The 56575-nt window shown below is 69.6% G+C and carries 52 protein-coding genes (1 of these 52 cut by a window edge); 31 read left to right on the top strand and 21 right to left on the bottom strand.

The window, feature by feature from the left end:
• Both aceE and ACFYO2_RS03640 read left to right on the top strand, forming a co-directional pair.
• Positions 1 to 852: the final stretch of a pyruvate dehydrogenase (acetyl-transferring), homodimeric type gene (aceE, locus tag ACFYO2_RS03635; protein WP_388343444.1), read on the top strand. The gene continues 1896 nt to the left of window position 1, outside the view; the window shows 852 of its 2748 coding nt (coding positions 1897-2748); its start codon lies off the left edge, out of view; its stop codon occupies positions 850 to 852.
• Positions 853 to 925: 73 nt separating this feature from the next.
• Positions 926 to 1663, top strand: a complete 738-nt coding sequence (locus ACFYO2_RS03640; protein ID WP_388343447.1) for a potassium channel family protein — start codon at positions 926 to 928, stop codon at positions 1661 to 1663.
• 140 nt (positions 1664 to 1803) lie between these two features.
• On the opposite strand, the gene ACFYO2_RS03645 is transcribed toward ACFYO2_RS03640, so the two are convergent.
• Together ACFYO2_RS03645 and ACFYO2_RS03650 are read right to left on the bottom strand one after the other, a co-directional pair.
• A complete protein-coding gene (locus ACFYO2_RS03645; protein ID WP_388343982.1) occupies positions 1804 to 2112 on the bottom strand; it encodes a small hydrophobic protein in 309 nt (102 codons plus the stop codon).
• A gap of 369 nt (positions 2113 to 2481) precedes the next feature.
• A complete protein-coding gene (locus ACFYO2_RS03650) occupies positions 2482 to 4101 on the bottom strand; it encodes an MFS transporter (protein ID WP_388343449.1) in 1620 nt (539 codons plus the stop codon).
• A gap of 95 nt (positions 4102 to 4196) precedes the next feature.
• Between ACFYO2_RS03650 and ACFYO2_RS03655 the strand changes: the two genes are divergently transcribed.
• From ACFYO2_RS03655 to ACFYO2_RS03665, 3 genes are all read left to right on the top strand, one after another.
• On the top strand, positions 4197 to 4841 hold the full coding sequence (locus ACFYO2_RS03655) for a TetR family transcriptional regulator (protein ID WP_388343451.1): 645 nt from the start codon (positions 4197 to 4199) through the stop codon (positions 4839 to 4841).
• A gap of 100 nt (positions 4842 to 4941) precedes the next feature.
• Positions 4942 to 6162 carry an alpha/beta hydrolase gene (locus ACFYO2_RS03660; RefSeq protein WP_388343454.1) on the top strand — a complete coding sequence of 407 codons (1221 nt, stop codon included), beginning with the start codon at positions 4942 to 4944 and terminating at the stop codon, positions 6160 to 6162.
• Between the two features lie 57 nt (positions 6163 to 6219).
• Complete coding sequence (locus tag ACFYO2_RS03665) at positions 6220 to 7077, top strand: DUF4429 domain-containing protein (protein ID WP_388343984.1); 858 nt, start codon at positions 6220 to 6222, stop codon at positions 7075 to 7077.
• 88 nt (positions 7078 to 7165) lie between these two features.
• Here ACFYO2_RS03665 and ACFYO2_RS03670 read toward each other — a convergent pair whose 3' ends face one another.
• Together ACFYO2_RS03670 and ACFYO2_RS03675 are read right to left on the bottom strand one after the other, a co-directional pair.
• Entirely contained in the window at positions 7166 to 8182 is a 1017-nt protein-coding gene (locus tag ACFYO2_RS03670; RefSeq protein ID WP_388343456.1) for an aldo/keto reductase, read from the bottom strand.
• Complete coding sequence (locus ACFYO2_RS03675; RefSeq protein ID WP_388343459.1) at positions 8182 to 8646, bottom strand: MerR family transcriptional regulator; 465 nt, start codon at positions 8644 to 8646, stop codon at positions 8182 to 8184. The genes ACFYO2_RS03670 and ACFYO2_RS03675 overlap by 1 nt, the downstream gene beginning before the upstream one ends.
• Positions 8647 to 8743: 97 nt before the next feature.
• Between ACFYO2_RS03675 and ACFYO2_RS03680 the strand changes: the two genes are divergently transcribed.
• Positions 8744 to 9217, top strand: coding sequence for a GNAT family N-acetyltransferase (locus ACFYO2_RS03680; protein WP_388343461.1), 474 nt, complete (start codon positions 8744 to 8746; stop codon positions 9215 to 9217).
• A 53-nt stretch (positions 9218 to 9270) separates the two neighbouring features.
• Positions 9271 to 10092 carry a serine hydrolase domain-containing protein gene (locus ACFYO2_RS03685; protein ID WP_388343464.1) on the top strand — a complete coding sequence of 274 codons (822 nt, stop codon included), beginning with the start codon at positions 9271 to 9273 and terminating at the stop codon, positions 10090 to 10092.
• A 157-nt stretch (positions 10093 to 10249) separates the two neighbouring features.
• Here the strand turns inward: ACFYO2_RS03685 and ACFYO2_RS03690 are convergent, their stop codons facing one another.
• Entirely contained in the window at positions 10250 to 10903 is a 654-nt protein-coding gene (locus ACFYO2_RS03690) for a pirin family protein (protein WP_388343987.1), read from the bottom strand.
• A gap of 72 nt (positions 10904 to 10975) precedes the next feature.
• On the opposite strand from ACFYO2_RS03690, the gene ACFYO2_RS03695 reads away from it, so the two are divergent.
• From ACFYO2_RS03695 to fabF, 5 genes are all read left to right on the top strand, one after another.
• Positions 10976 to 12181: a PucR family transcriptional regulator gene (locus ACFYO2_RS03695; RefSeq protein ID WP_388343467.1), complete on the top strand. Its 1206-nt coding sequence runs from the start codon at positions 10976 to 10978 to the stop codon at positions 12179 to 12181.
• An 89-nt stretch (positions 12182 to 12270) separates the two neighbouring features.
• Complete coding sequence (locus tag ACFYO2_RS03700) at positions 12271 to 13242, top strand: ACP S-malonyltransferase (RefSeq protein ID WP_388343470.1); 972 nt, start codon at positions 12271 to 12273, stop codon at positions 13240 to 13242.
• Positions 13243 to 13259: 17 nt separating this feature from the next.
• A complete protein-coding gene (locus ACFYO2_RS03705) occupies positions 13260 to 14261 on the top strand; it encodes a ketoacyl-ACP synthase III (protein WP_388343473.1) in 1002 nt (333 codons plus the stop codon).
• Positions 14262 to 14364: 103 nt separating this feature from the next.
• Complete coding sequence (locus tag ACFYO2_RS03710; protein ID WP_030040115.1) at positions 14365 to 14613, top strand: acyl carrier protein; 249 nt, start codon at positions 14365 to 14367, stop codon at positions 14611 to 14613.
• A 79-nt stretch (positions 14614 to 14692) separates the two neighbouring features.
• The gene (gene fabF / locus ACFYO2_RS03715; protein ID WP_388343476.1) at positions 14693 to 15964 is read left to right on the top strand and encodes a beta-ketoacyl-ACP synthase II; all 1272 of its coding nucleotides are present in this window, start codon (positions 14693 to 14695) and stop codon (positions 15962 to 15964) included.
• 170 nt (positions 15965 to 16134) lie between these two features.
• On the opposite strand, the gene ACFYO2_RS03720 is transcribed toward fabF, so the two are convergent.
• Positions 16135 to 16629, bottom strand: coding sequence for a DUF3145 domain-containing protein (locus ACFYO2_RS03720; RefSeq protein ID WP_388343479.1), 495 nt, complete (start codon positions 16627 to 16629; stop codon positions 16135 to 16137).
• A gap of 274 nt (positions 16630 to 16903) precedes the next feature.
• On the opposite strand from ACFYO2_RS03720, the gene ACFYO2_RS03725 reads away from it, so the two are divergent.
• Both ACFYO2_RS03725 and ACFYO2_RS03730 read left to right on the top strand, forming a co-directional pair.
• Entirely contained in the window at positions 16904 to 17803 is a 900-nt protein-coding gene (locus tag ACFYO2_RS03725) for an SGNH/GDSL hydrolase family protein (protein ID WP_388343482.1), read from the top strand.
• 29 nt (positions 17804 to 17832) lie between these two features.
• Positions 17833 to 18804 carry an aldose epimerase family protein gene (locus ACFYO2_RS03730; protein WP_388343484.1) on the top strand — a complete coding sequence of 324 codons (972 nt, stop codon included), beginning with the start codon at positions 17833 to 17835 and terminating at the stop codon, positions 18802 to 18804.
• Between the two features lie 242 nt (positions 18805 to 19046).
• Here the strand turns inward: ACFYO2_RS03730 and ACFYO2_RS03735 are convergent, their stop codons facing one another.
• Positions 19047 to 21494, bottom strand: coding sequence for a glycoside hydrolase family 3 C-terminal domain-containing protein (locus tag ACFYO2_RS03735; protein WP_388343487.1), 2448 nt, complete (start codon positions 21492 to 21494; stop codon positions 19047 to 19049).
• A 120-nt stretch (positions 21495 to 21614) separates the two neighbouring features.
• Here ACFYO2_RS03735 and ACFYO2_RS03740 point away from each other — a divergent pair, with 120 nt between their 5' ends.
• Entirely contained in the window at positions 21615 to 22181 is a 567-nt protein-coding gene (locus ACFYO2_RS03740) for a TetR/AcrR family transcriptional regulator (protein ID WP_388343490.1), read from the top strand.
• 184 nt (positions 22182 to 22365) lie between these two features.
• Positions 22366 to 23619, top strand: coding sequence for a pyroglutamyl peptidase (locus ACFYO2_RS03745; protein WP_388343493.1), 1254 nt, complete (start codon positions 22366 to 22368; stop codon positions 23617 to 23619).
• Between the two features lie 117 nt (positions 23620 to 23736).
• Here ACFYO2_RS03745 and ACFYO2_RS03750 read toward each other — a convergent pair whose 3' ends face one another.
• Positions 23737 to 24534: an EI24 domain-containing protein gene (locus tag ACFYO2_RS03750; protein ID WP_388343497.1), complete on the bottom strand. Its 798-nt coding sequence runs from the start codon at positions 24532 to 24534 to the stop codon at positions 23737 to 23739.
• A 119-nt stretch (positions 24535 to 24653) separates the two neighbouring features.
• A complete protein-coding gene (locus ACFYO2_RS03755; RefSeq protein WP_388343500.1) occupies positions 24654 to 25517 on the bottom strand; it encodes a hypothetical protein in 864 nt (287 codons plus the stop codon).
• Between the two features lie 252 nt (positions 25518 to 25769).
• On the opposite strand from ACFYO2_RS03755, the gene ACFYO2_RS03760 reads away from it, so the two are divergent.
• Together ACFYO2_RS03760 and ACFYO2_RS03765 are read left to right on the top strand one after the other, a co-directional pair.
• Positions 25770 to 28331, top strand: a complete 2562-nt coding sequence (locus ACFYO2_RS03760) for a M14 family zinc carboxypeptidase (protein WP_388343503.1) — start codon at positions 25770 to 25772, stop codon at positions 28329 to 28331.
• Positions 28328 to 29479, top strand: coding sequence for a serine hydrolase domain-containing protein (locus ACFYO2_RS03765; protein WP_388343506.1), 1152 nt, complete (start codon positions 28328 to 28330; stop codon positions 29477 to 29479). Before ACFYO2_RS03760 ends, ACFYO2_RS03765 begins: the two co-directional genes overlap by 4 nt.
• 205 nt (positions 29480 to 29684) lie before the next feature.
• Here ACFYO2_RS03765 and ACFYO2_RS03770 read toward each other — a convergent pair whose 3' ends face one another.
• The 3 genes from ACFYO2_RS03770 to ACFYO2_RS03780 form a co-directional block, all read right to left on the bottom strand.
• On the bottom strand, positions 29685 to 29921 hold the full coding sequence (locus ACFYO2_RS03770) for a hypothetical protein (RefSeq protein WP_388343509.1): 237 nt from the start codon (positions 29919 to 29921) through the stop codon (positions 29685 to 29687).
• 232 nt (positions 29922 to 30153) lie between these two features.
• A complete protein-coding gene (locus ACFYO2_RS03775; RefSeq protein WP_388343511.1) occupies positions 30154 to 30558 on the bottom strand; it encodes a hypothetical protein in 405 nt (134 codons plus the stop codon).
• Between the two features lie 42 nt (positions 30559 to 30600).
• Complete coding sequence (locus tag ACFYO2_RS03780) at positions 30601 to 31407, bottom strand: polymorphic toxin-type HINT domain-containing protein (protein ID WP_388343514.1); 807 nt, start codon at positions 31405 to 31407, stop codon at positions 30601 to 30603.
• Here ACFYO2_RS03780 and ACFYO2_RS03785 point away from each other — a divergent pair.
• From ACFYO2_RS03785 to ACFYO2_RS03795, 3 genes are all read left to right on the top strand, one after another.
• A complete protein-coding gene (locus ACFYO2_RS03785; protein ID WP_388343516.1) occupies positions 31315 to 31728 on the top strand; it encodes a hypothetical protein in 414 nt (137 codons plus the stop codon). The two genes, ACFYO2_RS03780 and ACFYO2_RS03785, sit on opposite strands and share 93 nt — an antisense overlap.
• A gap of 217 nt (positions 31729 to 31945) precedes the next feature.
• Positions 31946 to 32209, top strand: a complete 264-nt coding sequence (locus tag ACFYO2_RS03790) for an HNH endonuclease (RefSeq protein WP_388343519.1) — start codon at positions 31946 to 31948, stop codon at positions 32207 to 32209.
• Between the two features lie 101 nt (positions 32210 to 32310).
• A complete protein-coding gene (locus ACFYO2_RS03795; protein WP_388343522.1) occupies positions 32311 to 33510 on the top strand; it encodes an RNA-guided endonuclease InsQ/TnpB family protein in 1200 nt (399 codons plus the stop codon).
• Between the two features lie 56 nt (positions 33511 to 33566).
• Here ACFYO2_RS03795 and ACFYO2_RS03800 read toward each other — a convergent pair whose 3' ends face one another.
• Positions 33567 to 34589 carry an NADP-dependent oxidoreductase gene (locus ACFYO2_RS03800; protein WP_388343525.1) on the bottom strand — a complete coding sequence of 341 codons (1023 nt, stop codon included), beginning with the start codon at positions 34587 to 34589 and terminating at the stop codon, positions 33567 to 33569.
• A 91-nt stretch (positions 34590 to 34680) separates the two neighbouring features.
• Between ACFYO2_RS03800 and ACFYO2_RS03805 the strand changes: the two genes are divergently transcribed.
• On the top strand, positions 34681 to 35130 hold the full coding sequence (locus ACFYO2_RS03805) for a MarR family winged helix-turn-helix transcriptional regulator (RefSeq protein WP_388343527.1): 450 nt from the start codon (positions 34681 to 34683) through the stop codon (positions 35128 to 35130).
• Positions 35131 to 35247: 117 nt separating this feature from the next.
• Here ACFYO2_RS03805 and yjfF read toward each other — a convergent pair whose 3' ends face one another.
• The 6 genes from yjfF to ACFYO2_RS03835 form a co-directional block, all read right to left on the bottom strand.
• Complete coding sequence (gene yjfF / locus ACFYO2_RS03810) at positions 35248 to 36270, bottom strand: galactofuranose ABC transporter, permease protein YjfF (protein ID WP_388343530.1); 1023 nt, start codon at positions 36268 to 36270, stop codon at positions 35248 to 35250.
• On the bottom strand, positions 36267 to 37358 hold the full coding sequence (locus ACFYO2_RS03815; RefSeq protein ID WP_388343532.1) for an ABC transporter permease: 1092 nt from the start codon (positions 37356 to 37358) through the stop codon (positions 36267 to 36269). The genes yjfF and ACFYO2_RS03815 overlap by 4 nt, the downstream gene beginning before the upstream one ends.
• The gene (locus ACFYO2_RS03820; protein ID WP_388343535.1) at positions 37355 to 38893 is read right to left on the bottom strand and encodes a sugar ABC transporter ATP-binding protein; all 1539 of its coding nucleotides are present in this window, start codon (positions 38891 to 38893) and stop codon (positions 37355 to 37357) included. Before ACFYO2_RS03820 ends, ACFYO2_RS03815 begins: the two co-directional genes overlap by 4 nt.
• 615 nt (positions 38894 to 39508) lie before the next feature.
• A complete protein-coding gene (locus ACFYO2_RS03825; protein WP_388343538.1) occupies positions 39509 to 40516 on the bottom strand; it encodes an ABC transporter substrate-binding protein in 1008 nt (335 codons plus the stop codon).
• Positions 40517 to 40651: 135 nt separating this feature from the next.
• The gene (locus ACFYO2_RS03830) at positions 40652 to 41698 is read right to left on the bottom strand and encodes a LacI family DNA-binding transcriptional regulator (RefSeq protein ID WP_388343541.1); all 1047 of its coding nucleotides are present in this window, start codon (positions 41696 to 41698) and stop codon (positions 40652 to 40654) included.
• Between the two features lie 518 nt (positions 41699 to 42216).
• Complete coding sequence (locus ACFYO2_RS03835) at positions 42217 to 42663, bottom strand: hypothetical protein (protein ID WP_388343544.1); 447 nt, start codon at positions 42661 to 42663, stop codon at positions 42217 to 42219.
• A gap of 18 nt (positions 42664 to 42681) precedes the next feature.
• On the opposite strand from ACFYO2_RS03835, the gene ACFYO2_RS03840 reads away from it, so the two are divergent.
• From ACFYO2_RS03840 to ACFYO2_RS03880, 9 genes are all read left to right on the top strand, one after another.
• Positions 42682 to 43014: a hypothetical protein gene (locus ACFYO2_RS03840; protein WP_388343546.1), complete on the top strand. Its 333-nt coding sequence runs from the start codon at positions 42682 to 42684 to the stop codon at positions 43012 to 43014.
• A gap of 331 nt (positions 43015 to 43345) precedes the next feature.
• Positions 43346 to 44503 (top strand): mandelate racemase/muconate lactonizing enzyme family protein, encoded by a 1158-nt coding sequence (locus tag ACFYO2_RS03845; protein ID WP_388343549.1) that lies wholly within the window; start codon positions 43346 to 43348, stop codon positions 44501 to 44503.
• Positions 44500 to 45504 carry a zinc-binding dehydrogenase gene (locus tag ACFYO2_RS03850; RefSeq protein WP_388343552.1) on the top strand — a complete coding sequence of 335 codons (1005 nt, stop codon included), beginning with the start codon at positions 44500 to 44502 and terminating at the stop codon, positions 45502 to 45504. Before ACFYO2_RS03845 ends, ACFYO2_RS03850 begins: the two co-directional genes overlap by 4 nt.
• Positions 45505 to 45614: 110 nt before the next feature.
• The gene (locus ACFYO2_RS03855; RefSeq protein ID WP_388343555.1) at positions 45615 to 46586 is read left to right on the top strand and encodes a hypothetical protein; all 972 of its coding nucleotides are present in this window, start codon (positions 45615 to 45617) and stop codon (positions 46584 to 46586) included.
• A 145-nt stretch (positions 46587 to 46731) separates the two neighbouring features.
• The gene (gene chvE / locus ACFYO2_RS03860; protein WP_388343558.1) at positions 46732 to 47844 is read left to right on the top strand and encodes a multiple monosaccharide ABC transporter substrate-binding protein; all 1113 of its coding nucleotides are present in this window, start codon (positions 46732 to 46734) and stop codon (positions 47842 to 47844) included.
• A 33-nt stretch (positions 47845 to 47877) separates the two neighbouring features.
• The gene (gene mmsA, locus ACFYO2_RS03865; protein WP_388343561.1) at positions 47878 to 49428 is read left to right on the top strand and encodes a multiple monosaccharide ABC transporter ATP-binding protein; all 1551 of its coding nucleotides are present in this window, start codon (positions 47878 to 47880) and stop codon (positions 49426 to 49428) included.
• Positions 49425 to 50669, top strand: a complete 1245-nt coding sequence (gene mmsB, locus ACFYO2_RS03870) for a multiple monosaccharide ABC transporter permease (RefSeq protein ID WP_388343564.1) — start codon at positions 49425 to 49427, stop codon at positions 50667 to 50669. The genes mmsA and mmsB overlap by 4 nt, the downstream gene beginning before the upstream one ends.
• Positions 50670 to 50744: 75 nt before the next feature.
• Positions 50745 to 51791, top strand: a complete 1047-nt coding sequence (locus ACFYO2_RS03875) for an aldose epimerase family protein (protein ID WP_388343566.1) — start codon at positions 50745 to 50747, stop codon at positions 51789 to 51791.
• A gap of 163 nt (positions 51792 to 51954) precedes the next feature.
• On the top strand, positions 51955 to 53622 hold the full coding sequence (locus tag ACFYO2_RS03880) for a pyridoxal phosphate-dependent aminotransferase (RefSeq protein WP_388343568.1): 1668 nt from the start codon (positions 51955 to 51957) through the stop codon (positions 53620 to 53622).
• A 353-nt stretch (positions 53623 to 53975) separates the two neighbouring features.
• Here the strand turns inward: ACFYO2_RS03880 and ACFYO2_RS03885 are convergent, their stop codons facing one another.
• Positions 53976 to 55412 (bottom strand): family 43 glycosylhydrolase, encoded by a 1437-nt coding sequence (locus tag ACFYO2_RS03885; protein ID WP_388343570.1) that lies wholly within the window; start codon positions 55410 to 55412, stop codon positions 53976 to 53978.
• Positions 55394 to 56326: an arabinan endo-1,5-alpha-L-arabinosidase gene (locus tag ACFYO2_RS03890; RefSeq protein WP_388343989.1), complete on the bottom strand. Its 933-nt coding sequence runs from the start codon at positions 56324 to 56326 to the stop codon at positions 55394 to 55396. Before ACFYO2_RS03890 ends, ACFYO2_RS03885 begins: the two co-directional genes overlap by 19 nt.
• Between the last annotated feature and the right edge of the window lie 249 nt (positions 56327 to 56575).

Below are 56575 nucleotides of genomic sequence, written 5' to 3' on the forward strand. Positions count from 1 at the left end.
GACCAGTTGGCGCGCGGCTTCGTGCTGGGTGCGACCGCCGGCCGTACGACTCTGACCGGTGAAGGGCTCCAGCACGCGGACGGCCACTCGCAGCTGCTCGCCTCGACCAACCCGGGCTGCGTCGCGTACGACCCGGCCTACGGCTTCGAGATCGCGCACATCGTGCAGGACGGTCTGCGCCGGATGTACGGCGAGACCGCCGACGGCGAAGCGGGCGAGAACGTCTTCTACTACCTCACCGTCTACAACGAGCCGATCCAGCACCCGGCCGAGCCGGACAACGTGGACGTCGAGGGCATCGTCAAGGGCATCCACCGCTTCGCGGAGGGCACTTCGGGGTCGATCCCGGCGCAGATCATGGCGTCCGGTGTGGCCGTTCCCTGGGCGGTCGAGGCGCAGAGGATCCTCGCCGAGGAGTGGAACGTGAAGGCCGACGTCTGGTCGGCGACCTCCTGGAACGAGCTGCGGCGCGAGGCCGTGGCGTGCGAGGAGCACAACCTGCTGCACCCCGAGGAGGAGCAGCGGGTGCCGTACGTGACGCGGAAGCTGACCGGCGCTCAGGGACCGTTCGTGGCCGTGTCCGACTGGATGCGATCGGTTCCGGACCAGATCGCGCGGTGGGTGCCGGGGGCGTACCAGTCGCTGGGCGCGGACGGCTTCGGCTTCGCCGACACGCGCGGGGCGGCACGCCGTTACTTCCACATCGACGCGCAGTCGATCGTGGTGGGCGTGCTGACCGAGCTGGCCAAGGAGGGCAAGGTCGACCGGTCGGCGCTGAAGCAGGCCATCGACCGCTACCAGCTGCTCGACGTCTCGGCGGCGGACCCGGGGGCCGCGGGCGGCGACGCGTAGCGGTGCATTGATCGGTGAAGGGCGGTGGGGCCTGGTGTCCCCACCGCCCTTACCGCTTCTTTACGATGCGGTCATGAAGGAACAAACGGCGCAGGCGCGTTGGGAACGGCGCACCCAGCGGCCTCTGCTGGCGTTCGCGGTGCTGTTCGCCGTCGCCTACGCCGTGCCCATCGTGGTCAACCCGGCGAGCAAGTCGCTGACCCTCGCCTGCACGGTGGTCGAGTGGGTGGTGTGGGGTGCCTTCGCCGTCGACTACCTGGTGCGGCTGGCGCTCACGCACGACCGCCGGCGGTTCGTACGGACGCACTGGCTGGACCTGTGCGCGGTGGTGATGCCGCTGATCCAGCCGCTCAGGCTGCTGCGGCTGGTGTCGACGCTGGTGCTGGTGCAGCGGCGGGCGCGGATGGCCTCGCAGATCCGGCTGACGACGTATGTGGCGGGGGCGGTGGTCGGGCTGCTGATGTTCGGGTCGCTGGCCGTGCTGTCGGTGGAGCGGGAGTCGGCGGACGGGAACATCAGGACACTGGGTGACGCGGTGTGGTGGTCGTTCACGACGATGACGACCGTGGGGTACGGCGATCACGCGCCGACCACCGGGCTCGGGCGGGTGATCGCCGTGGGGCTGATGCTGTCCGGGATCGCCCTGCTGGGTGTGGTGACCGCGAACATCGCCGCGTGGTTCATCGCGCGGTTCGAGAAGGACGATGTGGAGGAGCGGCGGCAGACGGAGGCGATCCGTGTGCTGACCGACGAGGTGCGAGCGCTCCGGGCGGAGATCGCGGCGATGCGGGAGCGGTCGGAACGGGTCTGAGGCAGCCTCGACCACCCACCACGATCCGGGCGCCCGGAACACGGGACCTGCGCGCCCAGGCCCCGCCCGGGATCGCGGGCCCGGGCACAAGGGCGGGCCCCCGGCGTCCCACCGGGGGCCCTTCCCTCACTCGCCCCGGGTCAGAACATGCCCGTGCCCGGGGTTGCCGCTCCGGCGAGCCAGATGACCGCCAGGAGCGTGTCGATGGCGCCCAGTACGAGGGCGACCAGGGCCGGGACGGGGCGGGTGCCCGCCCAACTGCGCCCCATGGCTAGCCAGCCGCAGACGATCGCGACGGGGCCGAGGATGATCCCCAGCACGAAGAATCCGGCGATCGCGCAGATGACTCCGATGATTCCGAGCGTCGCGCGATCCGGCCCGCTCCGTGACCACGTCCGGCTACGTGAGCGGGGGTACCTGCGCGTTCCGTGTCCGAAGCCCGCCATCATCAACTCCATGAACCCCTAGGTTGGTTGGGTTCTTTCGGGTTCACGATGCGAGTACCCCCGATGCGGCACCCAATCCTCCGGCCTTGCGGCGCGCCGCCCCCCTCCGGCAGCGCGCCGCAGATCCGGTCGCCCTCATACGTCGTACGAGCGTCCCGAACTTGCCTGGGGAACATGCTGTACCGGCGGGCTTGACCCACTGTGACCTGCGGCGCGTACCGAGGGCGAGGAATCTTTAGCGTTGTCACCCTGATAGGGGAACTCCGCCTGTTTCTCCCGGGGTTCGGAAGGGCCACGGGGTTCGGAAAGGGCCCCGGGTTCGGAAAGGGCGAGGTGCCGGCGTCAGATGTGCCCGACGCCCGCGCCCCGGCGTCAGATGTGCCCGACGCCCGCGCCCGCCTCCGCGTTCTCGCCGCGCTTGGTGAGCATGGCGACCAGGACGGCGACGACGGCGACTCCGGCGGCGACCAGGGACGCCAGGCTCATGCCGGAGACGAAGGTGTCGTGCGCGACGTCGGTGATCTTCGCGGCGATCGCCTCGGGCGTGCCCTTGGCGACCGGTGGCACACCGACCTGGACCGCTTCGGAGGCCTGGTCGAGCTGGGCCGGCGTGAGGTCCGGGAGTCCCGCGTCCTTCCAGTTGCCCGCGAGGTCGCTGTCCACCTTGGAGGCCATCACGGCACCCAGGACGGCCGTGCCGAGGCTGCCGCCGATCTGCATCGCGGCCTGCTGGAGTCCGCCTGCGACACCGGAGAGCTCCATCGGGGCGTTGCCGACGATGACTTCGGTGGCGCCGACCATCACGGGCGCGAGGCCGAGGCCCAGCAGGGCGAACCAGAGCGACATGAGGCCGCTGCCGGTGCCCGCGTCCAGTGTGGACATCCCGAACATGGCGATCGCGACGGCGGCCATGCCGCCGGCCAGCGGGACGCGCGGGCCCAGCTTGGTGATCATCGCGCCCGCGAGCGGGGAGCCGACGATCATCATCCCGGTGAGCGGGAGCAGGTGCAGACCGGCGTCGATCGGGCTCATACCGTGCACGTTCTGCAGATAGAAGGTGACGAAGAACAGGCCGCCCATGAAGGCGATCGCCATGAGGACCATGAGGACGACACCCGCCGACAGCGGCAGGGAGCGGAACAGCGTCAGCGGGATCAGCGGCTCCTTGACCTTCGTCTCCCAGAGGGCGAAGAGCGCGAAGCCGACGACGGACGCGAGGACGAACGTCCAGGTCGTGCCGGCGCCCCAGCCCCACTCCGGGGCCTTGATGAGCGCCCACACCAGGCAGAACATGGCGGCCGACAGCAGGGCGATGCCCAGGATGTCGAAGGAGCGCGGGGCGTTCTCGGCGCGGTGGTCGAGCAGGATGAACACGCCGAGGGCGACGGCGAGGATGCCGACCGGCACGTTGATGAAGAACACCGACTGCCAGTTGACCTGCTCGACCAGGACGCCGCCGAGGATCGGGCCGCCCGCGGTGGAGGCGCCGATGACCATGCCCCAGATGCCGATGGCCATGTTGAGCTTCTCGGCCGGGAAGGTCGCGCGCAGCAGGCCGAGCGCGGCCGGCATCAGCAGCGCGCCGAACACGCCCTGCAGGACCCGGAAGGCGACGACCGGCGCGATGCTGTCGGACAGGCCGATGGCCCCCGAGGCGGCGGCGAAGCCGATCACGCCGATCAGGAAGGTCTGGCGGTGGCCGAAGCGGTCACCGAGCTTGCCCGCGGTGATCAGGGAGACCGCGAGGGCGAGGAAGTATCCGTTGGTGATCCACTGGACGTCGGCGAAGCTCGCCTTCAGGTCCGACTGGATGGCCGGGTTGGCGATGGCCACGATGGTGCCGTCCAGGGCCACCATCATGACCCCGACCGCGACGGTTATGAGGGTGAACCAGGGATGGCCGCGCAGTCCGGAGGCAGGCGACCGGTCCGACGGGGCTGATGGCGCCTTGTCCCCCGGCCCCGTCGTGTCGATGGTGGTCTGACTAGTCATGCGCTCGAGGCTAATGACAGCAGCTGACAATTGACAAACCAATTCACAAGTCGGTAACTGTCACGACAACGATCGTCATCTGCGAGGAGAGACCCATGGACACCGCGGCACGGCCGGCGGGACTGCGCGAGCGAAAGAAGCAGCGCACCCGCGACGCGCTGCTGCGGGCCGCCCTCGAACTGTTCACCGGGCGGGGGTACGAGCAGACGACCGTCGACGACATCGCCGAGGCGGTCGACGTCTCGCAGCGCACCTTCTTCCGCTACTTCGCGAACAAGGAGGAGGCCGCGCTCGCCGTCCAGGAGATGACGGTGGAGCGCTTCGTCGAGTCGGTGCGCGAGCGCCCGCCGCACGAGGCGCCGATGGAGGCGCTGCGGCAGGCGGTCCTGGAGGGCTGGGACACGCTCAACGAGGTTGTCGAGTCCGTCGTACCGGTGGAGCTGCATCTGCGCATGTACCGGGTGATCGAGTCGACGCCGGTCCTGCTCGCCGCCCATCTGCGCCGCTCCGCCGAGGTCGAGGAGACCATCGCGCGGGTGCTCGCCGAGCGCGAGGGCCTCGACGTGGACACCGACCCGCGCCCCCGGCTGACAGTGGCCGTGTTCAGCGCGGTGATACGAGTGACGGAACGGCAGTGGAGTACCGGCGAGGACTTCAGCCTCGACGCGATCCGCGCCCTGACGGTCACGTACCTCGAACAGGTGGGAGACACGCTGACCGGAAACTGGCGAACGGCCTGAAGACGACCGAACTATGCACCGAAGACCCCGCTTTGTCCAAACGTGATTCACGCCACTTGGTTAACGCGAGACCCTCTCGTTCTCCTAGTGTGTCCTTTCAGTGACTTCCTTCGACACCTCCCCGCAACTGAACGTCTGGCGTGCACTGCTCGCGTTGGCCGTGGTGTTCGTGATGCTGGCGACCACCGGCTGGACCGCACTGCGCAGGCAGCCGAGCAGCACCGCGATCCAGGCTTCCCTCTCGGACTGGGAGCACGGCCGCATCGCCGGGCACCGGCTCCCCGAACCTGACGAGACGCCCCCCCACCGCCTCGCCCGGTTCTTCGCCTCGCTCACCGCACAGCAGCGCAGCAGCCTCGCCCGGCGCTATCCGCTCGCCGTCGGCAACATGAACGGCGCACCCGTCGAGCTGCGTTACCGCGCCAACCGCATCGCCCTCGGGCAGGCCCGCAAGGTGGAGCTGAAACGCATGCACGACGTGCGGCTCACCCCGGACGGGCAGCGGGAGGCCGGGCGGCGCATGCACCGCTACGTGTCGCTGATGAGCGAGGGCCGCCACGTCCTCGCCTTCGACCCCGACGGCTCGGGCCGGGTCGCCGAGGTCTTCGGCAGCCTGCGGAAGGCGGAGCGGGTCTCGGTCGTCGTTCCCGGCGTCGACACCGCCCTGCTCACCTTCCAGCGCACCACCCGTCAGTACTCCGCACCGTTCGGCATGGCCACGGCCCTGTACGAGGCCGAGCGCGCGGCGAGCCCGTCGACGCGTACGGCCGTCATCGCCTGGGCCGACTACACCGCGCCCAGCGGGCTCGGCATCGACTCGGCCACCGCGATGCGCGCGGCGGACGGCGCGATCCGGCTGAACTCGCTGGTGCGTGGCCTGCCCGGCGACGCCCCGGTCTCCCTCTTCTGCCACAGCTACGGCTCGGTGGTGTGCGGCCTCGCCGCGCGGACGCTGCCGGACCGGGTGGCCGACATCGCGGTGGCCGGCAGCCCCGGAATGCGGGTCGCGAAGGCATCCCACCTGCACACCTCCGCGCATGTGTGGGCGATGCGGGACGCCGACGACTGGGTCCAGGACGTGCCGTACCTGGAGGTCGGAGGGCTCGGCCACGGGGCGGACCCGATGTCCGCCGCGTTCGGCGCGCGGGTGCTGTCGGCACGGGGCGCGGACGGGCACGGCGGCTATTTCGAGCCGGGTACGGAGAGCCTGTTCAACCTTGCCGAGATCGGCATTGGCGCATACCGCTCGGTGCAGTGCGCGGGCGATACCGAAGCCTGCCGGACGGGTTTGTCCGGGACGGCGTCGGCCGGACGCGCGTAGAGACGAAGAAACCGCGGTTTGCGCGGGGAGGGGACTAAGGAGCTCGTGCCGCATACGATGAGCCGCATGGGTGACGTACTGGCCGGATTTCATGCCGTCTGGGAGTTCGAGTCCGACTCCATGCTCATCCGCTACGAACGGGGGATTCGAACACCCAAGCTCTTCCAGGCGCTGGGGGAACGGCGAATCCCCCTCGACGCGCTCGCCGGGGTGACGCTCACGCCCGGCAGACGCGGGACGGTGGTGCTGCACGCCCAACCGCGCCCCGGCGCCGATCCGTTGATGGAGGCGGCCGAGGGGCAGCTCAAAGAGGGGTGCGATCCGTACCGGCTGGTGCTACCGGCCGAGAAGGAGACGCTCGCCGAGTACTACGCCGACGAGTTGCGTGCGCGGCTGAAGCAGGACGACGAGCCGGCCGAGCGGTTTCTGGTGCCGGCTCCCGAAGTGCCGTTGCAGTTCAAGGCGTACGACGGGAAGGCGTCCTTCGACGGCAGGACCGTGCACTTCCGGTGGTTCTGGACCGGGGCGTCGTCGGCGAAGTGGAAGGCCGGGGACCAGAGCTTTCCGGTGTCGGAGCTGACCGGGGTTCAGTGGCGGTCGCCGGAGGTGTTCGAGGGGCATCTGCGGTTGATGCGCGGGGAGGCTTCGCCGGTGCAGGCCGACCAGGATCCCGCCGCTGTGCTGTTCGGGCTCGGATACGGGCCCGTACACGAGTCGTTGCCGTTCGCCGCGGCGGTGCTGGCGGCAGTGCGGGGCCGGTCGGCGGTGCCGGCGGTCCCGGCTGCGGCCATGCCGCGCCGGGACCCTGCCGACATCGCCGAACGGATTCGGCACCTCGGGGAGTTGCATCAGGCGGGGCTGGTGACTGACGAGGAGTTCTCCGTGAAGAAGGCCGAGTTGTTGGCCGAGCTCTGAGGTAAGTCGTCGAGTACGGGCCGCCTGTGGCTGGTCGCGCCCACGCGGCGGAGCCGCATATCGATACAGCCCCGCCCCTTACGTACGTCTACTCACGTCCGGCGGAAGTGAACGTCATGTCCGCGTAGCGGTCTCCGGCCACCTGGGCTGCGATCGGCTCCAGGAGCTCCAGCTCACCCTTCGTCAGCTCGATCCCCGTCGCCGCCGTGTTCTCCTCGATCCGGCTCACCTTGCGGGTGCCCGGGATCGGGACCACGGGCAGGCCGTGTACCGAGGCCTGTTGCTGGACCCAGGCCAGGGCGATCTGCCCGAGGGAGACCCCGTGGGCCTCGGCCACCGTGCGGATCGGGGCCAGCAGTTCGAGGTTGGCGGCCGCGTTGTCGCCGGTGAAGCGGGGCTGCTGGCGGCGGAAGTCGTCGGCGGTGAGGTCCTTGTCGGCGTTGGCGAAGGAGCCGGTGAGGAAGCCGCGGCCGAGCGGGGAGTACGGCACCAGGGTCACGCCCAGTTCGCGGGCCGTCGGTACCACCCTCGCCTCGATGTCCCGGCTGAACAGGGACCACTCCGACTGCACGGCGGCGATCGGGTGGACGGACTGCGCGGCGCGCAGCTCCTCGGCCGTGACCTCGCTCAGGCCCAGCTGCTTGACCTTGCCCTCGCGCACCAGCTCGGCCATGACGGCGACGGTGTCCTCGATCGGCACGTTCACGTCGCGCCGGTGCATGTAGTAGAGGTCGATGACGTCGACGTCGAGGCGCTCGAGGCTCGCCTCCACGGCCTGGCGGATGTAGGGCCGGTCGTTGCGGATGACGCGCCGGGTCGGGTCGTCCGGGGGTATGGACAGGGCGAACTTGGTGGCGATGACCACCTGGTCGCGGTGTGCCTTGAAGAACGGGGAGAGGAACTTCTCGTTCTCCCCGTCGCCGTACGCGTCGGCCGTGTCGTACAGGGTGACGCCGAGTTCCAGGGCCCGCTCCAGCGTGGCCCGCGACTCGCCGGCGTCCGTGGGGCCGTAGGCGAAGCTCATGCCCATGCAGCCGAGGCCCTGTACACCGACCTCGGGGCCGTCGTCGCCGAGCCGAACCGTGGGGATCTTGCCGTCCGTCATCAGGACCTTTCCGACGCCAGGGCCCGCCCGGCGTCCGCGTAGAAATTGATCTTCCGGTCGAGAACCGCGAGCGTGTCCTGGAGTTCCGCGATCCGAGCGAGGACGTCCTCGCGGGTCGCCTTCAGCAGTTCGAAGCGGTCCGTGTACGTGTGGTCGCCCTCGCGGACCAGTTCCGCGTACCGCACCATGTCCGCCACCGGCATGCCGGTCAGCCGGAGCTTGCCGACGAGGTCGAGCCAGTCGAGGTCGCGGTTGCAGTAGCGCCGCTGACCAGTGTGCGAGCGGTCGATGTGCGGCATCAGGCCGATGCGCTCGTACCAGCGCAGGGTGTGCGCGGTCAGGCCGGTGATCGCGACGACCTCGCTGATCGTGTAGCTGTCCTGGCCGTCCGGACGTCGACCGGGTTGGTGCTCCGGGGCGGCACAGCTGTCGGTCCTGGTACCCGTGGTCTCCATCACCGTCATGGCCTCAACGCTATGGCCTTGGAGTGCACTCGAAGCAAGCGGTTCCGGTAAGAAATCGGCAGGACGCGGCACAGGTCGGCTCGTTAGCGTGCGGGGCATGAGTCTTGTACGTCGTGCCACGACCGAGGACGCGGAGGAAGTTCTGCGTCTGCGCCAGGTGATGATCGATTCGATGTCCGGGCCGGACGCCGGGGACACGGAGTGGCACGTGGAGGGCCTGCCCGCCCTGCGTGCCCGGCTCGCCGGGCCGGACGAGGACTTCGCGGCGTTCGTCGTCGACCATCCGGAGCGGCCGGGGGCGCTGGCGGCGCTGGTGGTCGGCACCATCGAGTACCGGATCGGCAGGGCGAGCAATCCGCGCGGGGTCGGCGGGTACGTCTTCAGCGTCGCCACCGACCCGGACGCCCGCCGCCGCGGGTACGCGCGGGCGTGCATGGAGGAACTGCTCGCCTGGTTCCGTGAGCGGGGCGCCGGCCAGGTCCTGCTGACCGCGTCCAAGGAGGCCGAGCCGCTGTACGCCGCCCTCGGCTTCGTCCGCAAGCCGGATCCCGCGATGGGATTGAAGCTGTGAGCGGCTCAGGGGCCCAGGGCTGATCCGAAAGACACCCCCGTAAGCTCGACGGCATGTCCTTGCAGAGTCTCGCCCTGATCGAGAACTGGCCGGTTCCCACCGCCGCGGCGGCCGTCGTACGGGCGGACGGGACCCTGTTGGGTGCCCGCGGCCCGGTCGGGCGGCGCTTTCCGCTGGCCTCGGTCACCAAGCCGCTCGCCGCGTACGCCGTTCTCGTCGCGTACGAGGAGGGGGCGATCGAACTCGACGAGCCGGCCGGGCCGCCCGGGGCGACGGTCCGTCATCTGCTCGCGCACACCTCGGGGCTGGCCTTCGACGAGCACAGGGTGACGGCACCGCCCGGGGAGCGGCGGCTGTACTCCAACGCCGGGTTCGAGCAGCTCGGGGACCACGTCGCCAAGGCGGCGGAGATCCCGTTCGCGGAGTATCTGCGGCAGGCGGTGCTGGAGCCGCTGGGGATGGCCTCGACGACACTGGAGGGCTCTGCGGCCAAGGACGGCGTGTCCACCGTGGACGAGCTCGCGCGGTTCGCCGCGGAGGTGCAGGCGCCGCGGCTGCTGGATCCCCGTACGGTCGCCGATGTGATGACCGTGCAGTACCCGGGGACGAAGGGCGTGCTGCCGGGGTACGGGCACCAGAACCCGAACGACTGGGGGCTGGGCTTCGAGATCCGGGACTCCAAGTCCCCGCACTGGACGGGGTCTTCGTCCTCGCCGCGGACCTTCGGGCACTTCGGGCAGTCCGGTACGTTCCTGTGGATCGACCCGGATGCGGGGGTGGCGTGCGTGGCGCTGACCGACCGGGCGTTCGGGCCCTGGGCGGTCGAGGCGTGGCCGGTGTTCACCGACGCGGTGCTGGCCGAGGTGCGGGGCTGAGCTTCTTTCCGCCCCCCCCGCCCCTACCCGTCCCGTCCCCAGGGGGCTCCGCCCGTGGAACCCCCGGCCTTTGCCCACCCATCACCCGACTCGGTCGGTTGAGAGGTCACCCCTTCAAGAAACCTGGGGGCGGAGCCCCCAGCAACGGACCGCCGGTTCAACCGGCCAGCTCCCAGATCAGCAGCTCCGCGGCCGTCGCTCCCACCGCCTCCAGATCCTTCGCGTCCGTGATGCGCGCCGCGTCGCCCGGGCCGAACTCCTCGCCGCCCAGGGTCACTTCGCCGCGTACGACATGCACGTACGTGTACGCCCCGTCCGGCATCGCGGTCCGCTCCCCCACCGCCAGACGCCGTACGTGGAGCATCGCGCCGGCCTCGGGGACGGCGTACGGCGTGGAGTCCGCGATGCCGTGGACGATCTCGTAGGAGGGGTCGCCGCCGGGCTCCAGCGGGGCCAGCCACATCTGGACGAAGGTCAGGGGGGCCGGGCCGTCGTTGCGTTCGACGTGCCGGACGCCCGCCGCGGAGCTCAGGCGCTGGACGTCGCCGGGGCGCAGCACCGTCTCGTGGCCCGCCGAGTCGCGGTGGGTCAGCTCGCCCTCGACGACCCACGTCACGATCTCGGTGTGGCTGTGCGGGTGCTCGTCGAATCCGGCGCCGGGGGCGAGCCGCTCCTCGTTGCAGGCGATCAGCGCGCCGAAGCGGAGGTTGTCGGGGTCGTAGTGCGGGCCGAAGGAGAAGGCGTGCAGGGACTGGATTCCGGTCCCCGGGTCGCCGCCTCGGTAGCGCTCCGCGGCGCGCCGTACGTCCATCACGGACACCACCGTAGTCCTCACCGGTACCCGGCGACGCGTACTCCCGTCCGGATAAGGCAGTCTTGTCCCGTGCCCGAACCCGAATCCCACGCCGGCGAAGCCGCCGCGCCCGATGCCCACCCGCACCCCGCGACCCTGAAGCGGCTGGAGAAGTCGTCCGGGCGTCTCGCCGCGCAGGCCATCCAGCGCATGGACGAGACGCTGCCGTGGTACCGGGCCATGCCCCCGGAGAACCGATCCTGGATCGGGCTCGTCGCCCAGGCCGGTATCGCCGCCTTCACCGAGTGGTTCCGGCACCCGGACGCCCCGCAGGCCATCTCGACCGACGTCTTCGGAACCGCGCCCCGCGAGCTGACCCGGGCCATCACCCTGCGGCAGACCGTCGAGATGGTGCGCACCACGATCGAGGTCATGGAGTCGGCCATCGACGAGGTGGCGGCCCCCGGCGACGAGAACGTGCTGCGTGAGGCACTGCTCGTGTACGCCCGTGAGATCGCCTTCGCCACCGCCCAGGTGTACGCCCAGGCCGCCGAGGCACGCGGCGCCTGGGACGCCCGCCTGGAGTCGCTCGTCGTGAACGCCGTACTGAGCGGGGAGGCCGACGAGGGCGCCGTCAGCCGGGCCGCCGCACTCGGCTGGAACTCGCCCGAGCACGTGTGCGTGGTGCTGGGCAACGCTCCCGACGGTGACAGCGAGTTGACCGTCGAGGCCATCCGGCGGGCGGCCCGGCACGCCAAGCTCCAGGTCCTCACCGGCGTGCTCGGGTCCCGGCTCGTGGTCATCGCGGGCGGCAGCGACAACCCGCTCGCCGTCGCCAAGTCGCTGATCGGGCCGTTCGCCGCCGGGCCGGTGGTGGCGGGTCCCGTCGTCCCCGATCTGCAGGCCGCGACCCGGTCCGCGCAGGCCGCCGCGGCCGGCCTGAAAGCGTGTTCTGCCTGGCAGGACGCCCCGCGCCCGGTCCTGGCCGACGATCTGCTGCCGGAGCGGGCGATGGCCGGTGACCCCTCGGCCCGCGAGCAGTTGGTGGAGGAGATCTACAGACCACTGGAGGAGGCCGGCTCGGCGCTCCTGGAGACGCTCTCCGTCTATCTCGAACAGGCGAGCAGTCTCGAAGGCGCCGCTCGCATGCTCTTCGTCCATCCGAACACCGTGCGCTACCGGCTCCGACGTGTGACTGACGTCACCGGCTGGTCACCCTCCGATGTACGTTCGGCGTTCACGCTGCGCATCGCGCTGATCCTGGGGCGTCTGGCCGACGGCGATCTCCAGCTCTAGTCTTTTGTCGGGGCTCCACAAAACCCCTTCGTGTTCTTCGTCCCTGTCCCCACGGGCGGCCGTGGCCGTCCACAAGAGAGAGTGTGAGAGTGCTCGTACTCGTCGCTCCCGGCCAGGGCGCCCAGACGCCCGGCTTCCTGACCCCCTGGCTCGAACTCCCCGGTGCCGCGGACCGCGTCGCCGCGTGGTCCGACGCCATCGGACTGGATCTCGCCCGTTACGGCACGCAGGCCGACGCGGACGAGATCCGGGACACGGCTGTCGCCCAGCCGCTCCTTGTCGCGGCCGGAATCCTGTCCGCCGCGGCACTCGGTACTGTGGCATCAGCCGCTGACGCGGCGGGCGCCGCCATCGCGCCCGGCGCCGTCGCGGGACACAGCGTCGGCGAGATCACCGCAGCCGCGTTCGCGGGGGTGCTCGACGACACCGCGGCGCTGACCCTCGTACGCAAGCGCGGGCTGGCGATGGCCGAGGCCGCCGCCGTCACCGAGACCGGGATGTCGGCGCTGCTCGGCGGCGACCCCGAGGTGAGCGTCGCGCACCTGGAGAAGCTCGGTCTGACCCCGGCGAACGTCAACGGGGCCGGGCAGATCGTGGCCGCGGGCACGCTGGAGCAGCTCGCGGCGCTGAACGAGGACAAGCCGGAGGGCGTCCGCAAGGTCGTCCCGCTCAAGGTGGCCGGCGCCTTCCACACGCACCACATGGCCCCCGCGGTCGACGCGCTGGCGAAGGCCGCCGAGGCCCTGACGCCTGCCGACCCGAAGGTCACGTACGTCTCGAACAAGGACGGCAGGACGGTCGCCACGGGTGCCGAGATCGTCGCGCGGCTCGTCGGCCAGGTCGCCAACCCGGTCCGCTGGGACCTGTGCATGGAGACCTTCAAGGCGCTCGGTGTGACCGCGCTGATCGAGGTGTGCCCCGGCGGCACGCTGACCGGCCTCGCCAAGCGCGCGCTGCCCGGCGTGAAGACGCTGGCCCTGAAGACCCCCGACGACCTCGACGCCGCTCGCGAGCTCATCGCCGAGACAGCCACACCTGCCGCTGACGCGGCGGGCGCCTGACAAGGAGCCTGGAGAGCATGTCGAAGATCAAGCCCAGCAAGGGCGCCCCGTACGCACGGATCCTCGGTGTGGGCGGCTACCGTCCCGTCCGGGTCGTGCCGAACGAGGTGATCCTCGAGACGATCGACTCGTCCGACGAGTGGATCCGCTCGCGCTCCGGCATCGAGACCCGGCACTGGGCGAACGACGAGGAGACCGTCGCCGCCATGTCGATCGAGGCGTCCGGCAAGGCGATCGCCGACGCCGGGATCTCCGCCGAGCAGATCGGCGGCGTGATCGTCTCGACCGTCTCGCACTTCAAGCAGACCCCGGCCGTCGCCACCGAGATCGCCGACAAGCTCGGCACCGAAGGGGCCGCCGCCTTCGACATCTCGGCCGGCTGCGCGGGCTTCGGTTACGGCCTGACCCTCGCCAAGGGCATGATCGTCGAGGGCTCGGCAGAGTACGTACTTGTCATCGGCGTGGAGCGGCTGTCCGACCTGACCGACCTGGAGGACCGGGCCACCGCCTTCCTGTTCGGCGACGGCGCGGGCGCGGTCGTGGTGGGTCCCTCGCCGGAGCCCGCGATCGGCCCCACGGTCTGGGGCTCGGAGGGCGACAAGTCCGAGACCATCAAGCAGACCGTGCCGTGGACGGACTACCGCGACGGCGAGGTCGCCAAGTTCCCGGCGATCACGCAGGAGGGCCAGGCGGTGTTCCGCTGGGCCGTCTTCGAGATGGCGAAGGTCGCCCAGCAGGCGCTGGACGCGGCCGGGATCAGCTCGGACGACCTGGACGTCTTCATTCCCCACCAGGCCAACGAGCGGATCATCGACTCGATGGTGAAGACTCTCAAGCTGCCGGAGCACGTCACGGTCGCGCGTGACGTGCGCACCACCGGCAACACCTCGGCCGCCTCGATTCCGCTCGCGATGGAGCGGCTTCTGGCGACCGGCGAGGCGAAGAGCGGCGACACCGCGCTCGTCATCGGTTTCGGGGCGGGTCTCGTGTACGCCGCGACGGTGGTTACCCTCCCCTAGGCACTCCGTGCCGGATCATGCGGTCCGGTGCGGGAAATGCACCAGCCTGCCGCTCACGCGGCGGGTGCCACACCCTCTGGATCACTACGAAGGAGCGCCTGACATGGCCGCCACTCAGGAAGAGATCGTCGCCGGTCTCGCCGACATCGTGAACGAGATCGCCGGCATCCCGGTTGAGGACGTCCAGCTGGACAAGTCCTTCACCGACGACCTGGACGTCGACTCGCTGTCCATGGTCGAGGTCGTCGTCGCCGCCGAGGAGCGCTTCGACGTCAAGATTCCCGACGAGGACGTGAAGAACCTCAAGACGGTCGGCGACGCGACCGAGTACATCCTCAAGCACCAGGGCTGATCCTCAAGCCCCGGAGCCTGGCCCCGCCACCCGGCGGTGGCGCCGCTTAATCCTCGTATCCGTTGGAGAAAGAATTCCCGTGAGCTCGACCAATCGCACCGTGGTCGTCACCGGTATCGGCGCAACCACACCGCTGGGTGGCGACGCAGCCTCTACCTGGGAGGGCCTGATCGCCGGCAAGTCCGGTGTCAAACTCCTGGAGCAGGAGTGGGCCGCCGACCAGGCGGTCCGCATCGCCGCTCAGATCGCCGTGGAACCGACCGAGGTCATCCCGCGGCCGCAGGCCCGCCGACTGGACCGCTCGGCGCAGTTCGCGCTGATCGCCGCCAAGGAGGCATGGAAGGACGCCGGCTTCGAAGCCAAGGCCGGGGAGGACGCGAGCGTCGACCCCGACCGCCTCGGTGCGGTCATCGCCTCCGGCATCGGCGGCGTGACGACCCTGCTCGACCAGTACGACGTGCTCAAGGAGAAGGGCGTCCGCCGCGTCTCCCCGCACACCGTCCCCATGCTGATGCCGAACAGCCCGTCGGCGAACGTGGGTCTGGCCGTGGGCGCCCGTGCGGGCGTGCACACGCCGGTCTCCGCGTGCGCCTCGGGCGCCGAGGCCATCGGCTACGCCATCGAGATGATCCGCACCGGCCGTGCCGACGTCGTCGTCGCGGGTGGCACGGAGGCGGCGATCCACCCGCTGCCCATCGCCGCGTTCGGCAACATGATGGCGATGTCCAAGAACAACGACGACCCCGAGGGCGCCTCGCGTCCTTACGACGTCGGCCGCGACGGCTTCGTCCTCGGCGAGGGCGCCGGCGTGATCGTCCTGGAGTCCGCCGAGCACGCCGCGAAGCGTGGTGCTCGGGTGTACGCCGAGGCGGTCGGGCAGGGCATCTCCGCCGACAGCCACGACATCGTGCAGCCGGAGCCGGAGGGGCGGGGCATCTCGCACGCCCTGCAGAACCTGCTGGACCGCACCGACCTCAACCCCGCCGAGATCATGCACGTCAACGCGCACGCCACCTCGACGCCGGCCGGTGACGTGGCCGAGCTGAAGGCGCTGCGCAAGGTGTTCGGCGACGATGCCGACCACATGGCGGTCTCCGCGACCAAGTCGATGACCGGTCACCTGCTCGGTGGCGCGGGCGGTGTCGAGTCCGTGGCGACGGTGCTCGCGCTGTACCACCGGATGGCTCCGCCGACCATCAACGTGGAGAACCTCGACCCGGAGGCCGAGGCCAACGCGGACATCGTGCGGGGGGAGGCTCGGAAGCTGCCTGTTGAAGGGCGGATTGCCGCGCTGAACGACTCGTTCGGGTTCGGTGGGCACAACGTGGTACTGGCGTTCCGGACGGTCTGATTTCTTGCCGTGAACGGCGTGTGGCCCGACCCCGGGTTGGGGGCGGGCCACACGCCGTTTTGCTGTCTGTTCGCGGCCGGTGCGGGCCGGTGGGGGCTGGTCGCGCCCACGCGGCGGAGCCGCATATCGATACAGTCCCGCGCTCCTGGGCCGGCTGCCCCTGATGTCGGTCAAACGACCTGGTGCAGCCAACGGACCGGGGCTCCCTCGCCCGCGTACCTGAACGACTCCAATTCGTCGTCCCACGGCTTTCCCAGGAGCTTGGCGAGTTCCGCCTCCAGGTCCGTCTCTCCCCGCTGAGAACGGACGAGGGCCGCCCTGAGGCGGTCCTCCGGGATCAGGATGTCGCCGTGGATGCCAGTGACGGCGTGGAAGATGCCGAGTTCGGGGGTGCAGCTGTAGCGCTCGCCCTCGGCGGTGGCGCAGGGCTCGGCGGTGACCTCGAAGCGGAGCAGGTGCCAGCCTCTCAGCGCGGAGGCCAGTTTGGAGGCGGTGCCGACCTGGCCCTGCCAGGAGAACTCGGAGCGCCAGGTGCCGGGCGCGGCGGGCTGCCGGATCCAGTCGAGGTTGACGCGTGTGCCGAGCACCCCGGCGACGGCCCACTCGACGTGCGGGCACAGCGCGCGCGGCGCGGAGTGCACGTACAGAACTCCACGTGTCGTCACCGGGACCTCCGGGCAGAGCGGGACATCTTGCGAACTGGCTGACGGCAGTGGCCGGGCAGCCACGTTGATGGCGAGGCTACCGTGCGGCGGCGCAAGGAGTGTGACGTACCGTCGGTCCCAGTGCCGTGAAACCCCCGCCATTCACCCGGCAGGACGCCTGTACGGGTGCGAACCGTTGCACGGGGAGCGTCGGGAACTCCCGCGCGTTGTTATGGGAGGACGACCTTTCCGGCGTTTCATGCCATCACCCGACGACCGAGGGGATCATCACCGGATGCGGAAGCAGAGCCACCGCTCGCGCGCCGTTCTCGCCGTCCTGGCGGCGGCCGTCCTGGGCGTCACCGGCTGTGACGCCGTCGGTGGCAACTCGCCGGCGCCGAGCGGCACCGAGGCGCAGAAGGCGAAGCCGTCCCCGAAGCCGACGCCGGCCTGGGACAGCAGTCCGGCGTCGGTCGCCGCCGTGGGGGACTCCATCACGCGCGGTTTCGACGCGTGTTCGGTGCTGTCGGACTGCCCCGAGGTGTCGTGGGCGACGGGCAGCAGTGCGAAGGTCGACAGTCTCGCCGTACGGCTGCTGGGGAGGGCGAAGGCGGCCGAGCGGAGCTGGAACTACGCGGTGACCGGGGCGCGGATGGCGGACCTGCCCGGTCAGATGGCGCAGGCGGCCGTGCGGAAACCGGCGCTGGTGGCGGTGATGACGGGGGCGAACGACGCCTGCCGGGCCAGCATTTCGGCGATGACGTCCGTGGCCGACTTCCGGGCCGACTTCGAGGACGCGATGAGCACGCTGCGCAAGGCTTCGCCCAAGGCGCAGGTGTACGTGGCGAGCGTGCCGAATCTGAAGCGGCTGTGGTCTCAGGGTCGTACGAACCCGATGGGCACGCAGGTGTGGAAGCTGGGCATCTGTCCGTCGATGCTGGCCGACCCGGATGTGCTGGACGCCGCGGCGACCGAGCGGCGGGACACCGTGCAGCAGCGGGTGGAGGACTACAACGAGGTGTTGGAGGAGGTCTGCGCCAAGGACCGCCACTGCCGCTTCGACGGGGGCGCGGTGTACGACTTCCGGTTCGGGACCGACCAGCTGAGCCACTGGGACTGGTTCCATCCGAGTGTGAACGGCCAGGCACGGCTCGCGGAGATCGCCTATCGCACCGTGACGGGCAAAAAGGCGTGACGCACTGCTCGTGATTTAAAGTTCCGAACATGAACGAACTCTTCGGCACACTTTCCGACGGCACCCCTGTTCACCGCTGGAGCCTGGAGCGGGCGGGCGTCCGGGTGCGGATCCTGTCGTACGGCGGGATCGTGCAGTCGGTGGAGGTTCCGGACCGGGAGGGGCACGCAGCGGACGTGGTGCTGGGGTTCCCGGAGCTCGACGGTTATCTGACGCATCCGGACCCGTACTTCGGTGCCCTGGTCGGGCGGTACGCGAACCGGATCGCGGGCGGCCGCTTCCCGCTGGACGGCCGGATCTACGCGCTCGCGCTCAACAACCCGCCCAACTCCCTGCACGGCGGCGAGCGCGGCTTCGACAAGCGGGTGTGGGACGCGGCACCGGTCGAGCACGGGGTGCGTCTGACGCGGGTGAGCGCCCATGGCGAGGAGGGTTTTCCAGGACGCCTGGAGGTCTCGGTGACGTACACACTGGACGAGGCCGGTGCGCTGCGGATCGCGTACGAGGCGGTCACGGAGGCGCCGACCCTCGTGAACCTGACCAACCACAGCTACTTCAACCTCGGCGGGTCGGGGAACGCGGGCGGGCACGAACTGCGGATCGCCGCCTCCCGGTTCACCCCGGTCGACGCGGACCTGATCCCGACCGGGGTTCTGGACGAGGTGGCGGACACGGGCTTCGACTTCCGACAGGCGCGGAAGGTCGGTTCCGGGTACGACCACAACTTCGTGCTCGACAAGGGGGTGACGGACGGGGCCGTGGAGGTCGCCGAGCTGTACGACCCGGCGTCCGGTCGGGTGCTGACCGTCGCGACCACCGAGCCCGGCCTCCAGCTGTACACCGCGGACCACCTCGGCGAGCCCTTCGCGCCCGGCGACGGCATCGCGCTGGAGACCCAGCACTTCCCCGACTCCCCGAACCGCCCGGAGTTCCCGAGCACGGTGCTGCGCCCGGGCGAGGTGTACCGGTCGGAGACGGTGTACGGCTTCTCGGTCCGCTAGTGCCGCGGCAGGCAATGTTCGCCCCGTCGCGACGTCTGGCACGCACTCTCGCCGCACCGAGCGAAAACCCAAGTACGTCCAGTACGAGGGCTTCCGCCCGGCACGCCGAGAGCACGCACCAGACGCCGCTCCTTCTCGGGCAAACATTGCCTGCCACGGCACTAGAACCCTCTGTGCGTCATGAGCCCCGGCCCGGGGGTCAGGTCCCGGGCCGGGGCTGGTCTGGGGAAGCTTGTCCCGGATCAGACGTTAATCGTCGCGGTGAGCCGACGGTCCGAGATCGAGCGGCTCACCTGGATCTCGTACGAACCCTTCACAAACGACCAGGACCCCTCCTTCTCGTCCCAGACCTCGAAGGACCGGCGCGGGAGGTCCACGGTGGCCTCGACGGTCTCGCCGGGGGCGGCCGTGGCGCCCGCGAAGCCGGCCAGTCGGCGGGCCGGGCGTTCGGCGTCGGGCTCGCCGGGGGCCAGGTAGACCTGGACGACCTCGCGGCCGGGGCGCGTGCCTGAGTTGCGGAGGCGGACCCGGACGGTGGTGCCCTGCACCTCGACCGACTCGTAGGTCCAGTCGGTGTAGCCCAGGCCGTGGCCGAAGGGGTAGGCGGGGATGCGGCCCTGCTTCTCCCAGGCGGTGTAGCCGATGAAGACACCCTCGCGGTACGGGATCTCACCGCCCTCCGGGACGACCTGCGTGACCGGGGCATCGGCGAGACTGCCCCAGGTGCTGGGGAGGCGGCCGCCGGGCTCGTGGGCGCCGGTGAGGACGTCGGCGAGTGCGTCGCCGCCTTCCTGGCCGGGGAACCAGCTCAGCAGGACGGCGGCCACCTCTTCGCGCCAGGGGAGTTCCACCGGGGAGCCGGCGTTGACGATCACGACGGTGTTCGGGTTGGCGGCGGCGACCGCGCGGACCAGGTCGTCCTGGCGGCCGGGGAGGGTGAGGTCGGTGCGGTCGAAGCCCTCGGACTCGACGCGTTCGGTGGTGGCGACCACGACGACGGCCGTGTCGGCGGCGCGGGCGGCCTCCACGGCCTCGGCGATCAGCTCGTCGGGGTCGCGCCGCGGGTCCTGGTGGGCGAGGGTGAAGGAGACGACCTTCATCGGGACGTCGTCGGGGATGTGGACGACATGGGTGAGGGAGACCTCGATCGGCCGGTCCGCGGTGAGTTCGACCTGGGCGCGGGGCTCCGGGGAGCCGAAGAAGGCGATGAACGGGTCGTCCTCGGTGGGGCGTTGGACGTCGTCGTAGTACGTGGTGCCGTCGACGCGCAGGGTGAAGGCGCCGAGGCCCTTGATGCCGAAGGTGTGCGGGCCGGACTCGCGCGGGGTGAAGGTGCCGGTGAGTTCCACGGTGTGGAGGGAGTCGTGCGTGACGCCCTCGGGCAGGTCGTCACCCATCCACTGGACCTCGCCGCTGGGTGCCGTGCGGGTGCCGATGACGTGGCCGTCGGCGTCGCGGCAGACCGCGCGCAGCGCGAAGCCCTTGTCGGCGACGGCGAGTTCGGTGGTCGGATCGGCGCCTACGGCGTAGGTGAGGGTGCCGTCGGGGAGGGCGGCGGTGAGGCCGTCGAGCGGGGAGACGGTCCGGGCGGGGAAGACGGTGGCGGAGCCGCCGCCGAGGACGCGGGCGTCGCGGGCGGCGGCGCCGATCAGTGCCACCGTGCCGTTCGGCTTCAGCGGCAGCGCGGCGTTCTCGTTGCGGACCAGGACGAAGGAGCGGCGGGCGATCTCGCGGGCCAGGGCCTCGCCGTCGACCGGGTCGGGCAGCTCGGTCACCACGGGTTCGGCACCGCTCAGGACGCCGACGCGGGCGGCGAGCCGCAGGACGTTGCGGACGGCCGCGTCGACCTTGGCCTCCGCGACCTCGCCGTCCCGTACGGCCTGTGCCAGGGCCTCGCCGTAGACGGTCCGCGGGCCGGGCATGGCGACGTCCAGGCCGCCTTGGATGGCGCCGGTGGTGGAGCGGGCGGCGGTCCAGTCGGAGACGTTGAAGCCGTCGAAGCCCCATTCGCCGCGCAGGACCTCGTTCACCAGGTGGTGGTGCTCGGTCATCGTGGTGCCGTTGACCGAGTTGTAGGCGGTCATGATGCCCCAGGGGTGGGCGTTCTCGACGATCGTCTCGAAGGGGGCGAGGTACAGCTCACGCAGGGCGCGCTCGGAGATCACGTTGTTCACGGTGAGGCGGTCGGTCTCGGCGTCGTTGGCGACGAAGTGCTTGACCGTGGTGCCGACGCCGCCGGACTGGACGCCGGTCACATGGCCGGAGCCGATGAGGCCCGTGAGGTACGGATCCTCGCTGTACGCCTCGAAGTGGCGGCCGCCGAGCGGGGAGCGGTGCAGGTTGACGGTGGGGGCGAGCAGGACGTGGACGCCCTTGCGGCGGGCCTCCTGGGCGAGCAGCACCCCGGCCCGGTGAGCGAGTTCGGGGTCCCAGGTGGCGGCCAGCGCGGTTGGTGAGGGCAGCGCGATCGACGGGTCGTCGGCGCTCCAGCGGACGCCCCGGACACCGATCGGGCCGTCCGACATGACGAGGGACTCCAGGCCGATCTCCGGCAGGGCGGGCAGGGACCACATGTCCTGGCCGGCAAGGAGCCCGGCCTTGGCGTCCAGGTCGAGCTTGCGCAGGGCCGCCTCGACGGCCGCCTCGCGGGCCAGGTCCGCCTTCTGCTGGATTTCCGGGATGCCCGGCATCGGGTGCCTCCTCGTTGAGTCCGTCGTCCTCGCTCCATCGTGCACCCGTTACCTGTAGACCGGTAGGTTTCGTTATCTCGTCGTTATAATCAGCTCGTAGGAATGCCGTAACGTGACGCCATGAACGCCGTGAACGCCAGGACGAGGCGCGCGGAGCGACGCGCCGAGATCGTCCGGGCCGCCCTGGAAGTGATCGCCGAGCGCGGCTACCGGGGGGCGAGCCTGGCCGCCGTCGCGGAACGGGTCGGGCTCACCCAGCAGGGACTGCTGCACTACTTCCCGACGAAGGACGCGCTGCTCGTGGCCGTCCTCGAGGAGCGGGACAAGTGGGACGCGGTCCCGGTCGGGCAGTGGCGGACCGACCTGCTCGCCCAGCTCGTCGAGTACAACGCGATGCGGCCCGGCATCATCCAGACCTTCTCGGCGCTGCTCGGCGAGAGCGTCACGGAGGGGCATCCGGCGCGCGACTACTTCACCGAGCGGTACGCGCAGGTGCGCACGAACATGGCGGCGGTCCTGCGCGCCGAGTACGGCGACCGCCTCCCGAACGGCCTCACCCCGGAGCGCACCGCTCCCCTGCTGGTCGCGGTCATGGACGGCCTGCAGTACCAGTGGCTGCTGGACCCCGAGTCGGTCGACATGCCGGGCGCCTTCCGGGACTTCCTGACGTTGCTGGGCGAGGGCTGACGCGCTCGTCGCCGGGGAGGTCCGCCGTGCTGCGGGAGGCCGCGGCGCGGATTCCCCGCGACCGGTTCGCCGCCGCTGCCGTACAGCGGACCGGACGCACCATGGCGTAGACCACTTCCGTCACGGGATACTGCCGCCGCTCGCACCCCACGCGCCCCACCGCGACGGAAGGACATGAACTCCCTTGAATTCCACACGTGTTCGGATCGGCTTACTCGGACTGGCCCTGGTGGCAGGGCTCGCGGCCCCCACACAGGTGTCCGCCGCCGAGACGGTCCTCTCGCCCACCGTCGAGGAGCAGCGGCTCGAGAGGGCCGTGCCGCAGGAGATCCTCCGGCGTTCCGGATTCGACGCCGTGACCGCGGAGTTCGTCCGGGAGCTCGGTGCGGCGCGCTCCTACGGCGAGGCGCGGCGGGTCGTCGTACGGGAGGGTTCGGCGCTGTGGCGGCGGGCGGTTGCGCGGGCGCAGGGGCGGGGGCCGGCGGTCGGGGACCTCAGCCGGGACGACGACCGGCCGCTGTACTGGGCGCGCTTGGGGATGACACGGGAGGTGCGGACCTGGGAGCCTGGGTTCGGGCTGACGGGTGCCCAACGCATGGCTTTGCTAGGTGAGTTGGAGCGGACTTCACGTGGGCAGACCGCTGTCCGGTATCCGCAGGGCGAGGGGATCAAGCGGGTTCTCGTCACCGGGTTCGATCCGTTCACGCTGGACCGGGACATCCGGATCTCCAACCCGTCGGGAGCGACCGCGCTCGCGCTCGACGGCACGGTGATCGAGACCGCGGACGGGCCGGCTCGGGTCGAGACCGTCGTCTTCCCCGTGCGCTGGCAGGACTTCACGGAGGGGACGGTGGAGCGGACGCTGCGGCCGTATCTGCGGAAGGTGGATCTCTTCACCACCGTGAGCCAGGGGCGTGTGGGGCGGTTCGACGTCGAGCGGACCAACGGGGCCTGGCGGGGCGGGTTCCCGGACAACGACACCATCGGGCGGACCGAGACCGTGCCGGTCGCCGATCCGGCCTCGCAGCCGCAGTGGACGACGACGACCCTGCCGTACGGGAAGATCGTGGCCGCGCGGACCGGGCGGTTCCCCGTGTACGACAACACCAGCGTGACCGAGATTCCGGTGGGCGGTACGGAGGCCGTCGTGCGGGCGGACGGACCGACGCCGGGGTCTACGGCGCGGGCCGGGGGTGGCGGGAACTATCTGTCCAACGAGATCGCGTATCGGGCCACGCTGTTGCGGGATCGGCTGGGGTTGCGGGATGTGCTGCCGGGTGGGCATGTGCACACGCCTGTGCTGGAGTTCGGGGCGGGGAACACGGATCCGGCGAGTGGGGTGGTGACGGATGCGGAGTTCGTGCGGAACCGGGGGGACATCATCGCGCAGGTGACGGGGATTTTGCGGGTGGCGGTTGAGGGGTCGGCGGGTTCGTAGGGGCCGTGGTGGTGGGGGGCGGGCGTGGAGGGTTTCGCCCCCGCCCGCCCCTTCCCGTCCCGTCCCGTCCCTGGGGGCTCTGTCCCCAGACCCCCGTTTCGCGCTTCGCGCTCGTCCTCAAACGCCGGACGGGCTGGGATGGCTGGGATGGCTGGGATTGTCCTCTGTTGATTCCTCGTCCAGCAGGTCTCGGGCCATGAGCGTCGCGCCCGCTACCGCGCCCGGCATCAGGAAGACCGCGACGAAGGGGATCAGGAAGGACACGGCGAGGGGGGTGCCGAAGCCCCAGACCAAGGTCTTGCGGGTGCGCAGGAGGGTGAGGCGGTCGTGGAGTTCCACGCGGCGGCGTTGGAGGGCGACGGAGGTGAGTTCCTGGGTGAGGAAGAAGCCGGTGACGAGGAAGCCGATCGCGGGGACGACCGTCTGGCCGACGACCGGGATGAAGCCGAGCGCGAAGAGGAGGACGCCCCAGAGGACGGCGCGCACGAGGATGCGGAGGCTGTCGCGGGCCGAGATCCACAGCTCGCGCCAGAGCGGGAGGCCGGACTCGGGGGCGGTGCCGTCGGGCGAGACGTCCCGGTCGACCTTCTCGGAGAGGTTCTCGTAGAAGGGTTGGCCGATCAGGAGGGTGACCGCGGTGAACGTGATGACGGAGAGGAGCAGGGCCAGGGCGAAGAGGACGGCGGTGAGGAGGCCCCGGAAGAGGCCCAGCCACGGGCTCGACCAGTCGTCCGCGAAGGGGGTCGCCCAGGCCACGAAGTCCTCGCCCCAGAGCGCCAGGGCGACCAGTGCCGCCGCGTAGAGGACCAGGGTGATCAGGCCCGGGAGCAGGCCGAAGCCGAACTGCTTGCCGTGCCGGGCCACCCAACGCTGGCCCTCCATGAGGTACTTGAATCCCGCCCCGAGATCGTGCATGGGGGAACTCTATCGGTAGCTGTTTTGGGCACTTCTCGGCCGACCGAGTCGGGTGGTGGGTGGGCATAGGACGGGGGTCCAGGGAGCGGAGCCCCCTGGACGGTCACCCCGAGGCCGGGTCACACAGGAGTCACAGCCACCACGACCCCCCGCTCCGCCGCGGGCGACACCGCCGCCGACACCCGTACCGCCGCCGCCCGCGCGTAGCTCCCCGCGCGGGAAGCGGTCGTCAGCAGGAGCGGCTGGAGGTGTTCGAGGCCGGAGACGAGGAGTTCCTCGCCGGCGACCAGGACCGGGCGGGCCGCTTCGGTCGTCGCGGCCGCCGCCTCCGTGAGGTCGGCCAGCGGGGCGAGCGTCGTGCGGACCACGTTGGCGCCGGCCGCGGCCACGCGTTCCGCGAGGGCCACCTGGAGCGGCAGCAGCGGGGCCAGCGCGGCCGTCAACGCGTCGGCGACGCGGGTGAGTTCGGGGGACGAGTCACGCAACACCTCCGCCGCCACCCGTATCACGGGGGTGAGGGCGAGCAACGTACCCGCGGCCAGGCCCGCCGCCGCCGGGAGCAGCGGTGACGTCGCCTCGACCAGGTCGCCGAGCGCCGCAGCGAACTCCTCGACCGCCGGCTCCACCGCGTCCAGGACGGGCAGGAGGCTGTCGCCCAGGGCCGCCAACAGCGCCTGGGCCGGTTCGCTCACGGGGTGCACGGCCAGGGGCGCCCCCGAAGTCCCGAGCCGCATCAGCGTGTCGACGATCCGGTAGAACGCCTCCTGCGCCTGGGGGGACGCGCTCGCCTCGGCCAGTTCCGCGGTGGTCTCGCGCAGTACGCGCAGCACGTCGCTGCCGGAACCGTCGCGCGGGTCGAAGGTGTTGATGGCGATCTTGGTGATGTTCCCGGCCGTGTCGAGGAGTTGGCCGGTGATGTCGGTGGTGTTGCGGGCCATGCGCAGTACGTCGCCCCTGCTGGGGAGCGAAGGGATCGTTGCCATGGTCTCTCTCCTCGCCTCACACGCCGGAGCCGGCGCCGGACCCACGCGGGTCCGGGCTCCTGGGTGTTCCGCCCTCAGCATGCCCACTCCGCACCCGCATTTCGCGCCTTCCGCCCGCCCGGTGATGCGACATCCGCCCGCCCGGCGATGCGCCATCCGGGGCAGCCGCGACACCGACTCCCTCTTGTTGCAGTTGAGTCGAACAGGTACACCTCGCCGTACCGATCTCAGGAAGCCCCCCAGGAGGTACGCGTGCACACCACGAGAACCGTTCCTGCGAGACCAGTTCTGATCACCGGCCTCGCCGTCACCACGGCCGGCTTACTCCTGCTCACCCCCCACACCGCCGTCGCGAAGCCGAAACCCCCGGTCACCCGCGAGGCCCCCGCCGTCGACGAGGGTGCGGCGCGCGCCCCCGAGACCGCCGCCGAACGGGCCCTCACCGGCCCGGCCGCCCCGACGGCCGACACCGGGCGCGGCTATCCCCGCGAACAGGTCCTGGCTCCCGACCCGGAGAACCCGGCCGACAAGTCCATCAAGCTCGGCCTCACCCCGTACCACGCGATCGCCCCGAAGCTGAACGCGATCCAGAAGCTGGGCGACCGGGTGAGCGTCGAGGTCGCGGGCGTCTCGGCCGGCGGGCACCGGCTGTACCTCGTGACCGTCACCGCCCCGGAGAGCGCCCGCGAGGCCCGCGCCCAGGAGCGGATGCGCGAGCTGATCGAGAACGCGCCGGGCAGGGCCGCCAAGGACCCGTCGGTCAAGGCCGGTTACAAGGCTCCCGTCTTCTTCAACAACAACATCCACGGCAACGAGTGGGAGGGCACCGACGCCTCCCTGAAGCTCATCGAGCGGCTCGCGACCGCGAAGGACCACAAGACGCGCGACCTTCTCGTGCACAGCCGCCTCTACTTCAACATCACCGCCAACCCGGACGGCCGGATCGCCGGCACCCGCGCGAACGCCAACGGCTTCGACATGAACCGGGACTTCGTCACCGCCTCGCAGCCCGAGGTGCGGGCGATGCGGCAGATCGAGATCGACAAGCAGCCGGCCGTCATGCTCGACCTGCACGGCTACGTCAACGGCACACTCATCGAGCCCACCACTCCCCCGCACGGCGAGAACTACGAGTACGACCTGTTCCTGAAGAACACCTACGCCAACGCCCTCGGCATGGAGTCCGCCGTCAACGGCCTCGGCTACACGCCCGCGAAGGACGGCGTGCAGCCCGCGCAGATCCCCTTCCGGGACCAGGAGGAGGGCTGGGACGACTGGCCGCCGATCTTCACCCCGCAGTACGCGGCCTTCCACGGCACGGTCGCCGCGCACACCGTGGAGATCCCGCTGACGGTGAACAACGCCGCCTACAACACCCTTCCCGAGAGCGAACTGCGCCGCCGGTCCGCGATCAACGTGGACGTGGCCGGTGCCGCCATCCGAGCCACCCTCGACTTCGTCCAGTCGCACCGCACTTCGCTCGTCACCGACCAGATCGAGGTCTTCCGGCGCGGGGCGGCGGGCGCGACTCAGGTGCCGGTCTCGGAGGAGACCGTGCCGGGCGTTCCGGGCATCGGCCCGGAGGACGTGTACACCACCACCTTCCCGCGCGCCTACGTCATCGCCGGCGGGTCCACCGCCGCCGCCCGCCTCGTCGACCACCTCCTCGCCAACGACGTTCGGGTCACCCGCGCCACGCGCGACTTCCGGCTCGCGGGACGGTCGTACGCGCAGGGCTCGTACGTCGTCGACATGCACCAGCCGAAGCGGGGGCTCGCGAACGTGCTGCTCGCCGACGGGAGGGACATCAGCGACAAGGTCTCGGTGATGTACGACATCTCGGGCTGGAGCCTGGGCCGCCTGTGGGGTGCCACGGTCGAGCCGGTGACGTCCGGTGGCCTGAACGGCGTACCGCTGAAGGCCGTCGAGGAGGCCGCGCCGGTCGGTTACGTCGCCCCGCGCGGCGACCTGCGGCTGCGGCTCGACGACCCGCAGGAGATCGCGGCGCTCAACTCCCTGCTCCAGCAGGGCGTTTCGGTACGGCGGTCCGCGGACGGCAGTGCGATCGTGCCGGCGTCGGCACGTGCGAAGGCCGCGGCGGCGGCACGGACGTACGACGTCGTCTTCGACGCGACGAAGGTGACCGGCACGACCGAGCTGCGCCGGCTGCGGGTGGCCGCGGCGGTCACGCCGGGTGAGCTGTTCGCGCTGCGGGAGATGAACTTCGAGGTCACGCCGGTGTCGACGGCCGTGCTGAACGCGGGCTTCGACTGGTCGGCGGCGGACGTGCTGTTCGTGTCGGCGGGCCTGGACCACAGCGCGTTGAGCCCGGATGCCCGCACGGCCCTCGACGCCTTCCTCGCCGCCGGCCACGGTCTCGTCGGGCGCGGTGTCACCGGAGCCGACCTGAGCACCGTCGCCGGGCTGCTGGCGGCCAAGCCGGTCGAGGGCAACGGGGACGCCAACGGCGTGGTGAGGGTGGTGAATTCGGGGCAGGTGACGTCTGGTGCGCCGGATCACGGGTTCGTGTACGCGCCCGTCTGGTTCACCGACCTCGGACCCGGGGTCCGGGTGGAGCAGTCGTACGCGACCGGGAACCCGCTCGTCTCCGGGCACTGGCGGGAGCTGGAGGACGGCTCCGGCGGTCCCGCGCAGGCGGCAGGGCAGGCCTCGGTCGTCAGCAGCTCGGGGGCCGTTCTGTTCGGCACCGAGCCCCTCTTCCGGGACCATCCGAAGGGGGAGTTCGCGCAGGTCGCACGCGCGTTGTTCACAGTGGCGCACGCGCGTGGCGGTACAGGTGAGGAGAGCGGATGACGCAGGAGATCCACGGCACCGTCGCGGACGGATTCGAGGCGGTGCGCTCGGAGTTCGCCGCCTTCGTGGCAGGGGAACGTCCGGACTACGAGGGGCAGTTGTGCGCGTATGTGCACGGCCGCAGAGTCGTAGACCTGTGGGCGGGTGACGACGCCGACGCCGGATCCCTCTACGGCGTGTACTCCTCGACCAAGGGTGCCGCCCACCTCGTGGTCGCGCTCCTGGTGCAGGACGGCACGCTCGAACTCGACCGCAAAGTGACGTACTACTGGCCGGAGTTCAGCGCCGAGGGCAAGGGTGCGCTGACCCTGCGCGACCTGGTCTCGCACCGGGCGGGCGTGGTCGGGCTCGACGCCGGGTTCTCCCCGCAGGAGCTGGCCGACGACCGGGCGGTCGCCGAACGGCTCGCCGACCAGCGGCCGTTCTGGCGGCCCGGCACGGCCTTCGGCTACCACGCGCTCGTCATCGGCGCGCTCACCGGCGAGGTGGTACGGCGGGCCACCGGCCGCACACTCCAGGAGGTGTACGAGGAGCGGATCCGCGCCCCGTACGGGCTCGACTTCTTCCTGGGGCTGCCCGAGGCACTGGAGCCCCGCTACCGCTCGGTGCAGCCGATGACCCCGACGGCGACCCAGCAGGCCCTGCTGGACTCACTGCCGGCCGGTCCGCACACGCTCTCCTCGATCGCCTTCAACCAGCACGTCCCCAACTCGGGCGACCTGGTCGACTACGCCAACTCCCGTGCCGTACGTGCCAAGGGACCGGCGTCGGCGGGCGGGGTCGCCGCGGCGCGCGGGCTCGCCGGGATGTACGCGGCGGCGATCAGCGAGGTGGACGGACGGCCTCCGCTGCTGAAGCCGGACACCGTGGCCGAGGTCGGGCAGATCCATTCGGCCGGGTACGACCTGGTGGCCCGGGCCCACAAGTCGTACGGCCTCGGCTTCCAGGCGACGGCCGACATGTGGCATCCGTTCCTGGGCGCGGGGACGTTCGGCCACAGCGGCGCCGGCGGTTCCCAGGCCTTCGCCGATCCACGCGCCGGGCTCGCCTACGGATACACCCGCCGCCGGATGGCCTTCCCGGGCGGGGCGGCACCGGAGAACGAACGGCTGGTGCAGGCGGTGCACAAGGCGGCGCTGGCGAGCTGATCGCAGACGGGTGCCTGCGGTGCTGCTGACGTCCGAGGCGGACTACTTCAGCGCCATCGCAGGCGCCAGCGCCATCGCGGTCGCCAGCAGCGATGTGCCGGGGGTGGGGCGCAACCCCGCAACGGACAGCTCCCCGGAGGGATCTCCGGGGAGCTGTCGTCTCACTTTTCCCGCGAGGGCCGGCAGAGACCCGCGTCACACCCTGTCACCAGGGCGGACACGGCAGGCCACTCGCTTTCCTCGGCTCCAGGAACTCCTCCCGGAACACGTCCAGGGAAGCCCTGAGCAGAGGAATGTCGATCTCCGGACGGACGTAGCTCAGCCGGGCCGAACTGTCGTCGAAGCGGAACTCCAACAGGAGCTCTTCCCGCTGGCCGTCGATCATCTCGACGACTTCCATCGACTCGTAGTCGTTGTGGTCGCTCAGGATGATCAGGGCCATGAACTGACGCCCTTGGACGGAGAACGATCTCATAGCCATCCCTCGAACTGGACTCGACCGCCGCGCATGCTCCATCGGGCGCCACGGCCTGTTGCAAACTCACGGTGCAGGCCACAGAGACCAACTCCATCGCCGCATTTGCCGGTGGACAGCATCCTGGCGCACATTCAAGACGAGGAAGCTCCCGGCCGACTGGATATCGGCCGGGAGCTTCGGTTTTTCAGGTGTCGTGCTAGTCGATCTGCCTCATGACGCCACCGGGGTAGCGGTCGACCTCACCTGCCCTGGAGAACAGGGACGGTGCGTCGACGGGACAGTCGGCCATGGCCCACGACGGGTTTCCCGACACGATGAGGCCCGGTCCGTCGGCGGACTCCAGCAGGAACATGTAGTCCAGGTCCTCGGTGATGCCGTACCGCTCGGCCACCGCCTCCACCTCGTCGGCGGAGGAGACCCTACGAATGGTCAGTCCCCTCATCGTCGAGCGGAGGAACATGACGTCGACATGGCCGGCGGCCACCTCGATACGCGGCCCGGCCTCAAGGTCGAGATGCGCGTCGCTGCGCAGGCGCAGGGTCCGATGCGTGACCGAGTAGTCCCACACCTTGAAAAGCCGGTCCGGCTGGCTGAATTCCATGCCCTGTCTCCTGTCCTGTCGTGCCCTGCTCTGCCGCCGATGTCACGAGAACGGGTTCACCACCCCCTCGATCCGTCTGCCTCCCGAATACCACTGGATCGAGCTCCATGAGCGATTGCCCATTCTGACCTGCCGTTCCACCACGCTCATCTCCCACGCGGTGCCGTTGTTCGGGCCGGGAAATCCTGCCCGGGACCGATTCCGAACTTCCGGCCGCGGAGCACGGCCGTGTGAAACGCGTTGGCGATGTGGCGAGGGTCGTTGTTGGCCCCCGGCATCCCGTCGAGCGTGATGGAGAGGGTCACATTGGAGTCCCGCGCGCTGTTCATCACTCCGTTCATCCACTCCGGGACCCCGGCGGAATCCATGCGGGCGTAGGCCCGCCCGTTTGAAGGTGTGAGCCGCGGAGTCGCCGCCCGCGCGGAGCTGCGCCGCGAGCGGCTCGGAGCTTTTCCGGATTCCCAGTACGACGCTGTCACAGTTGTGAGCGAGGACGGGGGCGGAACCGGCCAGCACGTAGTACGTGTGGGCATCGGTGACGGTCAGGTTGTGGACCGTCGCCTTCCGCGCCGTCCACGCCTCGACCGCGCCGATCTGGATCCACGTGCCCGAGGACGTCTGGAGCCACTGGCCGGGCTTCAGTTCACCGGCGTCGATCCACTCACCCAGGGACGGCACCCAGAAGGGGGGGCCGGCTGTGGCGGTGACCGTCGTGGTGCCCTTGGCCCGGCGGTCGGCGCCGTCGGCTGGGCCAACATGCAGCTCGCCTCGCCCGGGGACGTCGACGGCGACGGTTTCACCGATCTGATCGCCCGCAACACCGCGAACGGCGAGCTGTGGCTGTACCACGGCCGCAGCCGGGGTGACGCGGACGGCGACGGGGTCCCCGACGGCGGCACCGACCCGGCGGCGCTGGGCCTCGGCTCCAGCCGCACGCCGTACGCCACCGGTTGGACCATGGCGGCCCGTCCGCTGTTCACCGCCTCCGGCGACACCGACGGTGACGGCGTCCCGGACCTGTGGACCACGACGGCGGACACCGCGGCCGGCCTGGCGTTCGTGCCCGGCCGCAAGAGCGGCCTGGTGGGCCCCTCGGCGGTGGTCGGCGGCCCCGGCTGGCAGGCGATCAAAGTTGATCTCCTAACCCGGACTGCCGGACTGCCGTACTGAGGAACGAGGCGGCCGGTCGCACCACGCGACCGGCCTGTTCAACGAGTCCAGGAATGACAAATGGGTCTTCGGGGACCGCAACAGCGGTGCCTACCTTCCCAAGTTCGCCTGGACGAAAATCGTCCGCCACGTGCAAGTGAAGGGCGCGGCGTCTCCTGACGACCCCTCCCTGATCGAGTACTGGCAAGGACGCCGCCGGAAGAAGACGCCACCGCCTATGGACAAGGTAAGCCTGTCCCTGGCGGACAAGCAGAGAGGGCTGTGCCCGCTCTGCAACCAGGCGCTTATCGCCGGGGCCGAGTATGAGCCGGACAGTCCGCGCGAGTGGATCAACTGGTTCGCGGCTTCGAAGAAGATGCTCAACAAACATCACTTCGTTTACCGGCGAGATGGTGGCACCGACGAGAGAACCAATCTTCGTCTCGTACATTCCGCCTGCCATCGACAGCTACATGCCCAAGATGGCAAGCGGGCCAACTGAAATGCGCTGGCCCATGGGGCGAGCTTGAGCCGTGTGCATTGAAAGGTGCACGCACGGTTCTGAGGGGGCCGGGATGCAGTAATGCATCCCGGCTACCCGACTTGTACCCGGACACCGGCCAGCAGACCGCGTTGGCGAAGGCGTTCGGGTGTGCCCGCGTCGTGTTCAACGACGCCGTGTACGCCCGCGAGAGCGCCCGGAAGGCCGGAAAGCCGTTTCCGAAGATCGGCGAGCTGTCCACACGGCTGATCACCCAGGCGAAGCAGACCGTGGAGCGGTCCTGGCTGGGCGAGGTCTCCGCGGTCGTGCTCCAGCAGTCCCTGCGGGACGCCGAGACCGCCTACAGCAACTTCTTCGCCTCCCTCAAGGGCACCCGCAAGGGGCCGAAGATCGGCCCGCCCCGCTTCAAGTCCCGCAAGGACGCCCGGCAGTCGATCCGGTTCACTGCCAACGCCCGCTGGTCCATCACCGACAGCGGCCGTCTGACCTTGCCGAAGATCGGCGCGGTGAAGGTGAAGTGGTCCCGCACGCTGCCCGCCACCCCCACCTCGGTCACCGTCATCAAGGACGCGGCCGGGCGGTACTTCGCCTCCTTCGTCATCGACACCGACCCCGCCGCCGACGCGACACGGATGCCCGCCACCGACCGCACCATCGGCATCGACCTCGGCCTGACGCACTTCGCGGTCCTGTCCGACGGCACGAAGATCGACTCCCCGCGGTTTCTGCGCCGCGCGGAGAAGAAGCTGAAGAAGGCCCAGCGAGAACTGTCCCGCAAGCAGAAAGGTTCGAAGAACCGCGAAAAAGCCCGGCTCAAGGTCGCTCGCGCCCACGTCAAGGTCACCGATGCCCGCCATGAGTTCCACCACCAGCTCTCCACGAAGCTGATCTCCGAGAACCAAGGGATCGCCGTGGAGGACCTGTCGGTGACGGGACTGGCCCGCACCAGGCTGGCCAAGTCCGTCCACGACGCCGGCTGGGCCTCATTCGTGAACATGCTGGAGTACAAAGCACAACGGTACGGGCGGACCCTGATCAAGATCGGCCGGTTCGAGCCGACGAGTCAGGTCTGCTCCACCTGCGGCGTCAAGGACGGGCCCAAACCCCTCGACGTGAGGGAGTGGACCTGCGCCGCCTGCGACACCGTCCACGACCGGGACATCAACGCCGCGATCAACGTGAAGACGGCCGCCGGACTGGCGGTATCGGCCTGCGGAGCGCCGGTAAGACCAGAACTCGTTCTGGCACAGCGCGAAGAAACAGGAAGCCACGGATTCCCGACCGAACCCCGTGCCGCGTAGCGGCACAGCAACGATCGAGAAGGCCAGAATCCTCGGGCTTCAGCCCGAGGTGCAAGTCAAAGCTTGACGATCATCTTTCCGGTGTTGTCGCCCCGCAGGACGCCCAGGAAAGCCTCCAGGTTGTTCTCGATGCCCTCGACGACCGTCTCGCGGTACTTGAGCGCGCCCGAGGCGACCCAGGGCCCGACCTCCTGGACGAACTGCGGCTGGAGGTCCGCGTGGTCGCTGACGAGGAAGCCCTCGATGCGGCCGCGGGTCTGGATGAGGCGGGCGAGGTTCCGCGGGCCGGGGGCGGGCTCGGTGTCGTTGTAGACCGAGATCATTCCGCAGACCGCGATCCGGCCGTCGCGGTTGAGCTGCCCGATGGCGGCTTCCAGGTGATCGCCGCCGACGTTGTCGAAGTAGACGTCGACGCCGTCCGGGGCGGCCTCGCGGAGCTGCTCACTGACCGAGCCGGTCTTGTAGTTGAACGCCGCGTCGAAGCCGTACTCCTCGACGAGAAGCTTGACCTTCTCGTCGGAACCGGCCGAGCCGATGACCCGGGAGGCGCCCTTGAGCTTGGCGATCTGGCCGACCTGGCTGCCGACGGCCCCTGCGGCACCGGAGACGAAGACCGAGTCGCCCTCCTTGAAGGCGGCGGTGCGCAGCAGGCCGGCGTAAGCGGTGAGGCCGGTCATGCCGAGGACGCCGAGGTACGTGGAGAGGGGGGCGGCCTCGGGGTCCACCTTGACCGCCTGCTGGGCGTCGATGGTGGCGTACTCGCGCCAGCCGCCGAAGTGCAGGACGTGGTCGCCGACGGAGAAGCCCTCGGCATCCGAGGCGACGACCTCGCCGACCGCGCCGCCCTGCATGGCCTTGCCCAGCTCGAAGGGGGCCACGTAGGACTTGGCCGCGCTCATCCGGCCGCGCATGTACGGGTCGACGGAGAGGTACGCGTTGCGTACGAGGACCTGGCCTGGACCGGGCTGCCGGATCTCCGCCTCGGCCAGCTCGAAGTCCTCGGGCTTGGGCCAGCCGACCGGGCGGCTGAGCAGACGCCATTCGCGGCTTACGGAGGGGAGCGTGCGGGTGTCGGACATGGAACCGGCCTTCCTCAAAATACTTCAGTGCCTGAAACAACCATGCTCCTGAACATTTCAGGATGTCAAGTAACCGGGTACCCTGGATCCCATGGCCACACCCCAGAAGACGCGCCGACCCGACGCGCTGACCATGGAGGTCGTCGAGCTGATCGGTGACGTCGTGGTGCGCTTCTACGAGGACTACGAGGAAGCGGCAGCGGAGCACGCGCTGACCGGAGCACAGGCGCGACTGCTGAGCCTGCTGTCGCTGGAGCCCCTGCCGATGCGGAAGCTGGCCCAGAAGCTGAAGTGCGAGCCGTCCAATGTCACGGGCATCGTCGACCGGCTGGAGGCCCGGGGGCTGGTGGAGCGCCGGCCCGACCCGGCGGACCGCCGAGTAAAGGTGGCCGCCGCGACGGACGAGGGACGGCGGGTGGCCCGGGAGCTGCGGGAGGGGCTGCGCTTCGCCCGGGAGCCGCTGGCCGGGCTGTCGGACGACGAGCGGCTGGCGCTGCGGGGGTTACTGCGGCGGATGCTGGCGACACAAGAGAACGTCTGAGGGAACGTCCGAGAAAACGACGACGCCCGGCCCTCGGCTCCCGCACCACCCACGCAGAGCGTCGGCGGCGCAGGAGCCGGGGCCGGGAACGCCGGTCCCGGGCCAGGTCAGGCCAGGTCAGGTCTTCTGGCGGGTCGTCATGAAGCGCTGGACCAGGATGAACGCGCACAGCAGCACGCCGGTGGCGATCTTCGTCCACCAGGAGCTGAGCGTGCCCTCGAACTGGATGATGCTCTTGATCAGGCCCAGCACCAGCACACCGAACAGGGTGCCCAGGACGTAGCCGGAGCCGCCCGTCAGCAGCGTGCCGCCGATGACGACCGCGGCGATCGCGTCGAGTTCCATACCGGTGGCGTGCAGCGGGTCACCGGACTGGATGTACAGGGTGAAGAGCAGTCCGGCCAGCGCCGAGCAGAACCCGCTCACGGTGTACACGGCGATCTTCGTGCCGCCCTGCGGAAGGCCCATCAGCATGGCCGACTGCTCGTTGCCGCCGATGGCGTACACGCGGCGTCCGAAGCGGGTGTAGTGCAGCACGTAGAACGCCACCCCGAGGACGACCAGTGCGACGATCGCGCCGATCGACAGGAAGTCCCCGCCCAGCGACACCTGTGCCTGGGCCATGCTGCTCACCGTGGAGTCGCCGATGGAGATCGACTCCTTGCTGATGACCAGGCACAGGCCCCGGAAGAGGAAGAGTCCTGCGAGGGTCACGATGAAGGGCTGGATCTCGAAGTTGTGGATCACGTAGCCCATCAGGAAGCCGCCGAGCGCGCCCACGGCCAGCGCCATGGGTATCACCAGCAGGATGGGCAGGCCCTGACGCTCCACCAGCCACGCCGTGAACATGGTGGTGAAGCCGATCACCGAGCCCACCGACAGGTCGATCCCGCCGGACAGGATGACGAACGTGGCGCCCACAGCGGCGACCAGGAGGTAGCCGTTGTCGATGAACAGGTTCAGGAAGACCTGCGGTTCACCGAAGCCGTAGTTCGCGTAGCGGCTCAGCCCGCCGACGTACATCGCGAGGAAGAGCGCGGCCGTCACCAGGACGGGCAGGCGCCGGTCGCCGAGCAGCCGCGCGGCCTTGGGCGTCGCACGGGTTTCCGGCGCCGCGGGGGTCTTGGTGGTCGCGCTCATCGCGACACCTCCATCTTGGGAGCGGCCTCGGCCGTCGCGGCGGTGTCCGTCGAAGCCGCGGACCGGCGACCCTTGAGGCCCTTCGCGCCGAAGACCTTGGCGCGGAACTTCGGGGACTGCAGCAGGCAGACGACGATGACGACGACGGCCTTGAAGACCAGGTTGGTCTGGGTCGGCACGCCGATGGTGTAGATCGTGGTGGTCAGGGTCTGGATGACGAGGGCGCCGATCACCGTGCCGCCGATGGAGAACCGGCCGCCCAGCAGCGAGGTGCCGCCGATCACCACGGCGAGGATCGCGTCCAGCTCGATCCACAGGCCGGCGTTGTTGCCGTCCGCGGCCGAGGTGTTGGAGCTGATCATCAGGCCCGCGATGCCCGCGCACAGCGCGCAGAACACGTACACCATGATCTTGATGCGCAGGGACCTGATGCCCACCAGGCGGCTGGCCTCGGCGTTGCCGCCGACCGACTCGACCAGCAGGCCGAGAGCGGTGCGGCGGGTCAGCGCGACGGTGACGGCCACCACGGCGGCCACCACGAAGATGGAGAAGGGCAGGGTCAGCCAGTAGCCGCCGCCGATCAGCTTGTACGGCTCGCTGTTGATCGTGATGATCTGGCCGTCGGTGATCAGCTGGGCGACACCGCGCCCGGCGACCATGATGATCAGCGTGGCGATGATCGGCTGGATGCCCATCCGGGCGACCAGGAAGCCGTTCCACAGACCGCAGACGACCGCGGCCACCAGGCCCAGGCCCATCGCGAGCAGCACTCCGGACAGAGCGCTCTGGTCGGCCTGGTCGCTGATGTACGAACAGGTCAGGGCCCCGGTGATCGCGACCACGGCGCCGACCGAGAGGTCGATGCCGCCGGTGGCGATGACCAGGGTCATGCCGACCGCCACCAGGATGAGGGGCGATCCGAACAGCACGATCGAGACGAGGCTGCCGTAGAGGTGGCCGTCCGTCATCTTGATCGCGAAGAAGTCGGGGGTGAAGGGAACGTTGACGAGCAGCAGGACGACCAGCACGGCGACCGGCCAGAACAGGTGATGCTGCGTCAGTGCTCGCCAGCGGGGGGTGGTGGTCACTGGTGCTCTCCGCTCGCGATGGTCTCCAGGATCCGGGTGGGGGTGATCTCGGGCCCGTTGGCGATCTGTGCCACCAGCTTGCGGTCACGCAGCACGCCGATGGTGTGACTGAGCCGGAGCACCTCCTCCAGCTCGGCCGCGATGTACAGCACGGACATGCCTTCCTCGGAGAGCGAGACCACGAGTTTCTGGATCTCCGCCTTCGCGCCGACGTCGATGCCGCGCGTCGGCTCGTCCAGGATCAGCAGCTTCGGCTGGGTGATGAGCCAGCGGGCGAGCAGCACCTTCTGCTGGTTGCCGCCGCTGAGCTGGCCGACGCGGGACTCGGGGTTGGCGGGGCGGATGTCCAGTGCCTTGATGTACTTGGCGACGAGTTCGTCGCGCTGGGCGGCCGGGATGGGCCGGGTCCAGCCGCGCGAGGCCTGCAGGGCGAGGATGATGTTCTCCCGCACCGTCAGGTCGGGCACCAGGCCCTCTGCCTTGCGGTTCTCCGAGCAGAACGCGACGCCCGCGCCGATCGCGTCGTTCGGGGCGTTCATCGGGATCTGCTTCCCGCCGATGCTGACCTTGCCGCTGTCCGGCTGGTCGGCGCCGAAGAGCAGCCGGGCGAGTTCGGTGCGCCCGGAGCCGAGCAGGCCGGCCAGTCCGACGACCTCGCCCTTCTTGATCTCCAGGTCGAAGGGGGCGATGGCACCGGTCCTGCCGAGGCCGTCGGCGTGGACCAGCGGTTCGCCGACGTCGGCGCGCAGCTGGTGATCGTGGAGCTCCTCCAGCTGGTCGAGGGCCTTGCCGATCATCAGCTGGACGAGTCCGACCTGGTCGAGGTCGCCGACCATGTGCTCGCCGACGAGGGTGCCGTTGCGCAGGACGGTCATCCGGTCGCAGATCTCGTAGATCTGGTCGAGGAAGTGCGAGACGAACAGGATCGCGACGCCTTCGTCCCTGAGCTGCCGCATCAGGCGGAACAGTTCGAGGACCTCGTCGCGGTCGAGGCTGGACGTCGGCTCGTCCAGGACCAGCACCTTGGTGCCGGCTCCCGCGCCGTCGCTGTCGCCGGTGCCCACCGACCGTACGATCGCGACCAGTTGCTGCACGGCCAGCGGGTACGAGGACAGGGGCGCGGTCACGTCGATGTCGAGGCCGAGCCGGTCGACCAGTTCCGCCGCCTCCTTGCGCATGCGCTTCCACTGGATGCGGCCCGCGCGGGTGGGTTCACGTCCGATGAAGATGTTCTCCGCCACCGACAGGTTGGGGCAGAGGTTCACCTCCTGGTAGACCGTGCTGATGCCGGCCTGCTGCGCCTGCAGCGGGCTGTCGATCCGCACGGACTGGCCGTCGAGGGTGATCGTGCCGCCGTCCAGCGAGTAGACGCCGGTCAGCACCTTGATGAGGGTGGACTTCCCGGCTCCGTTCTCGCCCATCAGGGCGTGGATCTCGCCGGGGAAGAGCCGGAAGTCGACGTCCGACAGAGCCCGTACCCCCGGAAACTCTTTGACTATGCCCGTCATCTCCAGGACGGGCTGCGGCTCTGCCATAACTCTCCTAGCGAGGGACCACCGGCTTCGTCCGGTGGGGGAATTCACTTACCTGGTCCGTGTGCGTTCGCTTCGCCCCGAAAGGGGTCGGTTCGGGCTGGACCGCAACCTTCGGGTGGGAAGCCCCCCTCACGTGGGGGTTGACAACTGCTCGATGTGGAACGCGTATGAGGGTGATTTAGCTCGATCGTGTGATGGTCGGCTTTCGGGCTTGCGAGGTGTGGTGCGGGCCCGGGTAGCGCGATCTGGGACGCCGGGTGCGGTGCCAGCGTGCGGGGCCCCTGCTCCACCAGCGTGATGGTTCAGGGCCTCCCCGTCGCCTCTGGCTGCATCCACATGGCCAGGTCGTAAGGGACTCCGCCCTTCCGGGATCGGACCACGGACAGGATCCGTGTCGCCACCCGGAGGCGAAAGCGGACGACCTGGGGGTCCCCCCTCTGGGGGAGCGCCCAAGACCGTTCGGGGCGTGCCAGTGCGTGGACTCACTCCCGCTCACTGTCCAGAACGGTGGAGTCACGGCAGCGCTCCTCATGGAATCGAATCGCCGCAGGCCCTCAGGGCCCGGCCGACCGAGGATTCGGTCGGCCGGAGGCTACTGCCGGTGGGTGCGGTCGGTCAGTACTTGCGAGTGGGGAGCGCGGCCTTGGCCTGGTCCTGCATGAAGTCGCTCTCCTTGGTCTTGATCCAGCGCTCGACCGTCTCGCCGTCCTTGACCTTCTGGACGACCTCCATCAGCTGGGGGCCGAGCAGCGGGTTGCACTCGACGATGGCGTTGATCTTGCCCTCGGACATGGCCACGAAGCCGTCCTTCACGCCGTCGACCGTGACGATCAGGATGTCCTTGCCCGGCTTCTTGCCGGCCGCCTCGATGGCCTGGATGGCGCCGATGCCCATGTCGTCGTTGTGCGCGAACAGCACGTCGATGTCCGGGTTGGACTGCAGGAAGGCCGCCATGACCTGCTTGCCGCCGGCGCGGGTGAAGTCACCGGTCTGACTGACGACGATCTTCCAGTCGTCCTTGTGGTCGGCGTCCATGACCTCCTTGAAGCCCTTGGCACGCTCGATCGCGGGGGCGGCACCGGTGGTGCCCTCCAGCTGCGCGATCTTGACGTTGCCCTTGTGGCCGGCCTTCTCGAGGACCTTCTCGAGGATCTTGGCTGCGCGCCGGCCCTCGTCCGTGAAGTCCGAGCCCACCAGGGTGACGTACAGGGACTCGTCGGAGGTCTCGACGGAGCGGTCGGTGAGGACCACGGGGATCTTCTTGGCCTTGGCTTCCTTCAGCACCGCGTCCCAGCCGGTGACGACCACCGGCGAGAAGGCTATGACGTCCACACCCTGGGTGATGTAGCTGCGGATCGCGGAGATCTGGTTCTCCTGCTTCTGCTGCGCGTCGGAGAACTTGAGGTTGTAGCCCGCCTCCTTGGCGGCCGCCTTCACCGAGTCGGTGTTGGCGCTGCGCCAGCCGCTCTCCGAGCCGACCTGGGAGAAGCCGAGCGTGAGCGCCTTGGTGCCGCCCGCGGAGGAGGAGCCGGTGGAGCTGTCGTCCTCCTTGGCGCAGGCCGCCAGGCCGCCCGCGGCTGCCACGCCGACCGCCGCGGTGAGGAAGTTTCTTCTGCTGAGCATGTTCTTCTCCTTTGAAGAGCCGGTCCAGGGACGGACCTGCTGGTACTCGATGGGACCGGCCACACTGCGTCCAGCCTGTCGATCATCGTTCGGCATATCGGCCACACCGCTGGGCAAGTGCGTCCGACTGGTCGGTCATAGGGGTGCGCGCTCCGATTGGGCGGTGTACGGGAACGTACTGGCGCGCACGACGAGTTGGGGTTCGATCGCGATCCGGGACGTGGTGGCGGGGGGCCGGCCCTCGATCAGGTCCAGGAGCAGTGCGATGCCTTGCTTGCCCACCGCCGAGAAGTCCTGCCGGACGGTGGTGAGCGGCGGAGCGAAGAACTCCGACTCCGGGATGTCGTCGAAGCCGACCACCGCGACGTCCTGGGGAGTTCGGACCCCCGCCTCACGCAGGGCCCGCAACACCCCCAGTGCCATCTGGTCGTTGGCGACGAAGACGGCGGTGAGCCCCCGGCCCACCCAGCCGGCCAGTTCCTGGCCCGCACGGTAGCCCGACAGCGGACTCCAGTCCCCACGCAGCAGCATGGGCGGCTCGAGACCCTCGGCTTCGAGGGTCGCCCGCCAGCCGGCGGCCCGGTCGGCCGCCTCCTGCCAGTCCTCGGGTCCGGCGAGGTGCCAGACCGTGCGGTGACCGGCGGCCAGCAGATGGCCGGTGGCCAGCCGCGCCCCGAGGTGCTGGTCCACACTGACGCTGGGGATGTCAACTCCCGGCCCGCTGCCCACGATCACCACGGGGAACGGGTGGCGGAGTTCGGCCAGAGCGTCCACCGCCGACCGCTGCGGAGCGATGGCGACCACTCCTTCGACGCCGCCCTCGCTGAGGTGGTCGAGGGCCTCGGACAGCTCCTCCATGGTCAGTTTGCGCAGACTGACCGTCGAGACGAGATATCCCTCGGCGCGTGCCGCCTCCTCGAGCGCGAACAGCGTACTGGCCGGCCCGTAGAGGGTCGTGTCGGAGGCGACCACACCCAGCGTCCGGGTGCGCCGGGTCACCAGGGCTCGTGCGGAGGAGTTGCGGCGATAGCCCATCTCCTCGATCGCCCGCAGCACCCGGGCCCGCGTCTCCTCCCGCACATTGGGGTGGTTCCCCAGCACGCGGGAGACGGTCTGGTGGGACACGCCGGCCAGGCGCGCCACGTCGGCCATGGTGGGCGGCCGAAGCTGCGTGTGGGTCACGGCCGCACCTCCTTGGCGCTCGTCTGCCGATAAGTCCTGTGATGCGGGGGATTCATCCCGCGCCGCCGGCTTCACGTCGGGATTCCGGTGAGGCCAACGGCACAGCGAGGGAGGGGGAGTTGGGGCATCAGGGGCACAATGCTCGTAACTCCCATGTTCGCGTTGGACGCTGACTGGTGAATGCGGACGTCATTGTGAGCGCTAACAATTCATGGCGGTCAAGGGGGCTGCAGCCAAAGCTCATATCGGTTCCATAACGCACCTGGCGGTCATGGCACATCTGCCCTGGTCAGAGGCCTGATGGTCGACCGAGGCGCCCGCACCGGGCGGCGACCCGACGGCGGCCCGTGCGGCGGGAACGCGCCGAAGCCGAACCCGCGCCGACCGATGTGCGCGGTAACGGGACTTCAGCCGCGCCGTCCTGGACGGCCGTCCAGCCGGGCCGCCGCCCGCTCAACGGGTCACAGGACGCACGCTCGGCGGGATCGGACCAGGGAGCGGTCCGCCCGACCGGAGCTCTACGAGCACCACCACAGGAAGCGCGTGCACGTTTCCGACGGCGACGGCTTCGGGGACGCGGTCGGGCGGGCGGTCGGAGTGGAGTCCCCGTCCGAGTCCGACGGGGTCGTCGGTCCGGAGGTCGACCCGGAGGAGCCGGGAAGGGTGGCCGACTGGGCTTCCTTGTCCGGGGTCTGCGTGGCCTTGTCGTCCTTCGAGGACTCCGACACCGACGGGGAGGCGGAGGGGCTCGGGGACGCGGAGGGCCTGTCCCCGCCCGCGTCCGCCCTGTCGTCCGGCGGCTGCGCGGACGTGCTCGGCTCCGATGCCGACCCGTCGACCTCGGACGACTCTCCCCCGGCCGCCGCGGGGGTGCGGGGGGAGGAGAACCCCGGGGCGTCCACGCCGAGTTCGGCCAGGCTCAGGCCGCCCGCCGCCAGGGCGAAGCCGGCGGTGATCAGCACCACGCGTCTGCGGCGCCGGCGGTGGGCGGCGGCCTTGCGGTCGCGACGACTCGCCTCCGGTGCGACCGCCGTCCCTCCGGAGCCCCGTCGGCCGCCCCGGCCCTGCTCACGGCGGCGGGCGGCTCGCCCCTGGGGCTCGCCGCTCTCGGGTTCGCGATCGTCGTGACCGCCTCGGTCGTCTCGGTCGTCTCGGTCGTCTCGGTCGTCGCGGTCGCCCAGGTCGTCCCGGTCGCCTCGATCGGCCGAGTCGCCGGGCGCCTCCTGCGCCGACGCATCCCGCGGGTACGCATCCCGCGGGTACGGCTCCTGCGGGTACGGCTCCGGCCCGTGCGTGGCGGGCGGATACGCGCGTAGCTGTTCGGCAGATGTGCCGCACCCCGGGCAGGTGAGGGCGCCGTTGAGGTGCCTTCGGCACGGGTGGCAGTAGTCCATGACGCGGGAAGACTAGGTTCCTGGGCGGTCACGTTCCCAGGCCCGCCTGTGAATGTTGTGTGGGAAACCGGCCATACATCGCGGCTTCGAGTGACCTGGCACACACCGCCGGCTCCCGACTTGCGAAAGGGGCGTCGAAACTGTCGAAATCGTTACCCGTTCGACCCATTGACACCCCACTCACGCGGTACTTACTGTCTGCCCAGCATTTCGAACATGTGACGAAATCTCGAACATCCGAAGGGTTACTTCCGTGCGCATCACCGGAATCAGCACACACGTGGTCGGCACGCCGTGGCGCAACCTGACCTACGTCCTGGTCCACACCGACGAGGGCATCACGGGAGTCGGCGAGACCCGGATGCTGGGTCACACCGACGCGCTGATCGGCTATCTGCGCGAGGCCGAGGCCAACCACATTGTGGGCTCCGACCCGTTCGCCACGGAAGACCTCCTCCGCCGCATGAAGTACGGCGACTACGGGCGGGCCGGCGAGATCGTGATGTCCGGGATCGCCGTCATCGAGATGGCCTGCTGGGACATCAAGGGCAAGGCCCTCGGCGTGCCGGTGTGGCAGCTGCTCGGCGGCAAGGTCACCGACAAGGTCAAGGCGTACGCCAACGGCTGGTACACCACCGAGCGGACGCCCGAGGCGTACCACAAGGCCGCCCAGGGGGTCATGGAGCGCGGGTACAAGGCGCTCAAGATCGACCCCTTCGGCACCGGGCACTACGAGCTGGACCACCAGCAGAGTCTGTACGCCGTCTCCCTCATCGAGGCCGTGCGCGACGCCATCGGGCCGGACGCCGAGCTGATGCTGGAGATGCACGGCCGCTTCTCCCCCGCCACCGCCGTCCGGCTAGCGAAGGACCTCGCGCCCTTCAAGCCCGCGTGGCTGGAAGAGCCCGTACCGCCGGAGAACCTCAAGGCGCTGGAGAAGGTCGCCGCCAAGGTGGACATCCCGGTCGCCACGGGTGAGCGGATTCACGATCGCATCGAGTTCCGCGAGCTCTTCGAGAGCCAGGCCGTCGACATCATCCAGCCGGACGTCGGCCACATCGGCGGTATCTGGGAGACCAGGAAGCTGGCCGCCACCGCCGAGACCCACTACATGCTGGTCGCCCCGCACAACGTAGGCGGCCCGGTCCTGACCGCCGCCTCGCTCCAGGTCGGCTTCACCTCCCCGAACTTCAAGATCCTCGAGCACTTCAACGACTTCGCGGACGCGGAGATCAAGAAGGTCGTCAAGGGCGCGCCCGAGGTGATCGACGGGTACTTCCACCTGTCCGACAAGCCCGGTCTGGGTGTCGAGCTGGACGTGGACGCCGCCGCGGAGTTCCCGCAGCAGCAGGCCCGGTTCGACCTGTGGGCCGAGGGCTGGGAGCAGCGCAAGCCCAAGGGCGCCAAGTGAGCACGGCGGTCGTCGTCGAGGCGCCCGGCGAGCACCGGCTCACCGCGCACACGCCCCGCGAGCCCGGTGCCGGCGAGGCGCTGGTGCGCGTCCACGCCGTCGGTATCTGTGGCAGCGACCGCGAGGTGTACCAGGGCAACCGGCCCGAGGGGTACGTCCGCTACCCGCTGACCCCGGGCCACGAGTGGTCCGGGACGGTCGAGGCGGTCGGCGCCGGCGTTCCCGAGTCCCTCGTCGGCCGGAAGGTCGTCGGGGAGGGCTTTCGCAACTGCCAGGTCTGCGACCGCTGTCACGCGGGCGAGACCACGCTGTGCACGGCGGGGTACGAGGAGACCGGGTTCACCCAGCCCGGGGCGATGGCCACCACCCTCACCCTGCCCGCCCGGCTGCTGCACGCCCTGCCGGACGACGCCGACCTGACCGCGGCGGCCCTGCTGGAGCCGGCCGCCTGTATCGCGGCCGCCGCGATCAAGGCGAACGCGCTGCCCGGTGAGCGGGTGGCCGTCGTCGGCACCGGCACCCTGGGCATGTTCGCCGTGCAGTTCCTGAAGGCGGGCTCCCCGGCCGAGCTGCTGGTCGTCGGCACCCGGAACGACCGCGAGGCGCTGTCGAGGCAGTTCGGCGCGAGCGACTTCCGTACGAAGGACCAGCCGCTCCCCGACGACTTCGACGTCGTCATCGAGACCGCCGGGTCGGCGTCCGCCGCGCGCACCGCCGCCTCCCTGCTCAGGCGCGGCGGGCGCCTGGTCCTGACGGGCATCCCGGCGCCGGGCGCCGAGGGTCTCGACCCGACCGACCTGGTCGTACGGCAGCTGGAGGTGCACACCGTCTTCGGGGCACCGCCGGACGCCTGGGCGCACACGGTGCGCGTCTTCGGGGCCGGGCTCCTCGATCCGCTGCCGCTGGTCACGCACGAGCTGCCGCTCGACGGATTCCCCGAGGCCATCGAGCTGGTGGGATCCGGCGATCCGAAGGTGGGCAAGGTGCTGCTCCGCCCCTAGACGTACGCCGGTACGGGGCGACCTGACGGCTTCCGTACCGGCGTACACCCAAGCCCCCCACGACTTGAGCCGCGAACCTCGTCCGACATATCGAACACGAAGGACAGCTTGTGACGACCGACGCTTCCGCCACGGCAGCCCGTAGGCCCGGTGAGCAGGCACTCACCACCCTCGGCCTGGGTGCGCCCGCCCTCGACCCCGCGGACGCCTCGCCGCACACCTTCCCCGGCGGCGGCCGCTGGCGCACCGAGGTCCCCTCGTGCGAGGGTCCCGAAGCGCTGGCCGTCGTCCTGAAGGAAGCCTCGCGCCTCGACGTGCCGATCCACCGGATCAGCCAGGGCAGCGGCGTGTGGATGCTGACCGACGCCGAGATCACCGAGATGGTCGACGCCACCGCCGAACGTGACATCGAGCTCTGCCTGTTCACCGGCCCGCGCGGCACCTGGGACATCGGCGGCTCGACCCGCACCGACTCGCGCGGCGGCGGCCTGCGCGCCCGCGGCCACGACGCGGTCGCCGGCTGCGTCGAAGACGCCGTTCGGGCGACGGAGCTGGGCGTCAAGTGCCTCCTCGTGGCCGACGAGGGCGTGCTGTGGACGCTGCACCGGGCGCGGCTGGCCGGGATCATCCCGGCCGACACGACGCTCAAGGTGAGCGCCCTGATCGGGCCCGTCAACCCGGCCGCGTACGCGGTGTACGAGAACCTGGGCGGCGACTCGATCAACGTGCCCAGCGATCTGACGCTCGACCACCTCACCGAGATCCGGCGGGTCTCCGCCGCCCCCATGGACATGTACATTGAGGCCCCCGACGACCTCGGTGGATACGTCCGGATGTACGAGGTCGCCGAGCTGATCCGGCGCGGCGCGCCGATCTACCTGAAGTTCGGGCTGTCCAAGGCGCCGGGGCTCTACCCGTACGGCCACCACCTGCGCGACGTGACCCTGAACAGCGCCCGGGAACGGGTGCGGCGCGGCCGGCTCGCCCTGGACCTCCTGGCACGGCACGGAGTGGGCGACGACATGGCTCAACTGGGCTCGCGACTGCCCGGTGATCTGCGTCGATTCGAAACGCCCTCATAACGTTCCGGACAACGCCTCTTCACAAAAGGCCACGCAGCCGCACACAATCCCACACACCCTCTTCTCGGTCTCACCTCGCATTCGTGCCACGCAGCGGCCCCGCAACGCCAGACCGAGCCAGCCCCACACATCAAGGATGATGATCATGCGTACTCGTCGAGCCGCACTGGCCGCCGTAGCCGGAGCCGCCTCCCTCGCCCTCACCCTGTCCGCCTGCGGCCAGAGCAGCGAGGGCGGCAGTGAGGAGAGCTCGGACAGCTCCAAGGGCGCCACCATCGGTATCGCCATGCCCACCAAGTCCTCCGAGCGTTGGATCGCCGACGGCAAGAACGTCGTCGCCAACCTGGAGTCGAAGGGCTACAAGACCAAGCTGGTCTACGGCGAGGACGACCCTGACCAGCAGGTCTCGCAGATCGAGAACCTGATCACGCAGGGCGTCAAGGCCCTGATCATCGCGGCCATCGACAACAAGTCGATGAACAACGTGCTCCAGCAGGCCAAGGACGCCGACATCCCGGTGATCTCCTACGACCGCCTGATCCTCGGCACCGAGAACGTCGACTACTACGCCTCCTTCGACAACGAGAAGGTCGGCGAGCTCCAGGGCAGCTACATCGTCGAGAAGCTCGGCCTGAAGGACGGCAGCAAGAAGGGCCCGTTCAACATCGAGCTCTTCGCCGGCTCGAACGACGACAACAACACCCGCTACTTCTTCCAGGGCGCGATGAACATCCTGCAGCCCTACATCGACAAGAAGCAGCTCGTCGTCCAGTCCAAGCAGACCAAGCTGACCCAGGTCACCACCCTGCGCTGGGACGGCGGCACCGCCCAGAAGCGCATGGACGACATCCTGACCTCGGCCTACAAGAGCGAGCGGGTGGACGCTGTCCTCTCGCCCTACGACGGCATCTCCATCGGTATCCTCTCCGCACTGAAGTCGGACGACTACGGTTCCAAGAGCAAGCCGCTGCCGATCGTCACCGGCCAGGACGCCGAGGTCGCCTCGGTGAAGTCGATCATCGCGGGCCAGCAGTCGATGACCGTCTACAAGGACACCCGTGAGCTCGCCAAGGTGTCCTCGAACATGGTCGACGCGCTGCTCAACGGCAAGAAGCCCGAGACCAACGACACCAAGACGTACGACAACGGCTCGAAGGTCGTCCCGGCGTACCTGCTGGAGCCGGTCGCCGTCGACAAGGCCAACTACCAGACGGTCGTCGTCGACTCCGGCTACATCAAGGAAAGCGACCTGAAGTAACCGCCACCCCCCTAGTGATTGGAAGGCACGACCATGGCGGGACCCGTCCTGGAAATGCGCTCGATCGTCAAGACCTTTCCCGGCGTAAAAGCGCTGTCGGACGTCACACTGACCGTCCAGCAGGGCGAGGTCCACGCCATCTGCGGGGAGAACGGCGCCGGCAAGTCGACCTTGATGAAGGTCCTCTCCGGCGTCCACCCGCACGGCACGTACGAGGGCGAGATCCTCTTCGAGGGTGACGTCTGCGAGTTCAAGGACATCAGGGCCAGTGAGCATCACGGCATCGTGATCATTCACCAGGAGCTGGCCCTGGTGCCCTACCTCTCCCTCGCGGAGAACATCTTCCTCGGCAACGAGCACGCCAAGCGCGGGCTCATCAACTGGAACGACACCCTCAAGCACGCCAGCGAACTGCTGCGCCGGGTCGGTCTCTCCGACCACCCGGAGACCCGCGTCGCCGACATCGGCGTGGGCAAGCAGCAGCTCGTGGAGATCGCCAAGGCGCTGTCCAAGAAGGTGAAGCTGCTCATCCTCGACGAGCCGACCGCGGCTCTGAACGACGAGGACAGCGGCAAGCTCCTGGATCTCATCCTGGAGCTGAAGACGCAGGGCATCACCTCGATCATCATCTCGCACAAGCTGAACGAGATCCGCAAGGTCGCCGACTCGGTGACGATCCTCCGCGACGGGCGCACCATCGAGACGCTCGACGTGAAGGCCGCGGAGACGACCGAGGACCGGATCATCAGCGGGATGGTCGGCCGCGACCTGGAGCACCGCTTCCCGGAGCGCTCCCCGCACGAGCCGGAGGAGGGCCAGGCGCCCGCCCTGGAGGTCCGCAACTGGACCGTGCACCACCCGATCGACCAGCAGCGCAAGGTGGTCGACGACGTCTCCCTGTCGGTTCGGCGGGGCGAGATCGTCGGTATCGCGGGCCTGATGGGCGCCGGCCGCACCGAACTCGCGATGAGCGTCTTCGGGCGGACGTACGGCCGGTACGCGGGCGGCCAGGTATTCAAGGACGGCACGGAGATCCGTACGAAGTCCGTCCCGGAGGCGGTCAAGCACGGCATCGCGTACGTCACCGAGGACCGCAAGCACTACGGCCTCAACCTCATCGACACCATCAACCGCAACATCTCGCTCAGCGCGCTGGGCAAGGTCTCCAAGCGCGGTGTGGTCGACGAGCACGAGGAGCGGCAGGTCGCCGAGGGCTTCCGGAAGTCCATGAACATCAAGGCGCCGACCGTCTTCGAGCCGGTGGGCAAGCTGTCCGGCGGCAACCAGCAGAAGGTCGTCCTCAGCAAGTGGATCTTCGCGGGTCCCGATGTGCTGATCCTGGACGAGCCGACGCGCGGGATCGACGTCGGTGCCAAGTACGAGATCTACACGGTCATCGACCAGCTGGCCGCCCAGGGCAAGGCGGTCGTCTTCATCTCCTCGGAGCTGCCGGAGCTGCTGGGAATGTGTGACCGCATCTACACGATGGCCGCGGGGCGGCTGACCGGTGAGTTCTCGCGGGCGGAGGCCTCGCAGGAATCACTGATGCGCCAGATGACAAAGGACAAAGAGGTAACCCGATGAGCACGGACGTGACCGCCAAGACGCCGGCCCCCGCGCCGCCCGGCAAGGGCGGTTCGGCAACCGGTGACAGCCTGCTGCACCTGATGCTGGACGGCATGCGCCGCAACATGCGGCAGTACGGCATGCTGTTCGCCCTCGGCCTGATCGTGGTGCTGTTCGCCGTATGGACCAACGGTGACCTGCTGCTGCCGCGCAACGTCTCCAACCTGGTGCTGCAGAACAGCTACATCCTGATCCTCGCGATCGGCATGATGCTCGTCATCATCGCGGGCCACATCGACCTGTCGGTCGGCTCGCTGACGGCGTTCGTGGGCGCGGTGGGAGCCGTGCTGATGGTCAACCACGACATCGCCTGGCCGCTGGCCCTGGTGCTGTGCCTGGCCATCGGCGGCGCCGCGGGCGCCGCGCAAGGGTTCCTCATCGCGTATCTGGGCATCCCGTCGTTCATCGTGACCCTGGCGGGCATGCTGACCTTCCGCGGCCTGACCGAGATCTTCCTGGAGGGCCAGACCATCGGCCCGTTCCCCGAGGGTCTGCAGAAGGTCGCCAACAGCTTCATGCCCGCGGTCGGCCCGGACACCAACTACCACAACCTCACCCTGCTGCTCGGCATCGCCGTGATCGTGTTCGTGGTGTTCCAGGAGTTCCGCGACCGCAAGCGGCAGCAGGAGTTCGCCCTCGACGTCCCGCCCACCAAGCTCTTCCTGCTCAAGCTGGTGGCGCTGGTCGCCGCGGTGCTCACCGTCACGATGCTGCTCGCCAGCTACAAGGGCGCGCCGATCGTGCTGCTCATCCTCGGTGTGCTGGTGGTCGGTTACGGCTACGTCATGCGCAACGCCGTCTTCGGCCGTCACATCTACGCCATCGGCGGCAACCTGCCCGCGGCCAAGCTGTCGGGTGTCAAGGACAAGAAGGTCACCTTCCTTGTCTTCCTGAACATGGGCATGCTCGCGGCCCTGGCGGGTCTGGTCTTCGCCGCCCGCTTCAACGCCGCCTCGCCCAAGGCCGGCCTCAACTTCGAGCTGGAGGCCATCGCGGCCTCCTTCATCGGCGGCGCTTCGATGAGCGGCGGTGTCGGTACCGTCCTCGGCGCGATCATCGGTGGCGTGGTTCTGGGCGTGCTGAACAACGGCATGAACCTGGTCGGCATCGGCACCGACTGGCAGCAGGTCATCAAGGGCCTGGTGCTGCTGGCGGCGGTCGGATTCGACGTGTGGAACAAGCGCAAGGTCGGTTCGTAAACGACCGGGCCATGGCCCAAAAGGGCCCCGCCGACAGGCGGGGCCCTTTCCACTTCCACGGGAGGAAGGAAGCCTGTGAAGTCGCTCTTCGGCAAGCTCGCCGACGGCACGGAGGTCCACAGCTGGGCGCTGGAGAACGGCGGCACCCGTCTGAAGGTCCTGTCCTGGGGCGGTGTCGTCCAGTCCCTGGAGATCCCGGACCGCGAGGGCCGGTACGCCAACGTCTCCCTCGGCTTCGACACCATCGAGGACTACGTCGCGGGGAGCCCGTACTTCGGCGCGCTGATCGGCCGCTACGGCAACCGTATCGCCGAGGGCCGGTTCACCCTGGACGGCAAGAGCCACCAGGTGAGCGTCAACGACGGCGCCAACAGCCTGCACGGCGGCGCCGAGGGCTTCGACAAATGCGTCTGGGACGTCGAGCCGTTCGCCAAGGGCTCCGACGTCGGCCTGTACCTGTACCGCACGAGCGCCGACGGCGAGATGGGCTACCCCGGCACGCTCAAGACGAAGGTGACGTACACCCTCACCCGGCAGGGCGACTGGCGCATCGACTACGAGGCCACCACCGACAAGACCACCGTCGTCAACCTCACCAGCCACGTCTACTGGAACCTGGCCGGCGAGAACAGCGGCACCGTCCACGACCACGAGTTGGAGATCGCGGCCTCCCGCTACACGCCGGTCGACCCGGGGCTGATCCCCACCGGCGAGCCGGCGGACGTAGCGGGCACCCCCTTCGACTTCCGCCGCTCCAAGACGGTCGGCGAGGACCTCCGGGTCGCCCACCAGCAGCTGCTGTACAGCAAGGGCATCGACCACAACTATGTCCTCGACAAGGGGATCACGGGCGAGCCGGAGCACGTCGCCACGCTGAGGGACCCGTCCTCCGGGCGGACCATGAAGATCGCGACGACCGAGCCGGGCCTGCAGTTCTACTCGGGCAACTTCCTCGACGGCACCCTTGTCGGCACGGGCGGCAGCATCTACCGCCAGGGGGACGCCCTCTGCCTGGAGACGCAGCACTTCCCGGACTCGCCGAACCAGCCGTCGTTCCCCTCGACACTGCTGCGACCTGGGCAGACGTACCGGACGACGACGGTGCACTCGTTCCTCGCGTAACCGTCTTCACAGGTGGCGCACAAGTTCTTACCCGTTTCTCAGCGGTTGAACAGTGCCACCCCAGCCTCCGTATGTAAGGGCGGCCCGTGCTCCCCCGCGCGGGCCACCCAAGACGACGGGCCCGGGTCGTCCCCACCGGTGCCCGCCCCCTACGGAGGCTCCCTTGGCTGACAACGTCACCTCGCTGTTCCGCAGCACCGCGGCGCACAGCCCGTCGATGGCGGCGCTGACCCGTGAGGGCGGCGAAGGGGCCGGTCCGGTCGACTTCTGTATCCCCTGCAACCCCTACTTCCCCACGCCCGCCATGTTCGACGACATGGCGGCCCGGTTGCGGGACATCATCACGTACTACCCGAGCAGCGCCGACACCATCACGGCCGAGCTGTGCAGTCTGCTCCAACTCCCCCCGCAGTGCGTGGCGATGGGCAACGGTTCCACCGAACTCATCACCTGGATCGACCACCTGATGGTGCGTGAGTCCCTCGCCATCCCCGTCCCCACCTTCGGCCGCTGGACCGACCAGCCGATGGAGACCGGCAAGCGGGTCGACATGTTCCCGCTCCAGGAGTCCAGCGGATTCGCCCTGGACCTCGCCCAGTACGCCGAGTTCATCCGCGCCCGCGGCACCCGGGTGGCCGTCATCTGCAACCCGAACAACCCGGACGGCGGCTTCCTGCACAAGCACGCCGTCGTGCAGTTCATGGACGCGATGGCCGACCTGGACCTGGTCGTGATCGACGAGTCGTTCCTGGAGTTCGCGGACGCGGAGGTCGAGCCGAGCGTCGTCCAGGAGGCCATGCTGCGGCCCAACGTGGTCGTCCTGCGCAGCCTCGGCAAGAACTTCGGCCTGCACGGCATTCGATTCGGCTACCTGGTCGCGAACCCCGCCCTGGCGGGCCGGATCCGCTCGATGCTCCCCAAGTGGAACCTCAACTCCTTCGCGGAGCACGTGGTGTTCATCCTGAAGGAGCACGGCGCCGAGTACGCGCAGAGCCTCCAGCAGGTCCGCCGCGACCGGCTGGACATGGCCGGCCAGCTCGCGAACCTGCCCGGCCTGACCGTCTACCCCTCCCAGGGGAACTTCCTCTTCGTACGGCTTCCCGTGGGCGCCGAAGGCACCGTGGTCCGGGACCGGATGCTCACCGAGCACCGGATCCTCGTCCGCGAGTGCGGCAACAAGATCGGCTCCTCCAGCCGCTTCCTGAGACTCGTGGTGCGCCCCCAGGTGGACGTGCGTCGCCTGGTGTCCGGCCTGGAACAGGTGCTCTACGGGACCAGGAGGGGAGCCGCCGTGCCCGAGCTGGCTACAGGGACCAGCTACAGCTCGGGTACGGCGGCAGTTGACCGGTTGGTCGGTGCCACCAACGGCGGCGGCATGCAGGGCCTCGCCGCTCAGGCCATGGCCGCCGCGCCGGGGCCCCAGGCCGCCCCGTCCATCGGCGCCGGCATGCCGATGCCCGCCGCGGCACAGACCGCACAGCCGGGTCAGCCGTTCGGGGCCGGGATGCCGATGCCGGCGGTGGCCCAGGCAGCCCCGCAGCCGGTCGGCTACCCGGCCCCGGCACCGATGCCCGCGCCGACTCCGATGCAGGCGCCGGCTCCGATGCCCGCGCCCACCCCGATGCCGACGGCGGCACCGATGCCCGCGGCGGCCGCGATGAACGGCCAGACGCCGCCGGGCGTCCCGGCCAGAGGCGGCCTCACCGCCGCGCAGGTCCGCGGCATGACCGCCCCGAGTTCCTCCGCACAGGATCTGACAGCGGCCCCGGCGACCGGCTGGCCCAACGCCCAGAGCTGGCCGAACGCTGCGGGGATGGGTCAGGCCGGGTGAAACGCCCAGACGCCGCAGGTTTGTGACTGGTCTCGCCCCCGCCGCCCCTTCCCGTTCCCGTCCTTCTGGGGCTCCGCCCCAGACCCCGCTCCTCAAACGCCGGAGGGGCTGATTTCAGCCCGTCTGGGGGTCCCCCCTCTGGGGGTATTTGAGAACGAGGCCACTTCAGGGCCGAAGCGGGGGTCTGGGGCGCAGCCCCCAGGGACGGGAACGGGGCTGATTTCAGCCCGTCTGGAGGTCCCCCCTCTGGGGGAGTTCGAGGACGAGGCCCTTCGGGCCGAAGCGGGGGTCTGGGGGCGCAGCCCCCAGGGACGGGAACGGGAAGGGGCGGCGGGGGCGAGAGGTGGGCTGTCCTACACCGGGTTCAGCCTCCACTGCTGGCAGTTGTTGCCCAGCCACGACCACTGCCGTACGTCGGCGGCGTCCGCGGTGGAGCAGTTGGCGACGTCGGCGACCTTGCCGGTGGCCTGGTTCACGATCCTGACGTAGCCGCTGTCGGTGGCGAGGAACCGGAACCGCTGGCAGGTGTTGTTCAGCCAGGACCACTGGCGCAGGTCGGCACCGTCGGCGGAGGAGCAGTCGGCGGTGTCGAGCACCTTGCCGGTGGCCACGTTCACCAGCCTGCTGGTGTCGTCGCCCTGGTCCTGGATCCGCCATTTCTGGTTGTCGCCGCCGCTGCACGTGTACTGCTGGACATTGGCGCCGTCGGCCGTCGAACTCCCGGCGACGTCAAGGCACTTGCCGCTGTTGCGGTTGCTGATGGTGTACGTGGTAGACGCGGCGGACGGCTCACCGGACGGCCCGGTCATGCTCGCCCCGAGCGCGACCGGCGTACCGAGGTTCGGCGTGCCGTCCGCGTTCCAGGTGAACTTCTGCGCCCGGGTCGTACGCCCGTTGTCGCAGCCGTCCGAGGCGGAGTCGTTGGCGTGGTAGACGATCCAGTTCTCGGTGCCGTCGGGCGAGGTGAAGAACCCGTTGTGCCCGGGCCCGTAGACCCCGGCCGCGTCGTTCCGCTGGAACACCGGCGTGGACTTCTTCGTCCACGAGGACGCGGCCAGCGGATCGGAGCCGGTGAGCGTGAGCTGGCCGAGCTTGTAGTCGGGGGTCCAGCAGCCGCTGGCCGAGTAGATCAGGAAGGTCTTACCGCCGCGCTGGAGGATCTCCGGCCCCTCGTTGACCGTGCCGCCCGACTTCTCCCAGGAGTTGGTCGGCGTGGAGATGGTGGAGAAGCCGGTGGCGAGGGTGTACGGGTTGGACATCCGGGCCGCGACGAGGTTCTGTGTGCCTCCTCCGCTCGCGCTGCCGAACAGGTACAGCTGCCCGTTGATGGTGGCGACCGTCGGGTCCAGCATCCAGGAGGAGTTGAGCTGGTTCTTGTACGTGTACGGGCCCATCGGATCCGAGCCCGCGCTCTCCAGGACGTGGGTGCGCTGTGTCGGGTTGTAGTCGGAGACGTTCTGTCCGGCGACGTAGTACAGGTACCAGCGACCGTTGAGGAAGTGGATCTCGGGCGCCCAGGTGTTGAAGCCCGGGGAGGCGGCGTCGCCCTTCCACACCTGGACGCTGGGCGCGGTGGCCAGGCCGGCGAGGGTGGCGGACTTGCGCATGGTGATGACGTCGGTCCAACTCGTCGTCACCATGTAGTAGTTGCCGTTGTAGAACGAGATCCAGGGGTCGGCGCCCTTCTGCGTCTTGATCGCGTTGGTGAACGACGCCGCGCTCGCGGACGACTGCCCGAGCGACAGGGCCAGCAGCAGCGCCGCCAGCAGGGTCAGTATGCGACGGGCCATCCGGTGCTCCAGTTCAGCAGGTTGACGCCCAGCTTGGGCGTCCCGTTGTCGTTGCCGTCGTAGTAGTGGTAGACGATCAGGTCCCCGTCGGAGTCGCTCATGATCGACTGTCCGCCGGGGCCGATGACGCTTCCGTGGGTCTCCAGCACGGGCGTCCCCCCGTTGTTCGTCATCGAGACGCCGTTCTTGTCGTAGTACGGCCCGGTGACGCTGGTGGCGCGGCCGACCTTGACCTTGTACGTCGAGCTGGTGCCGGCGCAGCAGGTGTCGTAGGAGGCGAAGAGGTAGTAGTAGCTGCCCCGCTTGACGATGTAGGGCGCCTCGACGGCCTTGGTCCCGGTCGGGCGGGAGGCGATCGAGTACCGGGTGGTGTTGGTGGAGAGCTGCTTGCCGGTGGACGGGTTGATCTGGATCATCTTCAGACCGGTCCACCAACTGCCGAAGGAGAGCCACCACTTGCCGTCGCCGTCGACGAAGAGATTCGGGTCGATGGCGTTGTAGTCGCTGGAGGTGGTGGAGGTGTAGACGATCCCCTGATCGCTCCACGACCCCGGCAGCCCGGTCGTCGAGGTCGCCAGCCCGATGGCCGACTTGTTCGACCCGAAGGTCGAGACGGCGTAGTACATCAGGTACTTGCCGCCCTGGTACGAGATGTCGGGCGCCCACGCCTCGGTGGCGTACGACGACCACCAACTCGGTTTGGTGCCGAAGGCGTCGCCGCCGTTGGTGAACGCGACGCGGTCGGTGGAGGTCTTGTGGCCGAGGCCGCCGCCGGTGCCGTAGAGGAGGTAGCGGCCGGCGGAGTTGCGGATCATCGTCGGGTCGTGGACGACGACGTCACCGGTGACCCGGCCGGGGTTGGGGTACGCGGACGCGCTGCTCGGTATCAGGGCGAGCAGGACGGCGGCGGGGATGGCGAGGAGTGCGGTTCTGCGGGGGGTGCGGGAGGTACGCGAGGTACAGGGATTTCGGGAAGTACCGGCAGTGCGGGAGGTACGGGAGGTGCGGCTCACGCGGGCCCTCCTTGCGTGGGGGGATAACGATCGGTCCGTTCGGTATTTCGATCACCGATCAGAACTTCGGACGGACCGTAGAATCGAACCCCTTGCGCGTCAATGGTCCGCGCAGCCCCAGTGGGGAATCGCCACGATCGTTATCGCCGT

It is taken from the genome of Streptomyces sp. NPDC006602 (assembly GCF_042870385.1).
Classification (GTDB): domain Bacteria; phylum Actinomycetota; class Actinomycetes; order Streptomycetales; family Streptomycetaceae; genus Streptomyces.

What these genes read in the sequence shown, in the direction of transcription:
- ACFYO2_RS03640 (WP_388343447.1), top strand. Translation starts at nt 926, where the DNA reads ATGAAGGAACAAACGGCGCAGGCGCGTTGGGAACGGCGCACCCAGCGG.
- ACFYO2_RS03645 (WP_388343982.1), bottom strand. Translation starts at nt 2,112, where the DNA reads ATGATGGCGGGCTTCGGACACGGAACGCGCAGGTACCCCCGCTCACGT.
- ACFYO2_RS03650 (WP_388343449.1), bottom strand. Translation starts at nt 4,101, where the DNA reads ATGACTAGTCAGACCACCATCGACACGACGGGGCCGGGGGACAAGGCG.
- ACFYO2_RS03655 (WP_388343451.1), top strand. Translation starts at nt 4,197, where the DNA reads ATGGACACCGCGGCACGGCCGGCGGGACTGCGCGAGCGAAAGAAGCAG.
- ACFYO2_RS03665 (WP_388343984.1), top strand. Translation starts at nt 6,220, where the DNA reads ATGAGCCGCATGGGTGACGTACTGGCCGGATTTCATGCCGTCTGGGAG.
- ACFYO2_RS03670 (WP_388343456.1), bottom strand. Translation starts at nt 8,182, where the DNA reads ATGACGGACGGCAAGATCCCCACGGTTCGGCTCGGCGACGACGGCCCC.
- ACFYO2_RS03675 (WP_388343459.1), bottom strand. Translation starts at nt 8,646, where the DNA reads ATGACGGTGATGGAGACCACGGGTACCAGGACCGACAGCTGTGCCGCC.
- ACFYO2_RS03680 (WP_388343461.1), top strand. Translation starts at nt 8,744, where the DNA reads ATGAGTCTTGTACGTCGTGCCACGACCGAGGACGCGGAGGAAGTTCTG.
- ACFYO2_RS03685 (WP_388343464.1), top strand. Translation starts at nt 9,271, where the DNA reads ATGTCCTTGCAGAGTCTCGCCCTGATCGAGAACTGGCCGGTTCCCACC.
- ACFYO2_RS03690 (WP_388343987.1), bottom strand. Translation starts at nt 10,903, where the DNA reads ATGGACGTACGGCGCGCCGCGGAGCGCTACCGAGGCGGCGACCCGGGG.
- ACFYO2_RS03705 (WP_388343473.1), top strand. Translation starts at nt 13,260, where the DNA reads ATGTCGAAGATCAAGCCCAGCAAGGGCGCCCCGTACGCACGGATCCTC.
- ACFYO2_RS03710 (WP_030040115.1), top strand. Translation starts at nt 14,365, where the DNA reads ATGGCCGCCACTCAGGAAGAGATCGTCGCCGGTCTCGCCGACATCGTG.
- ACFYO2_RS03725 (WP_388343482.1), top strand. Translation starts at nt 16,904, where the DNA reads ATGCGGAAGCAGAGCCACCGCTCGCGCGCCGTTCTCGCCGTCCTGGCG.
- ACFYO2_RS03730 (WP_388343484.1), top strand. Translation starts at nt 17,833, where the DNA reads ATGAACGAACTCTTCGGCACACTTTCCGACGGCACCCCTGTTCACCGC.
- ACFYO2_RS03735 (WP_388343487.1), bottom strand. Translation starts at nt 21,494, where the DNA reads ATGCCGGGCATCCCGGAAATCCAGCAGAAGGCGGACCTGGCCCGCGAG.
- ACFYO2_RS03740 (WP_388343490.1), top strand. Translation starts at nt 21,615, where the DNA reads ATGAACGCCGTGAACGCCAGGACGAGGCGCGCGGAGCGACGCGCCGAG.
- ACFYO2_RS03750 (WP_388343497.1), bottom strand. Translation starts at nt 24,534, where the DNA reads ATGCACGATCTCGGGGCGGGATTCAAGTACCTCATGGAGGGCCAGCGT.
- ACFYO2_RS03755 (WP_388343500.1), bottom strand. Translation starts at nt 25,517, where the DNA reads ATGGCAACGATCCCTTCGCTCCCCAGCAGGGGCGACGTACTGCGCATG.
- ACFYO2_RS03765 (WP_388343506.1), top strand. Translation starts at nt 28,328, where the DNA reads ATGACGCAGGAGATCCACGGCACCGTCGCGGACGGATTCGAGGCGGTG.
- ACFYO2_RS03770 (WP_388343509.1), bottom strand. Translation starts at nt 29,921, where the DNA reads ATGGCCCTGATCATCCTGAGCGACCACAACGACTACGAGTCGATGGAA.
- ACFYO2_RS03775 (WP_388343511.1), bottom strand. Translation starts at nt 30,558, where the DNA reads ATGGAATTCAGCCAGCCGGACCGGCTTTTCAAGGTGTGGGACTACTCG.
- ACFYO2_RS03785 (WP_388343516.1), top strand. Translation starts at nt 31,315, where the DNA reads ATGCAGCTCGCCTCGCCCGGGGACGTCGACGGCGACGGTTTCACCGAT.
- ACFYO2_RS03790 (WP_388343519.1), top strand. Translation starts at nt 31,946, where the DNA reads ATGGACAAGGTAAGCCTGTCCCTGGCGGACAAGCAGAGAGGGCTGTGC.
- ACFYO2_RS03800 (WP_388343525.1), bottom strand. Translation starts at nt 34,589, where the DNA reads ATGTCCGACACCCGCACGCTCCCCTCCGTAAGCCGCGAATGGCGTCTG.
- ACFYO2_RS03805 (WP_388343527.1), top strand. Translation starts at nt 34,681, where the DNA reads ATGGCCACACCCCAGAAGACGCGCCGACCCGACGCGCTGACCATGGAG.
- yjfF (WP_388343530.1), bottom strand. Translation starts at nt 36,270, where the DNA reads ATGAGCGCGACCACCAAGACCCCCGCGGCGCCGGAAACCCGTGCGACG.
- ACFYO2_RS03820 (WP_388343535.1), bottom strand. Translation starts at nt 38,893, where the DNA reads ATGGCAGAGCCGCAGCCCGTCCTGGAGATGACGGGCATAGTCAAAGAG.
- ACFYO2_RS03825 (WP_388343538.1), bottom strand. Translation starts at nt 40,516, where the DNA reads ATGCTCAGCAGAAGAAACTTCCTCACCGCGGCGGTCGGCGTGGCAGCC.
- chvE (WP_388343558.1), top strand. Translation starts at nt 46,732, where the DNA reads ATGCGTACTCGTCGAGCCGCACTGGCCGCCGTAGCCGGAGCCGCCTCC.
- mmsA (WP_388343561.1), top strand. Translation starts at nt 47,878, where the DNA reads ATGGCGGGACCCGTCCTGGAAATGCGCTCGATCGTCAAGACCTTTCCC.
- mmsB (WP_388343564.1), top strand. Translation starts at nt 49,425, where the DNA reads ATGAGCACGGACGTGACCGCCAAGACGCCGGCCCCCGCGCCGCCCGGC.
- ACFYO2_RS03885 (WP_388343570.1), bottom strand. Translation starts at nt 55,412, where the DNA reads ATGGCCCGTCGCATACTGACCCTGCTGGCGGCGCTGCTGCTGGCCCTG.